General features: G+C 37.2%; 52 protein-coding genes and 1 tRNA gene. 29 read left to right on the top strand and 24 right to left on the bottom strand.

Annotation, left to right across the window (positions count from 1 at the left end):
- The 6 genes from nqrA to ABMA79_RS03280 all read right to left on the bottom strand — a co-directional run.
- A partial coding sequence (nqrA, locus tag ABMA79_RS03305; protein ID WP_393090293.1) for an NADH:ubiquinone reductase (Na(+)-transporting) subunit A occupies positions 1-935 on the bottom strand: 935 nt, incomplete at its 3' end.
- A gap of 159 nt (positions 936-1,094) precedes the next feature.
- The gene (locus tag ABMA79_RS03300; protein ID WP_392907390.1) at positions 1,095-1,565 is read right to left on the bottom strand and encodes a YchJ family protein; all 471 of its coding nucleotides are present in this window, start codon (positions 1,563-1,565) and stop codon (positions 1,095-1,097) included.
- A 12-nt stretch (positions 1,566-1,577) separates the two neighbouring features.
- Positions 1,578-2,240 (bottom strand): class I SAM-dependent methyltransferase, encoded by a 663-nt coding sequence (locus tag ABMA79_RS03295; RefSeq protein WP_392856361.1) that lies wholly within the window; start codon positions 2,238-2,240, stop codon positions 1,578-1,580.
- On the bottom strand, positions 2,237-3,547 hold the full coding sequence (locus ABMA79_RS03290; RefSeq protein ID WP_393090291.1) for an MATE family efflux transporter: 1,311 nt from the start codon (positions 3,545-3,547) through the stop codon (positions 2,237-2,239). The genes ABMA79_RS03295 and ABMA79_RS03290 overlap by 4 nt, the downstream gene beginning before the upstream one ends.
- Before the next feature lie 20 nt (positions 3,548-3,567).
- A complete protein-coding gene (locus ABMA79_RS03285) occupies positions 3,568-3,921 on the bottom strand; it encodes a SirB2 family protein (RefSeq protein WP_392856366.1) in 354 nt (117 codons plus the stop codon).
- The gene (locus ABMA79_RS03280; protein WP_392856367.1) at positions 3,918-4,421 is read right to left on the bottom strand and encodes a potassium channel family protein; all 504 of its coding nucleotides are present in this window, start codon (positions 4,419-4,421) and stop codon (positions 3,918-3,920) included. The genes ABMA79_RS03285 and ABMA79_RS03280 overlap by 4 nt, the downstream gene beginning before the upstream one ends.
- Before the next feature lie 46 nt (positions 4,422-4,467).
- Between ABMA79_RS03280 and ABMA79_RS03275 the strand changes: the two genes are divergently transcribed.
- Genes ABMA79_RS03275 through ABMA79_RS03260 form a run of 4 tightly spaced genes read left to right on the top strand, consistent with a single transcriptional unit; the run spans position 4,468 to position 7,719 of the window.
- Positions 4,468-5,208, top strand: coding sequence for a hypothetical protein (locus tag ABMA79_RS03275; RefSeq protein WP_393090288.1), 741 nt, complete (start codon positions 4,468-4,470; stop codon positions 5,206-5,208).
- 29 nt (positions 5,209-5,237) lie between these two features.
- Positions 5,238-6,401 carry a DUF4056 domain-containing protein gene (locus ABMA79_RS03270; protein WP_392856372.1) on the top strand — a complete coding sequence of 388 codons (1,164 nt, stop codon included), beginning with the start codon at positions 5,238-5,240 and terminating at the stop codon, positions 6,399-6,401.
- Between the two features lie 26 nt (positions 6,402-6,427).
- Positions 6,428-6,922: a hypothetical protein gene (locus ABMA79_RS03265; protein WP_392856375.1), complete on the top strand. Its 495-nt coding sequence runs from the start codon at positions 6,428-6,430 to the stop codon at positions 6,920-6,922.
- Positions 6,922-7,719: a hypothetical protein gene (locus tag ABMA79_RS03260; RefSeq protein ID WP_392856378.1), complete on the top strand. Its 798-nt coding sequence runs from the start codon at positions 6,922-6,924 to the stop codon at positions 7,717-7,719. Before ABMA79_RS03265 ends, ABMA79_RS03260 begins: the two co-directional genes overlap by 1 nt.
- Here ABMA79_RS03260 and ABMA79_RS03255 read toward each other — a convergent pair.
- Positions 7,716-10,625, bottom strand: a complete 2,910-nt coding sequence (locus ABMA79_RS03255) for a helicase C-terminal domain-containing protein (RefSeq protein WP_393090285.1) — start codon at positions 10,623-10,625, stop codon at positions 7,716-7,718. The genes ABMA79_RS03260 and ABMA79_RS03255 overlap by 4 nt on opposite strands.
- 131 nt (positions 10,626-10,756) lie before the next feature.
- Here ABMA79_RS03255 and ABMA79_RS03250 point away from each other — a divergent pair, with 131 nt between their 5' ends.
- The gene (locus ABMA79_RS03250; protein WP_393090283.1) at positions 10,757-11,152 is read left to right on the top strand and encodes a hypothetical protein; all 396 of its coding nucleotides are present in this window, start codon (positions 10,757-10,759) and stop codon (positions 11,150-11,152) included.
- A 30-nt stretch (positions 11,153-11,182) separates the two neighbouring features.
- Complete coding sequence (locus ABMA79_RS03245; RefSeq protein ID WP_392991396.1) at positions 11,183-11,434, top strand: BolA/IbaG family iron-sulfur metabolism protein; 252 nt, start codon at positions 11,183-11,185, stop codon at positions 11,432-11,434.
- A gap of 207 nt (positions 11,435-11,641) precedes the next feature.
- On the opposite strand, the gene ABMA79_RS03240 is transcribed toward ABMA79_RS03245, so the two are convergent.
- Together ABMA79_RS03240 and ABMA79_RS03235 are read right to left on the bottom strand one after the other, a co-directional pair.
- Positions 11,642-12,847, bottom strand: coding sequence for a DNA recombination protein RmuC (locus ABMA79_RS03240; RefSeq protein WP_392856397.1), 1,206 nt, complete (start codon positions 12,845-12,847; stop codon positions 11,642-11,644).
- Positions 12,847-13,803, bottom strand: coding sequence for a M23 family metallopeptidase (locus ABMA79_RS03235; RefSeq protein WP_392856400.1), 957 nt, complete (start codon positions 13,801-13,803; stop codon positions 12,847-12,849). The genes ABMA79_RS03240 and ABMA79_RS03235 overlap by 1 nt, the downstream gene beginning before the upstream one ends.
- 104 nt (positions 13,804-13,907) lie before the next feature.
- Here ABMA79_RS03235 and hisS point away from each other — a divergent pair, with 104 nt between their 5' ends.
- On the top strand, positions 13,908-15,248 hold the full coding sequence (gene hisS, locus ABMA79_RS03230; RefSeq protein ID WP_393090280.1) for a histidine--tRNA ligase: 1,341 nt from the start codon (positions 13,908-13,910) through the stop codon (positions 15,246-15,248).
- A gap of 71 nt (positions 15,249-15,319) precedes the next feature.
- On the opposite strand, the gene ABMA79_RS03225 is transcribed toward hisS, so the two are convergent.
- Complete coding sequence (locus ABMA79_RS03225; protein WP_021266565.1) at positions 15,320-15,604, bottom strand: hypothetical protein; 285 nt, start codon at positions 15,602-15,604, stop codon at positions 15,320-15,322.
- Between the two features lie 192 nt (positions 15,605-15,796).
- Between ABMA79_RS03225 and ABMA79_RS03220 the strand changes: the two genes are divergently transcribed.
- The 5 genes from ABMA79_RS03220 to ABMA79_RS03200 all read left to right on the top strand — a co-directional run bounded on the left by ABMA79_RS03220 (position 15,797) and on the right by ABMA79_RS03200 (position 20,694).
- The gene (locus ABMA79_RS03220) at positions 15,797-16,231 is read left to right on the top strand and encodes a hypothetical protein (protein WP_392856404.1); all 435 of its coding nucleotides are present in this window, start codon (positions 15,797-15,799) and stop codon (positions 16,229-16,231) included.
- A gap of 62 nt (positions 16,232-16,293) precedes the next feature.
- Positions 16,294-17,595, top strand: coding sequence for a tetratricopeptide repeat protein (locus ABMA79_RS03215; RefSeq protein ID WP_393090277.1), 1,302 nt, complete (start codon positions 16,294-16,296; stop codon positions 17,593-17,595).
- 95 nt (positions 17,596-17,690) lie between these two features.
- Positions 17,691-18,302, top strand: coding sequence for a hypothetical protein (locus ABMA79_RS03210; protein ID WP_393090274.1), 612 nt, complete (start codon positions 17,691-17,693; stop codon positions 18,300-18,302).
- A 63-nt stretch (positions 18,303-18,365) separates the two neighbouring features.
- A complete protein-coding gene (locus tag ABMA79_RS03205; RefSeq protein WP_392856411.1) occupies positions 18,366-20,567 on the top strand; it encodes a hypothetical protein in 2,202 nt (733 codons plus the stop codon).
- A gap of 51 nt (positions 20,568-20,618) precedes the next feature.
- Positions 20,619-20,694: transfer RNA gene (locus tag ABMA79_RS03200), tRNA-Ala, on the top strand.
- Positions 20,695-20,867: 173 nt separating this feature from the next.
- Here the strand turns inward: ABMA79_RS03200 and ABMA79_RS03195 are convergent.
- The gene (locus tag ABMA79_RS03195) at positions 20,868-21,371 is read right to left on the bottom strand and encodes a hypothetical protein (protein ID WP_393090271.1); all 504 of its coding nucleotides are present in this window, start codon (positions 21,369-21,371) and stop codon (positions 20,868-20,870) included.
- Between the two features lie 519 nt (positions 21,372-21,890).
- On the opposite strand from ABMA79_RS03195, the gene ABMA79_RS03190 reads away from it, so the two are divergent.
- Positions 21,891-22,205 carry a VF530 family DNA-binding protein gene (locus tag ABMA79_RS03190; RefSeq protein WP_392856417.1) on the top strand — a complete coding sequence of 105 codons (315 nt, stop codon included), beginning with the start codon at positions 21,891-21,893 and terminating at the stop codon, positions 22,203-22,205.
- A gap of 426 nt (positions 22,206-22,631) precedes the next feature.
- On the opposite strand, the gene ABMA79_RS03185 is transcribed toward ABMA79_RS03190, so the two are convergent.
- Positions 22,632-23,588: a hypothetical protein gene (locus ABMA79_RS03185; RefSeq protein ID WP_393090268.1), complete on the bottom strand. Its 957-nt coding sequence runs from the start codon at positions 23,586-23,588 to the stop codon at positions 22,632-22,634.
- A gap of 247 nt (positions 23,589-23,835) precedes the next feature.
- On the opposite strand from ABMA79_RS03185, the gene ABMA79_RS03180 reads away from it, so the two are divergent.
- Entirely contained in the window at positions 23,836-24,327 is a 492-nt protein-coding gene (locus ABMA79_RS03180) for an RrF2 family transcriptional regulator (RefSeq protein ID WP_393090266.1), read from the top strand.
- Here ABMA79_RS03180 and ABMA79_RS03175 read toward each other — a convergent pair.
- Positions 24,324-24,740 carry a hypothetical protein gene (locus tag ABMA79_RS03175; RefSeq protein ID WP_393090263.1) on the bottom strand — a complete coding sequence of 139 codons (417 nt, stop codon included), beginning with the start codon at positions 24,738-24,740 and terminating at the stop codon, positions 24,324-24,326. The genes ABMA79_RS03180 and ABMA79_RS03175 overlap by 4 nt on opposite strands.
- 76 nt (positions 24,741-24,816) lie before the next feature.
- On the opposite strand from ABMA79_RS03175, the gene ABMA79_RS03170 reads away from it, so the two are divergent.
- Complete coding sequence (locus ABMA79_RS03170) at positions 24,817-25,242, top strand: hypothetical protein (protein ID WP_393090260.1); 426 nt, start codon at positions 24,817-24,819, stop codon at positions 25,240-25,242.
- Positions 25,243-25,377: 135 nt separating this feature from the next.
- Here the strand turns inward: ABMA79_RS03170 and ABMA79_RS03165 are convergent, their stop codons facing one another.
- Positions 25,378-26,181 (bottom strand): TIGR02147 family protein, encoded by an 804-nt coding sequence (locus tag ABMA79_RS03165; protein ID WP_393090257.1) that lies wholly within the window; start codon positions 26,179-26,181, stop codon positions 25,378-25,380.
- A 137-nt stretch (positions 26,182-26,318) separates the two neighbouring features.
- Between ABMA79_RS03165 and ABMA79_RS03160 the strand changes: the two genes are divergently transcribed.
- Together ABMA79_RS03160 and ABMA79_RS03155 are read left to right on the top strand one after the other, a co-directional pair.
- Positions 26,319-26,855: a hypothetical protein gene (locus ABMA79_RS03160; RefSeq protein WP_393090254.1), complete on the top strand. Its 537-nt coding sequence runs from the start codon at positions 26,319-26,321 to the stop codon at positions 26,853-26,855.
- 139 nt (positions 26,856-26,994) lie between these two features.
- The gene (locus ABMA79_RS03155; protein WP_393056183.1) at positions 26,995-27,192 is read left to right on the top strand and encodes a DUF5522 domain-containing protein; all 198 of its coding nucleotides are present in this window, start codon (positions 26,995-26,997) and stop codon (positions 27,190-27,192) included.
- Between the two features lie 12 nt (positions 27,193-27,204).
- Here the strand turns inward: ABMA79_RS03155 and ABMA79_RS03150 are convergent, their stop codons facing one another.
- Together ABMA79_RS03150 and ABMA79_RS03145 are read right to left on the bottom strand one after the other, a co-directional pair.
- Positions 27,205-32,316 (bottom strand): AAA family ATPase, encoded by a 5,112-nt coding sequence (locus ABMA79_RS03150; protein WP_393090251.1) that lies wholly within the window; start codon positions 32,314-32,316, stop codon positions 27,205-27,207.
- Positions 32,317-32,339: 23 nt separating this feature from the next.
- Positions 32,340-32,819, bottom strand: coding sequence for a response regulator (locus ABMA79_RS03145; RefSeq protein ID WP_392856432.1), 480 nt, complete (start codon positions 32,817-32,819; stop codon positions 32,340-32,342).
- Between the two features lie 802 nt (positions 32,820-33,621).
- Here ABMA79_RS03145 and ABMA79_RS03140 point away from each other — a divergent pair.
- Positions 33,622-34,692 carry a hypothetical protein gene (locus tag ABMA79_RS03140; protein WP_393090249.1) on the top strand — a complete coding sequence of 357 codons (1,071 nt, stop codon included), beginning with the start codon at positions 33,622-33,624 and terminating at the stop codon, positions 34,690-34,692.
- Positions 34,693-34,732: 40 nt separating this feature from the next.
- Here ABMA79_RS03140 and ABMA79_RS03135 read toward each other — a convergent pair whose 3' ends face one another.
- The 3 genes from ABMA79_RS03135 to ABMA79_RS03125 form a co-directional block, all read right to left on the bottom strand.
- Complete coding sequence (locus tag ABMA79_RS03135) at positions 34,733-36,088, bottom strand: ATP-binding protein (protein ID WP_393090246.1); 1,356 nt, start codon at positions 36,086-36,088, stop codon at positions 34,733-34,735.
- 72 nt (positions 36,089-36,160) lie between these two features.
- Complete coding sequence (locus ABMA79_RS03130) at positions 36,161-37,594, bottom strand: MBL fold metallo-hydrolase RNA specificity domain-containing protein (RefSeq protein ID WP_393090243.1); 1,434 nt, start codon at positions 37,592-37,594, stop codon at positions 36,161-36,163.
- A gap of 281 nt (positions 37,595-37,875) precedes the next feature.
- Positions 37,876-38,601, bottom strand: coding sequence for a TSUP family transporter (locus ABMA79_RS03125; RefSeq protein WP_393090241.1), 726 nt, complete (start codon positions 38,599-38,601; stop codon positions 37,876-37,878).
- A gap of 99 nt (positions 38,602-38,700) precedes the next feature.
- On the opposite strand from ABMA79_RS03125, the gene ABMA79_RS03120 reads away from it, so the two are divergent.
- Positions 38,701-39,498 carry a LysR family transcriptional regulator gene (locus ABMA79_RS03120; RefSeq protein ID WP_393090239.1) on the top strand — a complete coding sequence of 266 codons (798 nt, stop codon included), beginning with the start codon at positions 38,701-38,703 and terminating at the stop codon, positions 39,496-39,498.
- On the opposite strand, the gene ABMA79_RS03115 is transcribed toward ABMA79_RS03120, so the two are convergent.
- The gene (locus ABMA79_RS03115) at positions 39,493-40,116 is read right to left on the bottom strand and encodes an FMN-binding negative transcriptional regulator (RefSeq protein ID WP_393090236.1); all 624 of its coding nucleotides are present in this window, start codon (positions 40,114-40,116) and stop codon (positions 39,493-39,495) included. The genes ABMA79_RS03120 and ABMA79_RS03115 overlap by 6 nt on opposite strands.
- Positions 40,117-40,178: 62 nt before the next feature.
- Between ABMA79_RS03115 and ABMA79_RS03110 the strand changes: the two genes are divergently transcribed.
- Positions 40,179-40,883, top strand: a complete 705-nt coding sequence (locus tag ABMA79_RS03110) for a hypothetical protein (RefSeq protein ID WP_393090233.1) — start codon at positions 40,179-40,181, stop codon at positions 40,881-40,883.
- Here the strand turns inward: ABMA79_RS03110 and ABMA79_RS03105 are convergent.
- Positions 40,873-41,292 carry a CBS domain-containing protein gene (locus tag ABMA79_RS03105; RefSeq protein ID WP_392856450.1) on the bottom strand — a complete coding sequence of 140 codons (420 nt, stop codon included), beginning with the start codon at positions 41,290-41,292 and terminating at the stop codon, positions 40,873-40,875. The two genes, ABMA79_RS03110 and ABMA79_RS03105, sit on opposite strands and share 11 nt — an antisense overlap.
- Positions 41,293-41,536: 244 nt before the next feature.
- Between ABMA79_RS03105 and ABMA79_RS03100 the strand changes: the two genes are divergently transcribed.
- Entirely contained in the window at positions 41,537-41,920 is a 384-nt protein-coding gene (locus tag ABMA79_RS03100) for a response regulator (protein ID WP_392856452.1), read from the top strand.
- Here ABMA79_RS03100 and ABMA79_RS03095 read toward each other — a convergent pair.
- The gene (locus ABMA79_RS03095; RefSeq protein ID WP_392856453.1) at positions 41,917-43,245 is read right to left on the bottom strand and encodes an MATE family efflux transporter; all 1,329 of its coding nucleotides are present in this window, start codon (positions 43,243-43,245) and stop codon (positions 41,917-41,919) included. The genes ABMA79_RS03100 and ABMA79_RS03095 overlap by 4 nt on opposite strands.
- Before the next feature lie 113 nt (positions 43,246-43,358).
- On the opposite strand from ABMA79_RS03095, the gene ABMA79_RS03090 reads away from it, so the two are divergent.
- A complete protein-coding gene (locus ABMA79_RS03090) occupies positions 43,359-44,633 on the top strand; it encodes an acetyl-CoA hydrolase/transferase family protein (RefSeq protein ID WP_393090230.1) in 1,275 nt (424 codons plus the stop codon).
- A gap of 1 nt (position 44,634) precedes the next feature.
- Here the strand turns inward: ABMA79_RS03090 and ABMA79_RS03085 are convergent, their stop codons facing one another.
- A complete protein-coding gene (locus ABMA79_RS03085; RefSeq protein ID WP_392856457.1) occupies positions 44,635-45,156 on the bottom strand; it encodes a TetR/AcrR family transcriptional regulator in 522 nt (173 codons plus the stop codon).
- A gap of 108 nt (positions 45,157-45,264) precedes the next feature.
- On the opposite strand from ABMA79_RS03085, the gene ABMA79_RS03080 reads away from it, so the two are divergent.
- The 5 genes from ABMA79_RS03080 to ABMA79_RS03060 all read left to right on the top strand — a co-directional run bounded on the left by ABMA79_RS03080 (position 45,265) and on the right by ABMA79_RS03060 (position 51,535).
- Positions 45,265-45,717: a MarR family winged helix-turn-helix transcriptional regulator gene (locus ABMA79_RS03080; RefSeq protein WP_393056208.1), complete on the top strand. Its 453-nt coding sequence runs from the start codon at positions 45,265-45,267 to the stop codon at positions 45,715-45,717.
- Between the two features lie 49 nt (positions 45,718-45,766).
- Positions 45,767-47,062, top strand: a complete 1,296-nt coding sequence (locus ABMA79_RS03075) for a TolC family protein (RefSeq protein ID WP_393090227.1) — start codon at positions 45,767-45,769, stop codon at positions 47,060-47,062.
- 2 nt (positions 47,063-47,064) lie between these two features.
- Complete coding sequence (locus tag ABMA79_RS03070) at positions 47,065-47,733, top strand: efflux RND transporter periplasmic adaptor subunit (RefSeq protein ID WP_393090225.1); 669 nt, start codon at positions 47,065-47,067, stop codon at positions 47,731-47,733.
- A gap of 11 nt (positions 47,734-47,744) precedes the next feature.
- Positions 47,745-50,786 (top strand): efflux RND transporter permease subunit, encoded by a 3,042-nt coding sequence (locus tag ABMA79_RS03065; RefSeq protein ID WP_393090222.1) that lies wholly within the window; start codon positions 47,745-47,747, stop codon positions 50,784-50,786.
- Positions 50,787-50,938: 152 nt separating this feature from the next.
- A complete protein-coding gene (locus ABMA79_RS03060) occupies positions 50,939-51,535 on the top strand; it encodes a hypothetical protein (protein ID WP_392856466.1) in 597 nt (198 codons plus the stop codon).
- Between the two features lie 38 nt (positions 51,536-51,573).
- Here the strand turns inward: ABMA79_RS03060 and ABMA79_RS03055 are convergent, their stop codons facing one another.
- Complete coding sequence (locus ABMA79_RS03055; protein ID WP_393090220.1) at positions 51,574-51,936, bottom strand: c-type cytochrome; 363 nt, start codon at positions 51,934-51,936, stop codon at positions 51,574-51,576.
- A gap of 168 nt (positions 51,937-52,104) precedes the next feature.
- Between ABMA79_RS03055 and ABMA79_RS03050 the strand changes: the two genes are divergently transcribed.
- Both ABMA79_RS03050 and ABMA79_RS03045 read left to right on the top strand, forming a co-directional pair.
- Positions 52,105-53,025, top strand: a complete 921-nt coding sequence (locus ABMA79_RS03050; RefSeq protein ID WP_393090217.1) for a DMT family transporter — start codon at positions 52,105-52,107, stop codon at positions 53,023-53,025.
- A gap of 50 nt (positions 53,026-53,075) precedes the next feature.
- Positions 53,076-54,983, top strand: a 1,908-nt coding sequence (locus tag ABMA79_RS03045; protein ID WP_393090214.1) for a fatty acid cis/trans isomerase, incomplete at its 3' end; no start/stop codon positions are given.

Genomic DNA, 54,983 nt, shown 5'->3' with positions numbered 1-54,983 from the left:
CCAACCATTGCACGTCCACTGAAAACAGAACCAGAAACAACTCTCACCTCACCTTGTCCAACTTTACCAGAAGTAACTTCACCTAAGTGAGCACCTGGAACAGTTTTAACAAGTGTTGGGTTTACAGATGCTGGACCTGCAATTGAGATAATTCTTTCTGTTGATAGTTCACCAGTTGCAAATAATTTACCAATAGCAATTACGTCTTGGTAGTTAATTGACCATACAGTCTTATTTGCACTTACAGGATCAATAAAGTGAATGTGAGTTCCTGCGTTTCCTGCTGGGTGAACACCTGCGAATTCTTTTGTTTCAACTTTAGTCGTTGAAGGCGTTGGAATATTTGCACCAGCTGCCTTACAAACGAAAGTTCTTCCGTCAGTCAGCTTTGAGATTACCTCAACACCGTTTACGAAATCTTCGCTTGCTTCAGCAATTACTACTGCTGGATCAGCTGCAAGTGGATTTGTATCCATTGCTGTTACGAAAATCGAATGTGGCTCAGAAGCTAAAGCTGGTGCTTTAGAAAATGGCCTTGTCCTGAAAGTAGGCCATAGACCTGATTCAACTAGAAGTGCTTGAACATCTTCTTTTGCTAAATCTTTTACTCCCGTCCCTTTGTAGTTTTCAAATGTAACTTGCTCGTTACCTGAAACTTCAATTACTAAAGTTTCAAACGCTCTTCTTGCACCACGGTTAATTTCAATAACCTTTCCGCTGATAGGTGCTGTATAAAGAACACCCTCAACTTTCTTACAAGAAAATAACGCCTGACCTTTTTTAACTTCGTCACCTACTTGAACAAGCATAGTTGGCTTCATTCCAACATAGTCTGGCCCAGTAAGCGCGACTTTAGTCACTTGAGGTCCTACCTCAATTTTTTGTGATGGCTTCCCACTGATAGGAAGATCCAATCCTCTCTTAATGTGAATCATAGCGACAAATCCCGTTATCTTGGTTTGTTAACAATAAAATATTTATGAAATTATTAGTTTTTTAACAGAAATACATAAAGTTGTAACCCTAATTTTAACTAATCACGTACTCGATTAAGAGACCATAACGCGTTAAAACAAAGGCTATTTAGTCGACAATTATCGACCACAACATTTCTTGAATTTCTTACCTGAGCCGCAAGGACATGGGTCATTGCGTCCAACCTTGGCGCCATCTCTCTTTACCTGCGCTACGATTGGCTCACCGTCAACAAAGAACCAGTCTCCATCAACTTTAACAAATTCAGAACGTTCATAATGCACATGGTCTTGTCCGCCTAGGCCAAAAGTTGCCTTAAACTCAACCATTCCCCAGTCGTCCCTCTCTGTCCCCTCTGCAGTGTCAACGATCTCAAGACCCTTCCACTCAGATTGCGATGACCACGCCTTGATTTCATTTACATCCATATCCTCTCTATGATCTGGGTGTGTTGAATCAACGATGAAATCAATATTGCCGATTGTATAAGCAAAGTAACGTGCACTCATAAGTTGAGCTGCAGTTTGGGCCTTGGCCTCACCTTTAACAATTGCTTCACATGTCTTTGTATCAAGACCAGAATTACTCATAATAAACTCCATTTAATATCGATATAATAAGTCGGTAAAATTTGTGTTTGTTTCATCAAAATATACCTTGCTTTCTAGTAGTCGACTAGAAATAAATGTAAAATGCTCTCTTAGCATTTTCTGGTATTTTGTACGACTTCTGCGAATGGCATATTCGTCTTTAAACTCAAGATCTTCAATCTGACGATCCAACTCTTTATCTGTTGGAACTGTTAGATAAAAATACTTTAATTTGGAAGCTAGAATTGGCAAACAGTACTCTAGCTCTTCATCTGTGAGGTATTGAAAAACGCTTGTGCAAACACCAAGATCAAATGACTTCTTAGTGTTTTCATTCTTTCGACACCAACTAACAATATCTGTTTTTTCTAACTTAAATTTCGTTGATTCGATCTTATTGATTTCGCGATCTTTAACAATTTTGTAAGCGTGCTCACTTGGCTCAATACCATGGGCCTTATAGGGCTTAAATTCCTCTAAAAGTGCCTCAAATAAGTGACCAAGGCCAAAACCTAAGTCAATGATTGAGCTGATATCAATATACTCTAAACCAAATAAATTTTTAATATAGCCAACGTGTTGTTCCACATTACCTATTCCATCCATTTGATCAGCTTCCTCGTAATTGACGTCCCAATAGTCTTTCGAGAACCCTTGTGATCCTTTTTCTTTCATGTTGATTTAACCTTTAATGTCTTTCCAATTAAGTATGCATTCGAAATAAATCGGTAGATACCCACCGAGAAAATTGCCCCCCAAAGGAGCAAGAAGGATTGATTCAAATAGCTTAAGTAGGCGAGAGGAAGAAAGCATGTAAAGAAGGCGATCACCATATGGCGCCCTAAGAAATCGAAACGATTGATACCAAAGACAAGGCCATCGTAGACATAGGCAATCGACACCGGAATCTGGGCAATAGCAAGGAAGTAAATAATCCCTTTTATCGTTTCATGAATGCTTTCATCATAAGTAAAAAGTGAGATCAGAGGACCGTTAGCAAAGGTGAAGATCAAACAAAAGATAATCCCGATAGCTCCCCCCATAACAAGAAGTTTATGGAAGATATCTTTTAACTGCTCATGGCCTTCATTTTTAAAGAGTGTTCCTCCAATAATATTGCCAGAGGTGGCCACGCCATCTGTAAAGAAGGAAGCAAATAGCCAAAGATTTAATATAATTTGATGGGCCGCAAGAGCTTTTAAAGAAATGGAGCTTGCTACTTTTGTGGCCAAGAAAAAACTTAGTGTTAAGAAGGCCGAACGCATGAAAACATTGATCGAGCTTTTCCCCATATGAAAAGCATCGGCCAGGATAATTTTTTGCGATAAGAAAAGATGGCGAACCTTTTCATGTGTAAGTATGTAGTAGAGACTGATAAAGAAGCCAGTTGCATTAGCAATAATTGTTGCAGCTGCAACACTTGAAAGACCCATATTGAGTTGGTAGAGCCCAAGGTAAGACAAGACAATATTTACCGAAGTGGCCACACCAATAATGCCTAAGACAATATTTACCTTTGCCATTCCTCTAAGAACAGATAAGGCCGACATGAATAATAAAATAAAAACATGTCCATATAGTCTCGTTAAGAAATACTCATCACATAAAGAGTAAAGTTCTTTCGTTACACTTAAGAAGTCATAAACAAAGTGACGTGCCGGAACAAAAATCAAAACCAGCAAGAGTCCAATGGAGAAAGCAATTAAAAATGTTACCTTAATAAGTGAGACAACATTTTCATACTCCCCCTTGGCAAGCTTTTGCGAGATCGCTTGAATAGGCGCATGTACTAAGAAGTTAAACATCCAAGTGATGGATGACATAATAGAAACGCCGATGGCCATAGCGGCCAGCATATTCGTATCAAAATTTCCAACAAGAGCTGTATCGACGATTGAACTTAGTGGCTCGAGCATCGATGCGAGGATGGAAGGAATAGAAAGGGCCCAAAGGCCCTTATATGTTAACCAATTACGGTCCAAAATTTCTTCTTTAAAATTTCTTAGTATTTAGTTACTGCAGAAAAGATTGCAACAAAGATTAGTGCAAGGATTAAACCTAGACCTGCAAGGCGATTTGCTTTCATGCGTTTTGCAAGAATTGGCCCAAGCGCAGAAACGGCAACCCATAGTCCAACCTTAACCTTAACCCATAGAGGCCAACCAGCACCATGACTAACACCGATACGAGCAAGAAGCCCCATACCACCTACGAAAAGTAGGAAACTTGCAATACCAGAAGTAATTTTAAATAGCTTTCTGTTTTGCGCTTCAGTACTTACAAATTGAGGTGCAAAGGCAGCAACCATAAGGACAACCATAAACACGTGAAGTACTTTGTAAAATTCATAACTCATTTCTTTTCTCCATTTCTCTCTTCAAGACTCGTCATTCTATCATTTAATATATTTAAAGTTTTATTTAACTTAGCTAGTTCTCTTTCTAGCATTAAATCTTCTCTATGTAGACTTGATTGCATCCCTTCTACATTTCTTTTTAAGACTTGTACACGTCTTCCGATCGTAAGAAATTGGCGCCCAAGCATGACATTAGCAAAAATTGCGGTATAAGTGGCAAATAGCCCCGTTCCAAAGATCATTAGAACAATTGCAATAACCCTTCCCCATAGTGTTACAGGAGTAATATCTCCGTAACCAACAGTGGTTATTGTGGTAAAGGCCCACCAAATAGCATCTCCAAGCTCAATAACTTTTGGATTGTGCCCTTTTTCAAGGTGTAAGAAGACGAAGGCGAAGATAACAACACCGAGGTTGCCGATGATTGTAATAAACCAAAAAGCAACGGTTTTGAATAAATAGATAAAGCGTTCAACAAATACGCGAAAGCCGGAGCGCAAAACTAACCTCTTCTACAAAATTTTAATTTACTATATAATATTTAATATGAGCTATTTTGGAAACAGCAATAAAGGAGAAAAGATCTTTCGCGGTGCATACAACTACTCCCGCAAGGATAATCTCTATGCTGAAGAAACATTTGAAGTCTACCGCAGGCCAAAACTCCACCAAATCTACTTTGAAGGAGAAATGCTGGCACGTGTAATGACCGGAGAGCTCTTAAAAATCAATGTCGCCTACACTGTTGATAAGGAATACACCCCAGTCAAAGTGCAAATCATTAAAAGTCTTGGAGAACAGATCTCTAAAGAAATTTTCTTATTTGATCATTCGACGAGTGAGCTCAAGTATCAATTTGAATGCGATGGTGAAGTTAATCAAGAATCCATCACGACTTCTCCAAAATTCTATGTCACCACTCCATTAAGCTGTTGCAGTATGCTCTTTCTTTGGTCAAAGAAATTTGACTCGGTTGGAAAGAACTACTACTCATTCTTTTCTTCAAATAATCAGTGGAAGTATGAAGGCCCTATTATCAATAATAATATCGTTGTTGAAAGAGCAGCGCAAACTTCTGAGTCAATCAAGATAGCAGGCGCAACAGTAACGGCCGTTCAGTATAAGTTATTTGAAAAGCTGGACTCAGAAGATAATAAAGACATGAAAGTAGATCCAGAGTTCCTAAGTATCTGGCTATCTCAACACCAAACCATTCCCTATATTATAAAAGATAAGCAAGGGACGAATATTTCGATTAAATATCTCAACAACCTCGATCGAACTTAACGATGAAAAGGCTTTGGATATCAACATTTATGTTAATTTTGATATCTTCTTGTGCTGGAAATATTTGGGTTGAAAGTACCAGACCTGACAGTAACGCCATAAATAGTGTCTTATCAAAAGATTATGGAGAGAATTCAAGTCTTGATTTAAAACTTAACCAATTAGATAAAGTCGAGTTCTCGCAAAACTTTAGGCCATGCTGTGCTTTTGGGACAAATTTTAAAATCAAACTTTTATCCATTCCAATCCCTTTTTTTAAAGAACGAAACACTGTCAACTACCAATCACTTGGAACACATATATACAATATTAATAATTTCTCAAAAGAAGAGATGGCCTCAATTGGCAAAAGAAATCCAGAAGTTAATGGGCTTATTTATACGAAAAGAGGTGGCCTAATTGATACTGCTCACATCAGGGATACAGCGGATATCACATTAACCCTTTTCTATAAGATTTATCCCAAATTAGGTACTGACTTTAAAATTGAATTACCCGAAGAAATTGGTAAGCGAGTAATTATTTTCAAAGCATTTGATACTAGAAAATTACAAGGTAAAGAGAAGATTTATTTTACATCGGCACTTGCTTCAAAGCTTGCATATGAAATGGCCATTTCTCATGAATTTGCTCAATGGCATGGCTACAGAAATGTCTCAATATTTTCAGAGGAACCATCTGCTTATTCTCCAGAGGATCTCTATTCAAATATTCTTGGCGCCAAGATCGCTTCGGCCTTAATCAACGAGCACCTTACCTTTTCCAGTATACAATACAATTTGAATATGACTTCCTGGCTTAAGGAGTCGTTAAAAGAGTTAGAACCAGTCGATAAAGATGAAACGCAAAGGCTTCTTATGACAACCAACAAAGTGTGGTGGGATATCGATATTAGATTGCCAGAGAAATTCATGTTGAAAAAAAGAGACTACGGCCTATCAATGAAGCTGGCACCTCTTGAGATTGCGGCCTCCCCTCTTAAAAATCCAGTTGTGCTTGAAATGAAAAGCTTTTTTAAGAGTTACAATTTAGACGAGATTGCAGTCATTCAATTTGAAATCGATTCATCATATGAAAAGACATTTAAGCACGTTCCAAAACACCTTTGGAATAAGAAACTCACAATTAAAGATTTTAGAAAGATCGCTCAATACGATAAAGAATTTGACGAAAACTACCTTAAGAATAATTAACTTCAAAAAACGTATAAGATAGCTATATGAAGAATTATATTTTTATATTTAACCTTTCTTTACTCTTAATCGCGACTTCCTGTGCGAAGCTACCTGCTAGTAGAAGTGATATAAGTAAGAAGAATGAAATCCATCTTTCACAGCAACTCTCACCTTTTATGTCAGATGGTTGTTCGAAGTGGCCGGACGGAACGATTTCAAAGCCAGATGCATGGCTTAAGTGTTGCTTTGTCCACGACCAACATTATTGGCTCGGAGGCACAGAGGCCCAGCGCTTTAATGCCGACCAGCAGTTGAAAGCATGTGTAAAAGAAGAGTTCACTGATTGGATGTCGATTGTCATGTACCTTGGGGTTAGAATTGGCGGTGGCCCTCAGTACCAAACATCTTATCGTTGGGGCTATGGATGGAGTTATGACAGAGGTTATATCCCCCTAACCCAAGAAGAGATCGACTATGCCAAGACAGTCGCTCCAAAAGAGTTTGATGATATTAGAAAGTATATAAGGAAGACAAATTAATGAGGATCATATTCTACCTACTTATTCTTCTTAGTCCCTTATCAACTTTTGCCCAAGAAATGCCGGTCAATAAAGTTAGTGAGGAAAAACCTCGCTACTTTCCAATTTGGGGAGAAGAAGCAAAGAAGCGAGGCTACACTCTACCTCGTCCTTATGGGGTTAATGTTTCTAGAATAGAACATGATGAAAAATTTGGTGTTGATAAGGCAACTTTAAATGGTGAAGACCTATTTGCAGCACTTCCTGTTACTGGTGATGTGAAAGTCGATACTGAAACAAAAATCAATATGATTCGAACTGATTTTTGGCTACTCCCTTTCTTTAATCTATACCTTGGCCTAGGTCAGATTCACTCCAATGTTCAACTTGAATTTAAAACCCAGCTCCCAATTGTCGGTGCCCAACAACATAAGATACCTTTTAAAGCAAAAGGTACTGTCGCAAATCTTGGAGGAGTCTTAGTTGCTGGCTACAATAACTGGTTTGCCATGACTAATTTCAACTTAACTGACGTTATCATTGAAGATGAATTAGATGTAAATCTCTATAGTATCGCTTTTCGAGGCGGATACAATGCAGGGAAACTTCAAATCTTTACAGGGGCCATGTATATAGACAGCAATATTCAAATTACCGGCTCACGCCAAGATATAATTCTTAACGTAAGCCTTTCATCTAGTGGATGGCACGGACTTGCGGGCCTTAACTATGAAATAAATCGCGAATTTGGTTTGACCACAGAATTAAGCTTCGGTGATCGTTATATGTACCTACTCGAGTTTGGTTACCGATTTTAATCCAACGTATTCACAAAATCCTTAGAAGCTTCAAGTGCTTCTTTAAAATTCGTACGGTGAATTTGATATGGCTCCATCTGTTTTGTAAGCTTTGCCATTGTCGAGTTCTTCCACTTTTTTACACGTGAGTCGATAACAACGACCGCACCTGCATCAGTTTCAGTTCTTAACAGCCTTCCAAGTTTTTGATGTAGGTTTCTTGTTCTATGGGCAAGATAGTAATCTTCAAACTCGTTACCAATATTTGTTTCATAGTACTCACGGCGAAGACGAATAACCTGCTCCATTGAAAGGTCTGGAATTTTATCAATAAAGACAAATCTTAAGGCATCACCAGGAACATCAATCCCCTCACCAAAAGACTCCATTCCAATTAGGATTCCGTTTCCACTCTCTTTAAATTCTTCAACAACATTGGCCCCCATACCTTGAACAAAAACGGGAAGCTTGCCTTCAAATTTATCAAGCATATATTCCACGGCCTTCTCAAAGCGAGCACGAGCAGAGAATAAGAGTAAAGTTCTTCCATCGATATCTTCAATAAAAGGAGTTAGGCGATCACAAATTGTTTTCACAAAGTCCTTATCATAAAGAGATGGTGTATCATCGCATAAGAAAACTTTTGTACGGTTCTTATAATCATATACTGAAGGTAGATAGAGCCCTGTTCTAAAGCGCCTCTCAGGTTCACTATAAAGATAACCTGTCGACCACTCCATCCCGCGACTTCCTTGATCCCCATGCTCATTTCCTAGCGTTGCAGAAGTGTAAACAACCGATGAAGAAGTTTGTAGTAGTTGGTCATGTAAGATGCGTCCAGTATTGATTGGCCCTGCACTTAGTAGGAATCCTTGCTGCTCATGATACTTCATTGAAAGAGAATGAGGCTGAGAAGAACTTTCAATCTTTAATAAGACCGCAAGAGCATTCATCACATCTTCAAGTTGCCCCACAAATGCTTCAAAACGAGTCCAAGCCGTAATTTCACCTTGGCCTTGCATATCGCTCACCTGCCAGCGAATCGTATATGGGTATAATCTTTCATAAACTGATTTAAGAAGATAGAAAATACTCTCCAGATGGTGGAAGACACTTAGGCGAAGGGCTTCCTTTTCTGTTGGCATAATCATTGGAAGCTCATTCCAAAACTTGTCAGTATAGCGAGGCATCTTTTTAAAGATCATTTCAAACTTCTCAGGAAGCTCAAATAAGTGATCCCTAAGCATTGAGGCCGTATCAATTGATAACATTCGAAGAGATGAGATCTCTTCTTCTTGATTCTCTTCAATCAATGTATTGATTAGGTAGAAAAGAGAACCTAAACCTTGTAGATTTTGAAATTGCTTGTGAAGACTTTCAAGATCACTCTGTGCCACCTCTGCAGAGAATGCCTTAGTCGCCTCACCTTCGATTTTATGGGCCTCATCCACCACAACGTAAGCAGGTCTAGGAAAAGACTTTGTCCAAGAAAACATCAGAGCATGATTTCCGATAATGATATCTGCCTCCTTAGCATCTCGAAGTCCACGAATATAAGTACAATTGGCATAGAATGGACACTGCTTACTTGAGCAAGCACGGTAATCAACGGCCAAATCTTTTTGAGCTTGTGAAAAGTTTTCAAGCTTCATACGAAGAACAAATGGTAGATCATCTTTTGAGATCATATGCTCTAGCGCACTATTTGAGTTGTGATAAAAAAGAGATTCAAAATAGATATCTGCAAATTTATCTTTTAAGTCATTACTTTGAGAAAAAAGGTCCTCTTCATTTTGTCTTTGGGTAAAAAGAAGTTCACAAAAGTGATTGCTTGAACCAACAAGTTGTCGAATCTTTAAGTCCTTAGGAGAGACTCCTAAGAGCTTATGAAGAGCAGGAACATCCTTATTCATGGCCTGGGCCTGAAGAGTCTTAGTTCCCGTTGCCACAAGAACTTGCTTTTGTTCACTAAGGGCAAATAAAGCACTTGGCACTAAGTAGCCAAGCGTTTTCCCCGTTCCAGTTGGCGCTTGCACCATGGCGTGAATATGATTCTTGAAAGACTGACCAACTTTAAGGGCCAAGTCTTCTTGAGACTTACGGTAGCGGTAACCATTAAATAGAGTTGAAACCTTATCTTCGTCACTGAAGATATTCTTCACATTCTGGCCATTGAAGGTCATATCAAAATTTTGCTCATACACTTGCTTATCTTCAAGTGTTTTAGGATATGCCCACTCTAAGGCCATCTCAATATGAGCTGCCGGATCGAAATCAATCTGTTCAGATATCTCAAATAATTCTTCTTCATAGAGACATAGGAATCTAAAGAACCAATAGTCCTGAAGTGAGTATTTATGCATTAAAGACATCATGAAGTTATACTTACCAGCATCTTTCTTCGTCATAAGAGCTGCAACAATCACAACTTTTAAGAGGTCAACTGAATCTTGAAACCCTCGGTGCAATTCTTTTTCAGCTAGCCCAAAACCAACAATAAAGTTTTCAAGCTTCAGTGAAGACATATGTGGAAAAAGAAGTGATAAGAAGTAGAGCGAGTCTTGCCAACGATGCCCTTCTCTAAAGTCGAGGGTTTCAAAGTGATGGTCTAAGAAGCCGGCCTCAAAATCTGCATTATGAGCAAGAATGTCATGGCCATCTAACTCAAGAACTTCTCCGATGACATCATCAAGAAGTGGAGCACGCTTTAGCATCTTATTATCAATACCAGTTAACTTCTGGATGAATTTGGAAATTTCAAAACTTGGACGACACAGAGATTCATATTTATGAACGAGTTTTGTCCCTTCAAATTGAAGAAAACCAACATCTATTATTTCATCAACACTACAATCTGCACCCGTTGTTTCAATATCAAGAAGTGCCCATTTGCCTAGTGTGTTATTTTCTGTATTCATCGTATCCATGCTTGTTTACTGCTCCCATTGGCGCTAGGCCTTTATTTAATTTATCATTGTTAAATCGTATTGATAATCACCTTTTTATGTCTTATTCTAAGCTACATATTATTAATATTTTTATTACGTAAGGGTGCGCCATGTCTTCTGCGACATTTTTTCAAATTCAATCATTTCTGATCCTATCTTTAATGATTTATGGAGTAACCCAGAGCAAAAAACGCCAAAAGCACGTAAAGATTATGTCTGCTGCGATGATTTGGGATGTTATCTTAATTCTACAAATTGAATTAAGCCGCAGTGCTATCGATAAAGCAATGGAAGTTTTCCAGTCACAAACAGCACTTAAGATTCACCTATTCTTTGCGGTATCAAGCGTACTTCTTTACATCGCAATGGTTATCTCTGGCCGTATGATTCTAAAAGGTAATTCTAACTTTATTAAGAAGCACCGTTACCTAGGTATCACGACTCTAGCGTTTAGAATTTTAACTTTTATCACAAGCTTCTATGCAGCTTCTAAAGTTGTACTATAAGAAAGAGCGAAAGCAGAAAGCGAGTTATTTATGTTATTTGAACAAGTAAAAACAATCATCGAAGAAAATATCAAAGATTCACAAGTAATGATCTACGACCTAACTGGCGGCGGCGATCACCTAGGTATCACAATCGTTAGTGACGAGTTTAAAGGCAAAATGCTTCTAGCTCAGCACAGAATGGTTATGGATATTTTAAAGCAGAAGTTAAGTGAAGACTTACATGCGGTACAGCTAAAAACTCTAACTGTTGAACAGGCAAAAAATCAGGGACTAATCTAGTCCCTGTTCATATTTTTCAATAAATAAAAATCAAATTGATTATTTCTTAGTGGTGATCATCCATCATTGCATCATCAAAATCTTTACATGCAATTGCAAGAGAAGCCGGAAGAAGGGCCCAGAAACCAACTAAACTAAGTGCTACGAATACTTCTAAACTCATATATTATTCCTTTTATTCTAAATTTCTTTGAAATCTATAGACCATTATAGGTCATTTAAACTTTCCTGACTAGAAAATTCGACTTCTGGCGCCTGGCCCTTGTCGATTTCAACTTCCATAATCCTCTGAAATCTCTTAGAAATCTTTCCAGTCGTTATATTAATATTATTTACATCTTTAGTAACCGTCGCTAAGTGCTTAGTTAGATCGCCCCATCTCTTCTCATAGAGGCCAAAATCAACTCCTAGCTTATTGATCTCTTCGTGAAGAATCGACATATACTTAGAGCGCTCCATATTCATTAGAACTGACTGAACTGTAGTTAATGTGGCCATAAAAGTTGTCGGTGAAGCAATCCAAACATTCTTCTTTTGTGAGTAAGCGATAATATCTTCGTGATAAGCATGAATCTCTGCAAAGATTGCCTCAGCAGGAAGAAATAGAACGGCCTGCTCAGAAGTTTCACCCTTAATAATATACTTAGAAGAAATATCATCAATATGCTTTTTAACGTTCTTCACGAACTCGCGGCGAGCAACAGTCTTTTCCTCTACCGATCCCTCAAACATTCTCTTAAAGTTCTCTAATGGAAATTTCGAGTCCACACAAAGTCTTCCAATTGGCTCAGGCAGATCAAGCATGGCATCCACAAGCTTGTCATTACTTAACTTATACTGAAGCTTGTAGTACTTATCACCTTCTCCAAAGACAGACTTCAGAAGAGAAGTTAGCTGAACCTCTCCAAAAATCCCACGTGATTTCTTATCGGTTAAAACCTCTTGTAGACTTACAACATTCGTTGAAAGAGATTCGATCTTCTTTTGGGCCTCATCAATTTTAGCAAGACGAGCAATAATGCCAGTAAAAGTTTCGTTAGTTTTTTTGAAACCTTCATTTAAGTTTTCTTGAACCTTATTATTGATCTTTTCAAGCTTTTCTTGAATAGCATGATTAGTCTTATCAAATTTCTTTTCAAGGTCTTGCGTTAACTGATCCTTAAAACTAAACATGTCTTTATTAAGAGCACCTTTTGTCTCCATTAGGCGCTCAACCACGATCTCACGAAGATTTGAAAAATTCTCCGCTAGCTGATTATTATTTCTAAAAAGCGTCTCTGTTATATCATCTTTTTGAGAACGGATGAGATTTGTGACTTCATCAAAGTTAACAGTGTGCTCTTTCTTAAAAATTAGAAATAAGAAAGCTAGGATCGCTATTTGTAAAACGATGACAATAATAATTGGAGTCATTAGTTCTTCCCTTCAACTTGTGGCGTAACATATTTTTGGGCCTTTTGCTCTCGCCCTTTTTCTTTAATGAACTGAAGGCCATCAATCCATTTACCTTGAACACGAACACCCCAGTGTAAGTGTGGAGCGCTAGAGCGACCAGTATTACCACTTAAAGCAATGATTTGACCACGCTTTACTGTGTCACCTTGATTAACCTTGAACTTTGACAAGTGGCAATACATTGTTATGACACCAGCTCCGTGATCAATGAAAACAGCATTTCCATTAAAGAAGAGGTCCTTAACAAGAATAACCTTTCCGTCATTAGAAGCCTTTACCGGAGTCGGCCTTCTGGCGCGCATATCAGTTCCTGAGTGCCAGCTATTCTTCTTATTATTGAAGACACGACGATTTCCGTAATAGGCCGTGATTTTAGAGTCGAGAGGCTTAATAAACTCTTTATCCGTTAGTGATTTCTCCAGCTCAGCTGTAGCATAAGCGTCTTTTTGTAACTTTACTTCTTCCTGCCAGCGTTTGACGGCCTCAGGTGATAAGTCGACATGCTTTTTTGAAACCTTGATATATGATTTCTTATAATCAAACGGCTTAATTTCAAATGTTGCAATATGGTATTGAACCTCTTGGCCATAGACCTCAGATTTTAAATAGCAATGAACTGAAGTTGGCGCATTCGTCTCTTCGCCATCTTTTGTCTCAAAGTACCAATATTTTGGTGCCCACACCGTCTCAAGCGTATTTCCCGTTACATTGTGTCCGAGAGTGTCTTCTCCACAAAGAACGCGAAATTTCTCACCAATACTTGGCAATTCCAAGACAATTTTATTGACCTTACCAGGATGGGCAACTCGCTGTTCAACTTCGTATGTCCCAAGCTGTGGTAGTGGCCTGATTCCAGCACATGAATAGATAAATAGAATAAAGAAAAGTGGTAATAGCTTTGTGTGTTGTCTCATAAGAAAATTATGGCAAAGAAGTCACGTTTTTTAAAGGCCTATTGCTTTAAAAGTATTAAAAATCAGGGTATAAACAAATATATTTATTTCGAAGGGGTAATTTAATGGCGACTATTAAGCCGCAAAATGCAAAAGGTACAAGAGATTTCGGACCAATCGAGTCAGCAAGAAGAAATCATATATTTGAAACAATTAAAAAAAGGTTTCAATCTCATGGTTTTATGCCACTTGAAACACCGGCCGTTGAAAACTTGAACGTACTGACGGGAAAATATGGAGAGGAAGGAGATAAGCTTCTTTTTCGCGTTCTGAACTCTGGAGACTTTTTAAAGAAAGTTAAACCTGAAGATCTTCAAGAAAAGAACCTTGGTGCAGTTTCGAGTAAGATGTGTGAGCGTGGTCTTCGCTACGACCTCACAATTCCATTCGCTCGTTATGTGTGTGCAAACCTAAATGACCTGGCCCTGCCATTTAAGCGCTACCAAATTCAGCCAGTATGGCGTGCTGACCGTCCTCAAAAAGGACGCTATAGAGAATTCTACCAGTGTGATGGAGATATCATCGGAACAGAATCACTTCTGAGTGAAGTATCACTTGTTGAAGTCTATCACGATGTATTTAAAGACCTTAAAATCGACGGTGTTGAAATCGTTATTAATAACAGAAAAATCCTACAAGGAATTGCAAGCGTTCTAGGTGTTAGTGACAAATTAACAGATATGACAATTGCCATTGATAAGCTCGATAAAATTGGTGCTGAGAAAGTTGGAGAAGAACTACTTAATCGTGGCTTCAATGAGGACCAAGTAAGTCGTCTTTCAACTCTTCTAACACTTGAAGGTAGCTCTGATGAGAAACTAGCAAAGATTAAAGACTTTCTTGGTGAAGATGAAATTGGGAAGCTAGGACTTGAAGAGCTGAAATTTGTTCTTTCAAATGTAAGAGAGCTTGGTATTGAGAACCTTGTCTTTGATCCTACACTGGCACGTGGGCTTGATTACTACACAGGCTGTATCTTTGAAGTAAAGCTAGTTGATGGTTCAATGGGAAGTATCGGTGGCGGTGGACGCTATGATGACCTAACAAGTATGTTTGGCCAAAAAGAGAAGCTTTCTGGTGTTGGAATCTCATTTGGTGCAGAAAGAATCTATGATGTGATGCTTGATCGCGGATTATTTGAAGATATTAGCGCAAGCGTTGATTATATGATCATCAACATGGATGACAACGATCAAAAAGAATACCTACAAATTGCTCGCAAATTTAGAAGTGAAGGCCACTCAATTGAAATCTACCCTACTTCGGCCAAGATGAAGAAGCAGATGACTTACGCCAATAAGCGTGGGGTTAAAAATGTAATCTTCTATGGTGAAGCCGAGAAAGAAAAAGGCGTGTTACAAATTAAGGACATGCTCTCAGGTGAACAAACAGAAATATCAAAATAGTCGATCCTAGACATAAAAAAAGGCCAGCTAAGCTGGCCTTCTTTATTTCTAACGAAATTGATTCGTGTCGATTATCCTAGGATATCGTATGGACGAATTGTCTTTCTACCGTTAGCTGTACATCTCTTTTGAGCTTGATCAACTAGCCAGTATACGTACTCGTTCATTGCTTCAAGAGCGTCTGAAGATACGTTGTATCCTTTACCCTTAAGAGCTTCTTTAGTTTTTGAACCAACTAGAAGCATTTCTTTTTTCTTAGTTGCTTTTTTAGCTGTTTTCTTAGCTGCTTTTTTTGGAGCTGCTTTCTTTGCTGCCTTCTTTGGAGCTGCTTTTTTCGTAGCTTTTTTCTTTGCCATTTTAAACCTCGTGTTTAGTGTTTTTAATGAAAAATTTGTAATAATGTAATTTTAAGTACCTGGCCTGAACTACGTCAATAAAAAAAACGGAATGCCTCTTTAATTTGTCGATAAAACACCCTGATCTCAACTAAATAAGTGGGTAAAATGGTCACCTTTGCACCAATTCCAAGCTTAAGCTAATCTTTAGGGATGGATAAACAAGCTATTAAAATTGCTTCAGAAAAAAGCAATAAATTTATATTAGCGTTTGAAAATATCACAAGTAATACAAACGTCTACGATACAGAAAAAAACCAAATACTCATGCTGGAATCACCTAGTAGTATTTGTGCAATTATACCTAAGAAATCATGTGCAAACGGACACAAGATCAACCTCTACATTATTCAAAGCTCGCAAGTACCAAAAGGACAGCTCGCTAATATTACAAAGCTTGCAAATGTCATAAAACTGGCAAGCGAGGTTATTGAGATTGAAGAGTATGGGCCAGAAAAGAATAAAGTTGTATTCCGCTTACTTGAAGACAACTTAAAAGAGCATAAGAAAATTGAGGCGGTGATCTTAGAAAGACAAGAGCGCTTTAATGAACTTTTAAATCAATATAGAAACACACACAACGAATAAGAATAAAAATAAGAGACAGTTACGGAATTGAAGAAATGAATAGAGAAGCATTTTTTAACGACATGGAAGTTTTGGTAGTCGAGTCCATAGGAAACGCACGCGTAGCCTATGAAAATGCGTTTAAAACTCTGGGCGTCCAGAGAAAGAATGTACGATTTGCCAAAACTTTTGAAGATGCCATTAAGGAGATGAGAAGCTTTAAGCCTACTCTTGTATTCTCTTATGAAGTTCTCGCCGAAGGACGCTACAATCAAGTATTAAAAGAACACTTAAAAATTCTTCCTAACCGTACAAAGAATAGCTTCATTCTCTTAACTCAGAATGACTCAATTGATGCCATTTCAAGAATTGCCCAACAACAAGTTGACCTCGTTCTTCCAGTCCCGTTTACCGTTGATAGTATTAAGGCCTTAATGGAAGAGCTTTATAAGATGAAGTCTTCCCCTAGTGAGTACAGACAACTGATTAATGAAGCTTATGAGTACGTGGGCACAAAGCATGAGAAGGTTTTTGAAATTACACAAAAAGCACGTGAACTCTCAAAGAACCCATTTGAAACACACTACCTTGAAGGTCTATGTCAATTTAAAGAAGAGAAGTATGATGATGCTATCAAGTCATTAGAACAAGCTTATTCACTAAACCCAACAGACTTCAATACATTAAAGTTATTCTTTAAAACATATAAGCATTTAAAGAATTACTACATGGCACTTCAGTATTCACTAAAGCTTCATGCGACCTACCCTATTTCTCCGGATATGCTTAGGGATCTTTCAATGGTTGCTGTTGCGGCCAGAAAGCATGAGTTGATTTTAAATTACTATGAAGCCTATAAGAAAGTTAATGAACCGGCCGATGATATCAAGGATGCCATTGCCGCAGCTTTAGTTATTTATGTTCAATGTGAACTTGATAAGTTCGATTTTGAAAAAATAACAATCCAAGATCTTGCAGTTAACAAGAAATACAAAGAATCACTTAAACTTCTAGAAGAGGCTTCAATAATCTGTACAACAAAGCCAGCAATTCTAGAACGTATGCTTGTTGTTCTTGCCCATACACCAGATAATAAGACGACTAAATTTATTCAAATTAAGCAGAAGGAGAAATTTCCTCAATATGAGAATGCTCCTCTCATGGATGCCCTCGTTTGTGACAAAGACTCCACTGCTTCTCAATCACTAAAGATGGCCATTGATACAATCAATAGTGGCTACTCTTCAGAAATTCTATACGAAATCATCATTAAACGATCTGTGGAGATGAAGCGTAAGAAAGAAAGTACTCAAGAGTGGTATGAGCAGGCCCTTAAAATCTATCCAAATATGAAGGTTAGGCTCGATAAATTTTATAATGCCTAATGTGATTACGAACACTTCGCCCTGCGCCGTACTATAAAGACCTTTGCATAGGCCCACCAAAATTATATAAGAATAGGAAATTTTTGGGGGTATTTATGTTTAGAGCAGTAATCTTGCTAGCTGCTATTGTTTACTTAACGAGTACAATGGCGCAATTTCAAGCACCACAAATTCCAGCTCATACACAGGCTCAATGTGTAGAGAAGCTATGTGCAAACAATCCAGGTGAATGTAGTTCAAGAACGCAGCATCGTATGATCTTTGATGCGTGTTCAAGACAACTTGATCTAGGATGTCTTGATCTTTCAATGAAGCTAATCTCAAGCTATGAGCAAAATGAAATTGAAGAAATGGTTTCAATTGCTCGCTCTTGTCAGTACGTTTCAGGATACGCTCACCAAACGGCCATGAAGAATATGTACCGTTATGATCGTGATGAATTTTCAGAAATTACATTTATTAACTCAAGACTTTGGCTTGTTCAAAACTCTTGTCTATCAAGTGCTCTTTCGAGACTACAACCAAGAGACTTTGATGGCCTTGAAGATTTAAAAGCAATTACAAACCAATGTACTGGTACTTTTGATGTTGCCTGCTTTGAGACGCAGTGTAAGTCAAAATACTCATGCAATGATCAAGAAGAGGTTGTGGATGCACTTAGAAGCTGTATTTCAGGACCAAGTAAAGTTGATCGTCGCAGACTATAAAATTTAAAATTAAAAAGCTAAAAAAATAAATACACACAAGAACACAACACACAGGTTTTTTTAATGATTAAAATTATAATTAAAATAGTGGCCATCACGATGGTGGCCACGTTTTCTAAGGCTCAATTTAATAGCTCAATACTTTTTAGCGGACGTCTTGCAAACTCATGTCAATTCGTAAGTGATCAAGCGGTCCTTGAAGTTGTTGACTCCCTTATCACAGCAATCAAAGATATCAATGACGAGCGCTACCGTTGTCAGTCAATCTATGCCAACTCTAAAGCATTCCTCGCCTCTTTAAATGAGCAATACCAATCAAGCTCAAGTGAACTTTCCATCATCGACTCAAATCTTGAGACGATCTCAAGTGAAGTCTACAAGCTTGTGACGGCCAGTTCATACGCGGGTGAGTATGATCAAGAGATTCTAAGCCTTCAGCGCAGAAGACAAGAACTTCTTGATGCTGACAATAATCGCAACAATGGAGTCGTTGATTCATTGAGTATGGCCACAACAATCCTTGATGATCTGAGAGCGGCACCTGAGTGTGATGAAGATCTTGGAACAAAGATGATTCGTCCAACGATCATGCTTATGGGTCAGGTTGCGGGAGCACTTTATCCAGGCTCAAACCTTTTTACGGCCGCAGCTTCAACGGGCCTAGCAAATATGGTGGACAGCCTTGTTTCATACGTTCAGTTTAAAGGAAATGATGCCAACCAGGCATTAGAAGATCTGTTCAGTAGTCGTAACTACTACGTTTCTTACAAGTGTGCCTATAAGAATATCAATGCCATGACTTGTAACCTTCGTCGCAAGAATGCAACAAGAGAAGAAGCAAAGTGGCTCTACAATTATATTAAGGAACTAGATACTCCAACAAAAGACTTTGAACGAATCAAGGACTTAAGAAAGCACTATCCTCGCCTTCAGCGTATTCTAAGTGAGCTTCGTGACATTTACGAAACTGCAAACCAGCAGGACACGATCGTTACAATTGCAACTCTTCAAAAAGAACAGGCAAAACTTAGACTTTATCAGCCAAATCCTTACGAAATTGAGGAATGGAATGATAGCTACCAAAATATTCGTCCATGGGGCGAATGGGCCCATATGCTAACTTGGTATTCTAATATCAACTCTAAGCTTAAAGTTTATTGTCGTGAGTTCCAAGATGGTAAGTACTGGGTAAAAGAAAGTAGTGATTGTCAGGAAGGTGCTATTGCACGTGATGAAGACCGTTCGCAATATATCCAAGAAGTTGTTAAGCCTGCTCTAGCAGACCTTTCAGCGGATAAGGAAAGACTTTCTGAAAAGTTAAGAAACTCAGTAAATGTCGAAAGACTTTATAAAGTCATCGAGGCCGAAGATAATTGGCGCGATAATAAGAAAGACTTTTCAATTACAGAAGTTATTCAAATCTTTGAAGAAGACTTAGAGAATACAACAACGAGACCTGAAGCAACGTCACTCTTTTCAATTAGAATTAGGAAAGCACTTAAGGCCCTAAAGGCATTAGTTAATTTTGAAAATGTTGTGACAGACACTCAAGGCCTGACGCCAGAGGATTGTGACATCGACAATCCAACTTGTCAGTGTGATAGCTTCAAGGATCTTTCTCAAGCTGCGTATACTTATTTGGCAAATAACCTGTCAGATGGTGATGTACTTTCAGTTGAGACAATTGATGCAAGTTTCTACAACTATATCCGCACAGTAGAAGAATACTTCTTATATGGACTTCCATATGCTGAGTCGCCAAAGCTTACGTACCAAGACAGCTTAAATTACTCGAAGTACATCTTCCTTGTTCCAATTTACCGTGGAATGCAAGAAAGTCTTCTACGTGGAGATAACGTGGGAGCAAGTAATATTCCTCTGATGAATACTGCACGTGAAAATTTTGAAAAGGTATTTGCAAAAGAAATCATCAAGGTTCTAAACAAGAACGTAAAAGTGGCCCTGGACAAAGGAAGCCGTCACGATATCTACCGCGACACTCTCCACTCTTGTGCCATCTACTACCCAATGATTAAACAAAAAGGAATGGGCCTTAGAGCTAAGTATGTTCTAAAAAGATGTAAGAAACTCCTCGATAAGAGCGGTGGTATCCCTTACCTCATCCAAGGCCAAGAGCGTTTCTCAACAAAGAACGAAGCTTACAAGAACCAGTGTTTCTATCGTGACTACGAAGAGGCCGTAAGCACAAAGAAAGCAGAAATTGCTCGCGAACTTGACCAAAGTGGTGATTTACCAGAATTATAATATTGCCAACCCCAAGCGGGTTGGCCTATTATACTTTATACCATTTCATATGGGCCTTTAGCTCAGCTGGGAGAGCGCTTCGCTGGCAGCGAAGAGGTCAGCGGTTCGATCCCGCTAAGGTCCACCAAAACAAAAAAAGCCCACTCGCAAGAGTGGGCTTTTTTTTTTAGTTGATTTTAGTGTCAGATCTAATTGCTCTGGCGGTCGATGGCATGAATGCCATCGTGTCGACGACGCAGGAGCTAAAGTCGACTCCTGTGCATACTTGCCACCCATCTTCATAAAGTTATAACTACTTCATTAAACAAATGTTGTATCCATCCAATCAGCATATTCTGTATCATCTAAAATATTATAACGATAATAGTCATACAAATACTTAGAATATTGATTATTGATAGGTTCATTATTTTTAATAGCGTTAATAAACTCTAAGATAATATCACTCTCAACTTTCACTTCACCAATATTTTGAATTAAGTAATCGATCTTTTTCAAAAATAATAGTTTTCTATTTACTCTCATCTCAAGATGGCCACTATTAGTTAATTTAGTAAGGAAGCTCTTACGATGGTCTTTAGCTACTTTTATAAATTGTTGGATATTTTTATAATGAATTTGGCTTTCAAGCTCTATCGTTTCATTGGTCTGTAGTTTTTCATCTAATAGAGCTAGATAGATACAGAATTCAAAAGAGTTTCTTTCTAGCCTAAGAAGAAGACTGTTACTTATAGATGAACATAAATAGAGTGCTTTCTCTAAAGTCTTTTGTGGTAATCTTGTTAGATTTCCTTTTGTATCCAATACTTAAATCCCAGTATTTAATGAAACGAATGCTATTAGCACTCGGTTCCAGGTAGCTTTTCGTTGACCCTGCGTAAAGAAAGAGTACCTGGAACTACAGTTTCTATATACCATACAAAAACGAACGGACAGTAACTTAAAAGACACACAGTATCCAAACAGTCATAATAATAATTATCGATATTACAACTTTTACAGCTAAAGATACCTTTCGTGCTTTTACACATCTATAATCATCACATTCCTTTATAAACTCAAACATATTAGATGACTTTGAAACATCATAGTCCTTCTTCAGTCTAATAAAGAGTATTGAATTATATAAAGACAACGTACCAATTATAAAAAATAAAAATGCATAAATGCTAATAAATACTATATTCATATATCACCTCTCTAAGAACAAAAAACTGCTGAATATTTGGCATCTTGCCAACTTAACCAAGAAATAAAGTGTAAATGGATATATAACACTTTATAAGTTACCATATCCTAAACAATATAAAACCAGGTAAAAAAATGAATGATCAAAACAATCGCAAGAAAGACCCCTTAGAGGGCGTGACTTTAAAGATGATGCTAACAGATGTTATTAACCTCTTTGGCTGTAAAGAAATCTATGCAATGACTGAGATTAATAGTTTTAATGATGAGCCTCCCATGTTTAATAAAATTTTAAAATTTATTAGAAAAAATCCATGGGCCATTCAAAAGATTGAGAAGATGTATCGTGGAAATTTAGAAACGATAGAAAAAATGAAACGCGATGGAACAGTATCTAAAAAAGACCTTGCTCTTGGAAGTGGAACTGGTGGACGTAAAACAAAGTATTGAGATGCATAGGAAGATCATGTGTGAATCAGGAAAAGTTTCTCCGTCATTATTTTTTCTCGAACAAAACACAAGACAAGTTATTATGTACGACAATCAGAAGTAAATTAACTGCAAACATAATACTTCCTAAAGTTTCATTAGCAAGCCAAAGTGATAAAAAACTAAAAACGAAGGTATAGAAAATAAAAATCCCCCAATTATAAACTGAGTTATTTACCTTTATCATATTAGTTTGACCACATGATGGACATTTTATAGCCTTGCTTAAGTTTAGATAATTTAAACTAAAACCAGCATGACACTTTACACAAGTCTTTTCATTCGTTATTTTCATTGTGCGGTATTCCCCCACTCAGCATTGAGCTCTTAGTTACTTTTCGTTGACTCATTCTATAAAAACATTAATTCATACCTATTCTTCCATCACTACTTAAATTGAGCTAACACTCTCTCGTTACATTTTTTTACGCTTATCTCTTGATACTCTCTTTTCTTAAATTCACGATACAGAGTAGGCATCACATAACGAATACCTGAAGAAGGTAGCTTAAAATCTTGAATATTAGTAAAAGGTGTTAACTTCAAGACAAACTCTTCTTCATCTGTACAGACATCATAACCTAAATTCTTTAGAAGAGATGCCATAGTTGCACATGCAGAATAACAATTCTTATTAAGAAGTAATGTAATTTTATTACGATTAAAAGTAAATTTTGAAAGATCTTCTTCTCGATTAAATCTAAACTCGATCAAGTCTGGAAAATCTTCAATCTCAGTAAAGCCTTCACTACCTACGACGTCTTCCCTACTATTAAATTCAGTATCAATAACAGTTCTAGGTTTAAATAGTTTTTCATTAACTGTTATCTTTTTTAATAATGCAAATGATAACAATCTATCTTTTGGACAAATATCAATAAGTAAAAGGCTACATAATACTCTATTTAAATCCTTATACGTTCCACCTTTATTTCCTCTCATATCAATATAGATATCATTAGGAGCTTTAATCAACGCTAAATCCTCTTTATCAATATTATAGAAGATGGATAATTTAAAAAACAAATAGTCTTTATATGATTTTACAAAATTCTCATATTCTTTGCCCGGACCTTCAGTAAGAATATAAACATGTTCATCTACAGTCTTCATCTTAATACTCATGCATTTTTTAAAAGCAACCTTATCTGTAGCTTGAATGCACTCGTCAAAGCTCGATACAAGCTCTTTGTTTATTTTTCCTGATGTCACATTATATTTTAATAAATTCTTAATTGTATTTACATCCTTTTCATAATCATCATTTCTATGATTAAAAGTACAAGATGATAAAAACAACAGTATTAAAAACAATTTCAACCATTTTTCCACATAAAAATACATGCCAATATCCTATAGCACCAATTATCGATTTTAATTCCCACCGGTGTTACTAACTGAGTAATGTAGTTCCAGACACTATTTCGTAGAACGACATTACTCGCACTTTCATTTTCATAACTACTATTCGACATTATACATACTAAAGCTTAGTCGAATCATTGACTTAAGAATTAAGATAGAATTGGGAGCTATATAGTTAATATCATGCTATAATTTTGACGTTAATGACAAATACAGGTGAACAAATTTGAAATTGAGAAATCAGATTGAATGGGCAATACATTGCATGGAATTTTTAGCGAGAGTTCCAGAGGGAGTATTTATCCCAACAAAAGTTCTCGCCAAATTTCATGGAATACCAAAGGAATACTTATCTAAGGCCTTACAACTTTTGGCCTCAAATGGATTGATTGAAGGGACCTTAGGTCCAAAAGGTGGCTATCAATTAGCAAAAGATCCTTCTCAAATTAGCCTTTTAGAAATTGTTGAGGCCATTGAAGGAAAGAAAAGAACCTTTAATTGTCAGGAGATTCGATTTAACAATCCTTGCTTGAAGAAAAAAGACAAAGATAAAAGTGTAAAGTGCACAATTGCAATTGCAATGCTTGAAGCCGATGAAGCTTGGAGAAATGTTCTTAGAGAAAAGAAATTATCTGACATTGTCTCAGGAATAAATTCTCAAGTTCCAGCAGAAATCTTTGAATTATCAGAACAGTGGGTAAATAAAGAGATGTCCTAATCTGCGTCTCTTTTAAGTCTCCAAAACATGTATCCATTTAATAAGGCCAAGACAACTGTAAAGATAATAAAGTCGTAAGCCATTTCAAACCCTACTGAAAAAATCATGCTGAAAGTAAAAGTTATCAAGAGTAGAAAACTTGCTAAGAAGGTTTCTTTTAACCTTACGTTAAAAATAAAAAAGACAGCTAATAAGACTTCAACGATAGTAACAATATATCCAAAAAAATATGAAACACTTTCAGGGAACCATGGGTTTAGACTAGCCGTGTAGCTTAAGAAAGTATCAAAATCACCCCAAACAACTCCCATATTTCCAGCAGGGCCTAGTAGGCTTAATCGATCCGCTACAACCCACAAATACGTGATTGCGAGAAGATATCTAATCACTAAAAGAGCTTTTTTAAAATACATACTTTTTTCCTTGAGTTAATTAAGGACACAATATATCCTTAATAAGAAAATTGCAATATTTTTTAAAAGGATAGATATGAGTCAGGAAAAAAGGTGGAGATTATTTTTCTTTTTATTATTTCTAGGAAATTTTTTAAGCGGGATATGGATGTTAGTTGGCCCTGTACATTGGTATGAAAACTTTCCTGGAAGAATTCCTGACTTTGGCCCTTTAAATGAGCATTTTGTTCGTGATCTAGGATGTATTTTCTTAGTGCTAAGTCTGATTTCATTTAAATCAGTTATTGATAGTTCATGGAGAAAGAATACACTTTTTATTTTACAGGTTTGGTTTACAGCTCATGCCTTTGTCCATCTCTTCGACACTCTTCGAGGACTGGTTGCGATGGAGCATTTATACATGGATATACCTTTATGCTACATGCCTCCTGTATTAGTTGGTTTCATGCAGTTTTATTATTATAAGGAACAAAGATCACTGAAAGGGAGTAAGATTGCTTAAAGATTTAATTTTTGCGTTGGTTGGAATCTATTTAGGACTCTCCCCTTTTTTAACATATTACTTTACGCATGGACCGGCCTGCCCATGTCATGCTCTAGTAAATGAAAAAAAAGTACCTTGAAAAGCTCCCCTATTTTAAGCTTTGAAAAAATCAATATTCAATCCACAAACAACTTCTGTTCCAGATTCCTTGATGTCATCTTGGCCAGATTGAATTAGTTTTAGAATTTTTTCCTTCAGAGGCAAGAAATCTTTTTCATCAATCGTAAATGTAGATGAATAATGAATATTATTCGGCTCTTCTTTAGCAATGATGTCTAATACTTGTATTCGCTTTGCCACCTGGTGAGGAGTGTTTAGCCAAGACTCAAATGGAAGATGAATAGACATACCACTGAAGATATAATTCTGATCCTGCTTCTTAACGAGTCCAAGCTTTTCTAAGTAAATTAGAGTGGACCTAACCTTTTTCTCACTGAGTGCAAATTGATTAGCGAGATTAGGAATTGTTTGTAATTTTGGACAGCTTGTTGCGATGTGGATAGCAGAAGGTATCCATGAGATAAAGTAGTCTTTATATTCCTCATTCTCATCGTCAATAACCATTGAATTAACTCTGGAAGCGAGATTGCCTGCTTCCTCAGCAATCTTTTCGCCCTTATATTTCAAATAACTTTTTAGTTCGTGAGTTGAGGCCCTTGAGTAGCGGATTAGATTCAAGAAATATTCTGTCTCAATTTTAGAGAAATTAAAAAAGACACTTAATTTAAACGCTTGGTCTTCGCTTAGATCGGCCTTCTCCTTTAATACTTGAGAGAGATACGCGGCCTGACAGCCAATTGCCTTTGACAACCTTGCTTGTAGTCCCCTCTGAGCATAGGCCTCGAGAACCAAGTAGCGTAGATATTTATGATAGTTTTCAAACTCGAATATTTCCATTTGCGAAGACTAGTATATTAAAAATAAACATTCAAGGGTCAAAATATATATAAATAATATATACATATATTTTATTGCTTGTTAAATCTGCTCTTGTTCAATATCAATTTAAACCACTTTCCAAAGGGAGTACGTATATGAAACTTAAAATTGAAATCATCGCTTTTTTCTTAATGGCATTAAATCTTATTAACCCAGTAGTTGCTGGCCCAATCGTAAGCGCAGGCCCTATGGCCCACCCAGCGATAAGCACAATGCATATTGATAGCTCTGTAGCAGGTATTGACTTTCCAACAGATGCACCAGCTCCTCAATACGACTACATTCTTGCTCTTTATAATGGAGTTAGAATTCCTGTATACACTGACCATGCTGAGCTAGAACTTGCAGAAGCTGGAACAGACTATCCAACTGATATTCAAGCACCATATTGGACAGTCTTTCAAAGAGTCTTAGTATTAGAAAATAATCTTCGCTACCCTGTAAGACTAACTTTTGATGTTAATGAAAACCTATTATGGAAACTAACAAGCGGTGAAGTAATTAACGTATCTAACGTAGTTAAAATTGTGAGAGCAGAAGCTGGAATTGATTATCCTTCAGATGTTCCATACTTCTTTAATCGTGACTTCTATGTTGCAGTCATGATTGATGAATCTAGAATCAGACTTTAATTAAATATCATCTTGGCCGAGAAGGACTTCTTTTCGGCCATGTTCAACATGTACTTGCTCATCACGTTAAATATGAGTAAAGTCGACTCCTCTGCAAGCTTGCTTACCCTATTTATAAACAAGGCCAGGAGTCCCAATCTTGAAAAAGAATAAAAGAAAAGAATTAAAGGCCCAATACCGCATTCTACACGACGAAGCCGTTAAAAATGGCGATGACTATTATAAAGATCCTGTCACAGGCGGTATCGTTTCAACAGAGGTACGCCTTAGACGCATGAGAAAGTGCTGTAAGTATGGCTGTCGACATTGCCCTTGGGGCTTCAAAAAAAGAAGTTAATCCATCACTTTTTTAGCTTAGAGGAAGAACCAATTTAAATCGCGCCCCTTGATTTTCACCGTAACTAACGGCCGTCAGAGATCCCTGTAATTGTTTAGCAAGGTTCGATGAATTATGTAATCCATAACCTTTTCCAAAACGGTTTGATTGTAGGCCCGCTTTAAAAAGAGTTTTCTGGGCATCTTTACTAAAGCCAACACCATTATCAAAGACTTCGATAACAAGTGACTTATCTTTCAAAGATGCGTGAATATCAATTTGTGAAGGATTTTGTGATCGATCACAAGCAGTTTTAGCATTATTAAGCAGGTTCATTAAAATAGTAAGAGTATTTCCGAAGTCAATCTTAACCAACTCTTCAAAATCGACGTCTATATTAATATAGTCGAGGTGATCCATTTCTAACATCGAAAGGGCCTGCTCGATTAATTCTTTAACATTGACTGACTCAATTACATTCTTAGTTATACCATGCTCTAGATGAGTAACAAGAAGCTCTGAAACAGACTCCCCTTTCTTCTTTAGCGCCTTAACATCATTTCCTAAAACCTCATAAAGCTCTTCAGGAGATAAGCTCTTTTTACGAATTCTTCTATCCATACGATAAATAACAGTCATTATTGATGTAATAGAATTTCCAACATTATGTAGAATATTAGACATGATATCGGCACGACCAGCGCTTCGAGCTGTATCAATAAGTTGTCTCTGAGCAGTTCGTAGCTCGTTACTTATCCCCTCGGCCTTTTCCTTTTCACTCATAAGCTCGATCGTTCTCTTTTGAACTTCATATTCAAGCTCAGAATTAAAGCGAGAAAGTCTCTCATATAATTCTGAATTCTCTAAAGAAATAGCAAGCTGACCAACAAGCATATCAAGCAGTTCGAAGTGGCCTTTTGTAAATGCACCATTGATCTCATTATTTTCGAGGTAAAGAATTCCTTTATCAGCAATAGGGACAACAAGAACAGAAAGATTATCCTTACTTGAAAAGTAGCTCGAATTTTCAACTAATTGATTCGCAAAAAGACTATCCCCATAAAGGATAGGTGTCTTCGTACGCCAAACATAATTAATAAGAGAATGTGGAATTTCCCTGTAGTCATCTAGGGAAGTAGGAAGCGAAACAATAGTCTTTGCACCGCTTTGAGAACTGACAAAAAGTTTCTCACCTTTATTTAAAACAATAAAGCCCTTAGCTGCACCAGTATTAATAACCATAATATCAAGCATTGCTTCAAGTAGGTCTTCCTTAATGAGATTTTTAGAAATGACTTGAGATGAGAGTAGAATTGATTTTATATCAAAATTTTCCCAAGATGTTGTTATTGTCGTTGTTTTCTCAATATCGTCATCTTGATCACGAGTTGTTAAAGCAAATTCCGTCTCTAATTGAGAACTCTTTCCCCATGCTCCCCAAGCGCGGTAAAGACCTGCAGCTTTTTGAATCTGCAAACGTGCAAAATCATCATTCATAAGGAGCTTCCAAACTCTTGCCATTCTCTCACGAATAACAGACTCGATATTAACGTATTCACTCTCCTGAGCATAAGCAGCTGCTTTGTCATAAAGCTCTAAAGACAGGTATGTATCACCTTTATGTAGCAGTCGCTCCGCTTCAACGAGGTAGTACATATGAGCAAAGTTTTCTGGACAATTGTCCATGAATCTCTTCATCTTCTCTTGGTTCGATTCCACTATTGTCATTAACGACTCATCAAAGTTTTTATTTTTAGCAACTGCGAGAATCGCCAATGATTGAAAACAGTAATGTGTAACATTAGTAATAACAGAGAATGAATATGGTAAAAGCTCTTGTGATTTAAAAGATGCTTCTAAACTTTCATCAAAACGCTGTAGTATGTAGTCATTTTGAACCTTAAGAGACATATACATACTCAAAGACATTAAACTTTGATTCTGTTGGCATTCTTCAATATAGCGAACTTCATTTTCTCTCTCAGCATCTTGAAGCTGTGAGATTGCAATACTAAGTCCCCTTAAAGTATCGATACCAATTTGATTTGGGTGTTCTGTACAGAATTCAATTCCAGTATGAATATCTTTTTGAAGTTCCTCAAGGTTTCGGCCACGGAAGAATTGATTATAAGGTTTAAATAGCTTGATAAACCCCGCCCATAAGTGTTCGCCAGCATCATGTCCTGCCTTAAATCCTTCCTCATTATAGGCATCCCCTTCCTTAATATGTTGAGTCCAGAACTGAACATGGTTTGCCATTGTGTGGCACGCTCGACACTTCTGTCCAAGATGAGAAAAGCGTTCTGCGATTTTAATTCCAAGTGCATTGAAGTCGAATCCTAAAGAGAACTCATTAAATGAACACAGAACAATTCCATACGATGCATAACCTTTTGCAGACTCAGGAACTGGCCCATAAGTAAGTGACAGCTGTACGATTTTAGCGACCACAATACAATACAGGTCAATATTACTTAAGTAACATGGAGAATCGAGGTTGATAAGAATTTCAACCGCAACGCGATTAAGCTTATCTTCCATTTCAGGGGCATCATAGAGAGACTCAATTCCAGTAGATGGAATAAGCTCTCTTACAGCTGCAAGTTCCTTCGGAACAATGTTTTTTAAATTTTCACTTGGTAATGTAATACCTAGGCATCTAAGTGCCAAACGGCCCTCACTAATCGCCTTATCGTATACACCCTGTGCAGTGTATTGGATAATTAAGATATTATGTGCCTCAGCTTTTTCGATCGGGTCTTCTAATTGATCTAGTAGCCATCTGACATGCTCTTCACACTTGTTATAGTCTCCAGAGAGATAGTAAAGACTTCCTCTCTCCTTCTCTATTTTGAAGAAAGTCTCATGATGTGATTCATTGGCATTACTAGGAAGGAACCTAGATGCATAACTCAAAAAAACACTTGCTTGATCAAAGGCCGTTGAAGACTTTGCTTTTTGAGATGCCTCAAAATTCATTTCTGCAAGTTCAAGTCTAAAATCACTATCATCAATAATACTCTCACAGTGATTCAAATGACTAACAACAGTGATCGGTTCGACACTTCCATCAACAATATGTGATAAGAGTTGTTTGCCAATATTCATGTGCATAAGTGAACGCTCTTCTTTCGAAACGAGTTCGTAAGCTGATTGTTGAATCTTATCATGTGCAAATTTATATTCACTATTGTTAAGAGGTCTAATGAGTGATGCAGATACAACTGAGATCAATTCATCATGAATTTCGTCTTCACTAAGATCAGTAGCATTTTTTAATAATTGTAAGCTAAATCGATTCCCAATACATGCAGATAGATTAAGTAATTTTTGGGCCGATTCAGGTAACTCTTTCATCATCCCTATTAGGTAATCAACAACATTATCGCTTATTTGACTTTTTTGAATTTCAGAGACATCCCAGTCCCACTGGAGTTCCTTATTATTAAAAGTACAAATCTTTTTCTGATAAAGTACTTTAAGAAATTGGTCGACGCTAAACGGATTACCAGCAGTTTTTTGTAGTGTTAGTTTAGCTAATTCAGATGAATCTCTTTTAGATGCGAAAGTTCCATCGATCATGTCTTTAATATTATTTTGATTTAGAGGTGCAAGCTTAATTTCAGATTGATTAATACACGAATTTGAATCGATTAAGGCCGAAAGAGGATGATTCTTATCAACTTCATTATCCCTAAAAGCACCAATAAAGTAGAGAGGCTTAACTTTTTCGTTCGTTAATAGAAGTTCTATCAAATGAATACTTCTAGCACTTGCCCACTGAAGATCATCAATAAACATAACAATATGTCCGAGCCTTTCGCATAGAACTTTAAACAATTCGACGAAGAGTAATTCAAATCTCGTTTGGGCCTCAATAGGGCCTAACGGTGCTGGCTCCTTTTGCTTACCAATAATCATTTCCAACTCGGGAAGAATATCAGTCATTACTTTTGCATTAATCCCAAATGCATTAAGTAAGCTCTCTCTTAAATGAGCGATTTCTTTATCACTTTTAGTAAGGGCAAGTTTTAAAATATCAGAAACAGCGTTTACAAGGGCAATTCCAAGAATATCACCTTGAAATTGGTCGAATTTCCCAGTGACAAAAATTCCATTTTCTTTTGTAATTGGCCCTAGAAGTTCATTTACTAAAACTGTTTTACCAATACCTGAAGGGCCAGAAATAAAACTCACCTGCTTCTTTTCATTTGATAGGAAATTATTAACTAAAAGGTTAATTTCTTTTTCGCGTCCATAAAGAGTCTCTGGAATTGAAAATGTATGTTTCACATCTTGTGAGCCAATCTCAAAGTCTGGCTCAGCTTGACCTGCTTCAATCGCTTCCAGGCACTTCTCAAGATCAAACCTAATTCCAGATGCGCTTTGGTAGCGAGACTCCGCTTTCTTTTCTAGTAAGTGATCAATAATTCTTGCAATTATCTTTGGATATTTTGCTAAACGACTTTCAACATCCACCTTTGTCGCAATATGGTGATAAACCCAAGTTAGTTTATCCTCTACCATAAATGGATACTCTCCGGTTAGAAGCTCAAAGAAAGTAATCCCTAATGAATAAAAGTCCGAACGATAATCAATCGATCGATTCATGCGTCCAGTTTGTTCAGGAGACATATAAGCAAGAGTTCCAGCAAGCTTATTTACTGGAGAGAAAGTAATAAAATCACTATCTCTTAATGAACCAAGCTCTAAATCAATAACTTTAACTTCGCCACTTGGATCGACAATTAGATTCGATGGGTTAATATCTTTATGCGTAATTCCCTTCGAGTGAATCTCTTCGATCACAGAGGTAATCTTAATTGCTAATTTTAAAAACTCAGTCGTTGATAAATTTGCATTAAGGGCCTTCTTGTCGAGAGAGACCGACCCGTCATCGTCTAAGACTAGGACCCAGTCACCTTCTGATTGAAAAAGGTCAATACAATTGACCATTGAATCGCTGTGATATTTAGATAAGATGTTATATTCATTTTTTATGAAATCGATTTTATTACGAGAAGGCTTCTTATATACCTTGATGATAACTTTCTGATTACTACTTCTATCTTTTGCACGATAGACAGTAGAGTTCTTACTGCGATGAAGCTCATTCGAAATTTGAAAATTTGAAATCTCTTGCATGATATTACATCTCTATCTAAGGTTTATAATAGATATTTGTCTTCAATATTTTGCTCAATTAATTCTGGGTAAAGTAGGCCTGAGGTTAGGCTACAGAAGTTTTTCATCGTAAATGGCTTAGGGAGATAATAAATTTTTCGTTCTTTTGACGATATACGCCCTATCATTTCTTCCAATGTATAATCACTATACGCCGAACAGATAACAAAATTTTGTTTTGGGTGTTTTTTGACAATACGTGAAATGGCCTCAATTCCGTCAATTCCTGGCGGCATTCTAACATCCATAAAAATCACGTCGTATGGCCCTTGATCAAGGTAGGCCTTGTTGGCCATTTCCACGGCCTCTTCACCTTGATAAGCACTGTCTATTTTAAGTTGGCATGACTGAAAAGCACTATTAGTCAGATCTTCTTTCAGATCATCCTCTAGATCGATAAGACACATAGACATAAGCTCGTGAATATCTTCATTATCATCAACTATTAAGATGCGTCTAAGCATTAATTCCCCAACAAAGCTTGTTTGAATACAGAGTCATCCTCATCAGAGCTAAGTATTATTTGTATAAATAACTTATAACGCACACAAATAATGTGGTCAATAAAATCTAGCGATGCGACAAGGCCCTAAGTATCTAATAAGACGTCAGTTCAGGTTAATTTTTTATTAATTTCCAATAATGAACTGTATTTACTTGTCGGCCTTGAAAAATGAAGCCTCTGTATACAGTTATCAAGTTCATGCGCCCGGAAAGGGCAAAGGTAATCACTTAGGTCGCGCAAGCTTTGGGTATGAGTGAAAGTGGTGTTAAGAAGATGATTACGAGTAAAGATATCTCACTATCAAAACATCAAAGGGATCTATGCCCATGGATCATTAAATCTAAGTGAGCAGAACTTAGAAAACTTCAGACTCGATTACTTCAATCTCTTAAATAAGTACTACGACCTAGAAGAGAAAGAAGACAGAGCAGAGAGTAGTACTGAATATGCCTACCTATTTGTCAGTGTACAAACTAAAGGGCAAGAAATTCACCCATTAAAATAATTTATCGAGGGGTCAGAAACACTAAGAAGAGATTTAGAGATGGATACAACTTCTTTGGAAAGCACCCAGAGAAGATCCTTCCATTCTTTGATAAATATATGAAGTAAAATAGACCAGGGCCCCCAGATGACTTTCCTTTAACATAAATAGAGAGAAGTTATATGGGTGCCCTTTTTCTTTTAAAATTCAGGAACTTAAGAAGTACTTTGATATTATATGCAAGTAAACTTTTTTAGTTTTCTACCGAAAAGAAAACATGTTCTATCTTTTAAGCATTCTTATATTTGCCGCCTCTCTAACTACTCATGCAGGTGATCTTGATACCTATTATGAATTAGAATTAGAGATCAATCGACTTCATTCTCAATTTAATAAGAATCAGGAAGAAGTAGCTAAAAAAAATAATCTCTTCTATCGCATGCTAAAGGCAGAAGAAACCCAAGCGCAAATAACAAAGCTACAAAAAGAAAATCAAGAAATTATAAAAAAACTAGGGCCTTTAAAAGAAGAACTTCAATCACTAGAAAACAAGCTTGTCGTCAAGTCCATCACCGGTGAACTCAAGGAGCTCACAGAGGTTAAAGACAAAAATCTTTGTATCGATAACGAGCTACACTACTTTTCAAATGATAGAGAGTTTGAAGGCTGGAATTTGAAGTATGGTAGTAAAGAAAGAAGAATCTCATACTACGCTAATAAAAGCACATATATTAAAAGCTGTCTGGAAAATCGCCCTGAAGACTCTATTATTGAGGTCGATTATAAATCACAATCACTTTGTAATGAGAGTAGCGACATATTTAAATATGTTGGTACAAAAACGAAATATAAGACCTACATAAAAGAAGGGCTTGTTAATATTGATGTCTCTCTTTACTTAACGTTTGATGGAAATGAAAAAGACAAAGAAGAATCAATGGCCCTCGTGAGAAAATCAATGCCTTGTGTGAAAGACTTCTACGCAAGACACGGGCTCAAACTTAATGTCGATTTAAAAGAAGAGACTGGTATCATGGATCGATTCAAATGCGATCACACGATTACGATCTCTAAGGAGCATAAAAGGCCAACGGCAACAGAGTGGGCCACTCACAAATTCGCAAACGTAGCAAATATAAATGATCAGAAAAGATGTAAACTCTACATTCATGAATTGGCCCATAACCTAGGCTTAGCGGACGCTTACAAGGATCGAAAATGTCCTGATCGTAAGATCATTTTAGATGATAAGAATATTATGGGAGATGGACCAAGTGGTTACTCACCTTATCAGGCCGAGTTAAATGGAACACAACTTAGAACAATCTTATCTCCACTATGTGATTAAAAACTTCATTGATGTTACACAGGAGTATACGATAGTTACTCTATAAGGACGAAAGAGGTATTTCTATTTTAAAAGTAGTACCTTGCCCAATTTCTGAGTCGATAGAGATATTACCACCATGCTCTTTTATGAAGTTGAATGATAGAGAAAGCCCAAGTCCACTTCCCTTTCCATATTTCTTTGTCGTGAAATAGGGTTCAAAAATCTTATTTTTGATTGCCTCACTCATACCTGGGCCACTATCTGAAACTGCAATGATGGCCATATTATCTTGTGTTGAGAGGGAGATTTTGATTTCCTTTACCTCACTCTCTTCGAGAGCATCCCTAGCGTTAGTTAGTAGATTCATAACAACTTGTTGAATTTGACCTGGACTACCTTTGACTTGTAATTTTTCAACAGAGCTTTCAAAAGAAACACTGATTCCATAGTGGTCATAAATTTCTTCAATCATCAATACACAGTCACTTAAAACTTCAGATAGATCAAAAAGAATTAATCCTTGTCCATCCTTGCGGGCAAAAGTTCTAAGCCCTTTTACGATATTTTCAATCTGCGTTGCCGATGATTCAATCTTATCTAATGATTTTAAAATATAATCTTCATGCTCACTGGCCTCATAATCTTCCTTCTTTAATCTTGAAAGATAACCTTTGATAATTGTAAGTGGCCCATTAATTTCATGTCCAACACCAGCAGCAAGCTCACCTATCGCCGCAAGTTTTGAACTATGTGTGATCACTTGATCTTTTTGCTGTAATTCTTTTACTTGATTAACGAGCTTTCTTTTAATAGGAATTAGAATTTTGAAGAACTCGTAAATTAATAGAAGAATGATTAATGAGAATAGGATGAATTCAATTTTACTTAAGTTTAAGATTTTTGATTTTGAATAGTCTGCAGACTCAAAAACAATCTTATTCATATTTTTTAAAAATACATCAGTGTCTTTAACGATGCCTTCAAGACTTCGTTTTTGATCATCGCAAAAATTGACGATACAATTAATATCTTTACTGATATTCCTTAAAATAGGATTAAGATCTGTATACTGTTTTTTTATGTTATCTGTGAATGCGGGTGCAATCCCCTTTTCTCGACTTCCATTCTTTAAATCCTCATGAGTCAAAAGGAGTAAATCCTTGGTTACAAGAATCTCTTGCCTTAAAGAACTCCTTATGTGATCACCAGTATTAAACGAATAGATTAAGGCTTGCTTGGCCAATCTTTGGCTTAGCATACGTTGGCGACCGGCCAAGTTAATAACTTGCGAGTAACTTTCCTGTTGAAGAATGAAAAACTGCATCAATGCCTGAGCAATGATAGTGAATAGGACAATCGATACGAAAGCAATAAGATACTTATATGTAATTCCTCTTTCATAATCAATTTTCATGAATAAAAAATAAACTACATAATATCTTCTGAAAACTTAAATTTTAAAAATATAAGAAGTTATCACAACTTCTTATGCTGCCGCTTTCCTAGCGACTTTAGTCTGATTGTCATAAATATTCTCTAAGTCAAATTCCTCTCCAAAAGTAGCGATTGTTGTTCTTAAGTTCAATTGGGACTCAAGCAATATTTTGAGATGACTCGATGCCTGTTCTTCGCCGTGATTTAAGATAACTAATTTTGGCGAAATGCGTGATTCATTTATCCAACCAATAAAGTCAAGATAATCACCATGTGCCGACAAGGAGTCGATATAGAAAATGCTGGCCCTTACAGGAAACTTTTGCTTATGCATATGTAGCTCTTTTTCGCCATTAATGAGAATACGCCCTTTAGTCCCTTCAGGCTGAAACCCAACTAAAATAATTCCGCTATTTTCATCCACAATATGCTTCATGACATGGTAGACAACACGCCCACCATCAATCATGCCTGATGCGCTGACAACGATTCGCGGGCCGCTCATTTGAGTCAAGGCTTTTGAATCCTCGACGTCTTCAATTTCAAAAAAGGTATCAGGATAAATATCGATATCCTCTGTAACATGTTCTTTAACGTGGCCTTTATGAAAACAGTCGTTAAAGATACGATTGGCCTTTTTGGAAAGAGGACTATCTAGATGAACAGGAACACTGGGGATCGCTTCATCATTCATAAGCTCTTTAATAAGATAGAGAATATCTTGTGTTCGTCCAACAGAGAAGGCCGGAATAACTGCCACTCCTCCACGCTTTAATATCGTATTAAGGTACATTCCGAGTACTTCTTTAGCAGGTATTCGTGCATGAAGCTTATTACCGTAAGTAGACTCTAATACGAGGTAGTCTGTTTCACAGATATCTTGCGGTTCATTTAAAAGGATATTTCGTTTATGGCCAATATCACCAGAAAAAACAATCGTCTTTTCATCCCCTTCATTTGTTTTATAACGAATGCGAATAAAACTTGCTCCTAGAATATGGCCGGCCCAGAAAAAAGTAATCGCAATATTCTTAGAGATAGTTAGCTCTTCTTCGAAGTCCACAACTTCAAAGTGTTTAAGAACAGCCTGGGCCTCCTCGGTTGTATACAAAGGGAGTGCTGGTTTGTGTCTTGAAATCTTTTTTCGATTTGCATACTTTGCATCTTCTTCATGAATACGGGCCGAGTCCATAAGTAAGATTTGGCAAAGCCTAAATGTTTCTTTTGTGCAGTAAATCCTTCCACGAAATCCATCACGATAAAGACGAGGAAGAAGGCCTGAATGATCAATATGTGCGTGAGTTAGAAAGACCGCACTTAACTTACTTGCACCGTGATAGCTCATCCAATTTCGTTCACGATTTTCCTTGGCCCCTTGATAGAGTCCATAGTCAACTAAGTATTGTTCTTTATAGTCCTTTCCTACTTTAAGTAACGTCTTTGAACCGGTTACACCTCCGGCAGCACCAAGAAAAGTAATTTTCATCGATAGATCCTTTTTATAATTAATTTTCGTGTACTACCTATCGACGTTTTAATAGTTAAGAATGTTTAATATTGACTAAAGAATGGTAATCATAGTTGATCATTCAATTCGACTAACACAAACCTCACAATCACTTTGCAAAAAATAGACCCGAAACAAACCTTTAATTATTTTTAGAGTCGTATACTTATTTCATAGGAAAACAACTCAAGGAGAATATTATGAGAACTACAGAAAAAATTAATCTAACAACAAAAGGGTCAGTTTAATACTGACCTTTTTTACATCATCACACCACGATAAATCATTGAACCACTAAACCCTACCATCACAACCTTCGCAACCCTCACAAAATAACGATCAGACATCTTTTTTAAAATCATTTTTCCTGTAACAGCACCGAGAAGCGGAGTTAAAATTGCCACGAAATAGAATGTATATGGCATTTCACCTAGATTAAATTCATAAAGTCTTATGAAAAAGATAGTTTTAGCAAGATGCCCCAGCATTTGTGTAAAGGCCTTTGTGGCAACAATTGAAAATCGCCCTAGTCGACTTGAAAGAAAGAACAAGTCTAAAGCAGATCCAGATACACCACTCAAGGCCTGTGAAGATGAAACGATTAATCCACAAAAGAGTGCACGACCTCTTTTTTCAATATCAAAATGAATAGCTAAAGGTTTTAGTAATCCAATAATTGGTAGAATCCCCAATATGATAAAGATAACCTTTTTAGAAAGTTTCAACTCTATCCCTTGAAATACCCCATAAGCAATTGCTGTCCCTAGCAGATAAGGTAAAACTACCTTAAATTCAATATTCTTATAGTTAACTGCCGCCCTAAAGCCATTAGAGCTTGCTTGTGTTATCCCTTGGAGAATTAAGGCAACAGGTAGAGGGAGGTAGACTAGGAAGATGGCCATCAGAATAACTCCACCGGCCATACCTAGGGCCCCTGATATAATACTTGTAAATAGAATATAAAAGAATAAGCTCTCTAAATCCATATCCCCTCCCATTGACTGTATTATCGACAAAAACATATAATGAAAAAAGCGAATATATAGAATACAATATATTCAAATATCGAATATATGGAGAAAGCGATGTTAATCGAACTTGAGACTCTTAATGCCCTTGCAAAGTATAAAACAATGGGAAAGGCCGCAACAAGCCTAAGAGTCACTCAATCAACAGTGAGTAAGAGAATTCAAAGTCTAGAACAACAAACTAAGAAGATCTTAGTTGTTAAAAAAGGTCGTAATGTCGAGATCACAACGGCCGGGCAGAAGCTTCTTTTTGACAGTCTCCCTCTTATGCAGAAGTTGAAAGAAATTCTCGACCAAGACTATGAAGAGATGTCCAGACTTGCCATTGGTTTCTCTGAATCGATCCTGTCTTCATGGGGCGCAAAATTTATTACAGATTTTGCCAGAAAGAATAAAGAGGTCATTATCGAGCCACACGCCCATCGCACACCAGTGTTGGCAGACAAAGTCGCAAGTGGGGACTATGCTATAGCTGTTGTCGGAGGCCGTCCTAGAAATATTCCAGGAATTCATGTTGAAGAAGTCGCCAAAGAAGAAATGGTCATCATTGGCAAGAAAGGGCGTTTATTTTGTGTGGAAGAAACAAGTGGAACATGGGCATCCATAGCTAAGGATGTAAATAGGAAGAAGATTATTATCGATGAAAGAAGTGAGTTTCTCTCACCGATAGCTCAAATGGCAAAGAGTGGATTTTGTCGTGGTCTTGTTCCTGAAAGTATCGCCAAAAGTGTTGGCGTAAGAAGTGATCAGATGAAAAAGACTGGGATTTATCGCCCCATCTATATTGTTGCAAGAAAACGTAGCTTTGAGCGTGAAAATGTTAAATTATTTATAAAAGCGCTAAAAGAATTATAACTTCATTCTTTGAGCGACTCCTCTTTGATAAGGATCTTCTGAGCTACTAAGAGCTGATATCACTCCTTGTCTATTCTCAATTGGTTGGTTTTGACTAAGCTTCCACTGGCCTTCAAGAGAAGTCACTTCAATTTTAACTCCCACAATTGCGGCCAGAAGCTTTTGAGTATAATCACGAGGAGCATCTTCAATTTTCCAAGGACTGTGACTTCCCTCTTCCTGCTCATTTGTGAGTATCTCGATGGAATTAAGAATCCACTCCTTATCTTCAATAAAGGAAATTTTTCCACGAGCGTGAACAACAATATAATTCCAAGTTGGAACAGCTTTACCAGTCTCTTTCTTTGTTGGGTAATGATTTGGCGAAATATAACAATGAGGTCCATTAAACGTAGCAACGACTTCACTAGCATCAAGTGTTTTCTTCCAAAGGCCATTAGCTTTTGCAATATGGCCAAATAAAAAGAGCTTCCCCTCTTCTTCGACAACACAAAGAGGAAGATGATTAACCTCAATCCCTTCATTTCCGTTTGATATCAAATTCGCAAATGTCGTCTCCTTCATCTGCTTTATTAACTCGGCCTTATCTTCCTGTTTGAATTGCTTTGGTATATGCATTCTACTACCTCTAATTCATTTATTAATGCTACAATGATAACTCAATAAACACTGGAGTTAAAATGCCTTATATCCTAAGCCCAATTATTACAGAATCAATGCCTGGAATGTGGTTTGAAGGCCAAGGCTATAAGCGAGAGAATATTTACTCGATGAATGACCCAAAAGGTCCTCCAGTAAATTATGACGCCCACCTTCTGAAGCCCCATAGCTTAACTCATATGGAAGCTCAGTCTCACACCATGAAAGATGGGATGAGCGTTGATGACTACTTTAAGAAGCAAGTAAATTCATTTTTTGGGCCAGTAACTGTCGTCAAATTAAAAGGACAAGATTGGAGACCTGTAGAAGGACTAGATGGCGTTTATCATTGGGAAGTCTCACTTAGTGAGCTAAAGGCCGAGCTTGGAGATGAGATTCCAAGTAAGTTAATTTTGTCAATTGAAGAAATGCCATTAAACGAATCACAACTTCACGATCCAAATTATGTCTTAACACTTTCACAAGAAAGCGCTGACTACTTATTACAAAACCCTAACTTTAATATGTATGGAACTTCTTGGAAGTCTTCGGACTTTAATCCAGGGAGTAGAAATAGACCAATTCACAATACTCTCTTTAAGCAGGCCGCAATCTTTGAAAACTTAAAACTTCACGATGTGCCAGCTGGAAAGTATTTCTTTTCAGGATTTCCACTCCCCCTTCACTTAGCTTCTGAATCACCAGTTTGCCCGGTGCTATTTACCAAAGAAGAGATTAACTTCTAATATCACTTCTCTTATAAGCATCGTCGACAAAGACTTCGACAAGAGCATTAAGTGCATCTGTTACTGTAAAGATACCGTAGACACGATTTCTATTATTGAGAACAATTGCAGACCCAACCTTGTGACTTGCTAATTGATAGGCAACTTCACCTAAACTATCGTCCTTATTAACAGCAAGAACAGATTCATTCATAAAGTCCTTAACAAGAACACCATCACACCAGCTCTTTCCATAAATCGACATGACATCTCTTTCAGAAATGATTCCCACAATTTGATTCCCGTCACTTACAGGAAGGTGCCTAATTCCATTGTCTTTCATAATCTTAAAAGCAATATCAATACTGGCATCCTGATCCACAACGTGAACAGCAGGAGTTGTAAATTCTTCGACTGATATATGTTTCATATATGCCTCCTAAATTAAATTTAGATTAGCACAATGGATTAATTGGTAACTGACAAGTGTCAGTTTTTACGAAAAAAATTCTTAATTTTTGCCTTAAACATATGGCATAGGATTTAGAGGCCCAAAGCTCACAATCTTTAGCTTAGGGAGCTAACTATATAGAATCAAGAGACACTTAAGATATCTCCCTGGCTCCCATTTATGCGTTTGCATAAGGCCAAAAGATTACATACAATTTTTATATATGTTAGCTAAGAAGAGGGTCCTGGTTGCCGAGGACGAACCAACATTAAATGATATCTACGTCGAAACCTTTGAGTCATTTGGTTATGAAACCATTGGTGTAAAAGATGGTGAGATGGCCCTAGACTACGCTAAACGTAACCCAGTTGACTTCGTTATTACTGACTTAAAAATGCCAAAGATGGATGGGCTTAAGCTCCTAGAAGAGATTCGTAAACTTAATACTCAAACCCCTCCTGTTCTAATAATCACAGGCTTCATTGATGAACTAAATGCACAAAGGGCCAAAGAACTTGGTGCCGTTGATCTTATGACGAAGCCCTTTGACTTTGATAAGGTCATTCTCTATATCGAAGAGAAGTTAAGCCAACAAACAGAATCCTAGATTCCCCACTCTTTTGAAAGCTCACCGATTCTCTTTTTAAATAGAAGAGACAGAATCATTGAAACAATTGTCAATCCAATAGCAAGTCCCGCCCATAAACCAGCGGCTTCCATTCCATGCTTATAACTAAGATAGACTCCAACAGGAATTGCAATTAGCCAGTAGCCACAGAATGAATAAAGCATCGGTTGTTTACTCATTCCAAGACCTCTTAGAACTCCCCACATGGCAACTTGTAGGCCATCAGGAATTTGAAAGAGAGCAACGTATAGGAAAAGCCCTGAGCCGTATAAAATAACGGCCTGATCAGTTGTAAAAAGTCCCATTAAAAATTTATGGAATAAGAAATAGCAGATTGCAGTAAAGACCATGTAAGAGACGGCCATAAAGATACACCCATACGAGTAGTTCTTTATCATCTCCATATCCTTACGCCCTAGAGCATAGCCAACCTTAACACCGGCAGCTCCATTAATTGCGAGAGGAACCATAAAAGTTAAACCTGCAATTGTTAAAACGATATTATGAGACGCAGAGGCAACAAGGCTCATACGGCCAATTAAAACCGTAACTGTTGAGAACATGAGAACTTCAATAAATGTTCCAAGTCCAACAGGGATTCCAAGCTTAATAAGTTCTTTAAACGACTTCTTACTAAAGTGTGTTTCAATTGGAAGCACACGGTAAGCATAGACGTAAATGATAATAGCGAGAACAAAACGAGTTATAACAGTTGCAACAGCAGCTCCCTTAATTCCCATTTCAGGAATAGGGCCGATACCAAACATTAAGCAGTAATTCATGATGAGGTTAACAACATTCATTATGATAATAAGTGAGTTTGCAAAAATCGTTTTATCAAAGGCCTGCAGATATTCCTTAATCATCTGAAAAATTAGAGCAGGAATAATTGAGATATTAACCCAATAAAGATAGGTCTTAACAAGTGGGACGATCTCTTTATTTAAACCGATGTGATCGACAAAATAAGTAAAGATATAAAGGGCAGTACAAATAACACTTCCTAAAAGAAGCGCTAAAGTCATTCCACTCCCCCATACACCATTCTCATGTGGGTTAGTCTCTTCACCACGCATTCTTGCGGTAACCGCACTAACAGAAAATAGCGTTGAGATTCCAATCATAATAAATGGAGATAACATTCCTGCCGCAACACCAATGGATGCAACTGCTGATGTTGAATAACGTCCGGCCACAAAAATATCACCAACGTTAAAAAGCATCTGACCAACTTGGCCGATAACAAGTGGAATCGTAAAATAAATGAGTTCTTTGAGTCTCTTACTCGTTGTTGCAACTACCATAATAGTTAGAGGTTATACCTCAATTTTTTAATAGATGGCATATAAAAATTGTAACCAAATATACTTTAAATCTCGGCCAAAAATTCGTAGAATATGAACACAAAGGAGTGCTTGTGAAAATCGTTTCAAATGCAGCGGAAGCTTTATCAATAGTCTATTCTAACTCAAACATTTTTATTCACGGTGGAGACTCAACACCGCAGGCCCTAATCGATGGCCTACTTGAAAATGCTCATAAACTAAAAGATGTAACGCTAACTCACCTCCACACTCATGGTGATGCAAAGTATGCAAATGAAGAATATTGTGAAAATTTTAAAATCATCAATCTCTTTGTTGGTGGTAATGTAAGAAAGCATATCGACTATCAAAGAGTTGATTACCTTCCTTGCTTTCTATCAGAGATTCCAAATCTATTTCGTAGTGGAAGGATCCCACTAGACTTCGCTCTTATTCATGTCAGTCCACCAGATAAACATGGCCACTGTACTCTAGGTACTTCGGTTGATGTTGCTAAGGCTGCAGTAAGTAGTGCCAAAATTGTAATCGCACAGATCAACCCAAATATGCCTCGTGTTCATGGTGATGGATTTATCCACGTCAATGATATCGACTATGCAATTGAAATTGATGAGAAGATTGTTGGCCATCAAGAAGTATGCTTAAGCGAAGAGGATTTAAAAATTGGTCAGCTAACGTCGACTCTGATTGAAGATGGCTCAACTCTACAAATGGGAATTGGCTCAATTCCTGATGCCGTATTGGCCAGCCTAACGAATCACAAGAACCTGGGGATTCACACAGAGATGTGGTCAAACGGAGCTCTTGAGTTAATTAAAAGTGGTGCCGTTAATAACTCTCTAAAAAATGTTCACCGAGGAAAAACAGTTAGTGCCTTTATTGTTGGAGGCCAAGATGTGCATGACTTTATTAATGATAATCCAAGTGTCATCCAACTAGAAGCAGACTATGTTAATAACCCAAGTATCATTAAGAGAAATCCAAAAGTATGTGCAATTAATAGCGCTGTTGAGATTGATCTAACAGGACAGGTTTGTGCAGATTCAATTGGTCACCGAATTATTTCTGGTGTTGGTGGACAAATGGACTTTATGAGAGGAGCTTCTCTTTCAGAAGGTGGTAAACCAATCATTGTTATTAATTCACGAAGTGCAAAAGGTTTCCCAAAAATTGTTCCAACGCTAAGATCAGGAGCGGGAGTTGTAACAACTCGTTCACATATGCACTATGTTGTTACAGAGTATGGAATTGCTGACTTATATGGCAAAAGCCTTAATCAGCGAGCACAAGAATTAATTAGAATTGCTCATCCAGATGACCGAGAAAACTTAGAAAAGATGTGGCACGAAACGCACTGTAGAAGATAATCTACAGTGCAGCTATTGGGGATTGGCATAATAATTCTACCATGCCACTTCCCTCATATTTTTCTTTTGCAACTTTTAAATCGACTCTCTTAAAGATCATATACGAAATAAATGATCTTAAATTTAATAAGAACGGATTCTCTTGTCCATGTACTGAAACATATGAATCAGAAACATAACCTTCATAGATATCTCTAAAGCCAGGAGAATCAATGACAAGAAGCATGACACAAATTGCGATAGCTTCCTTGCCCTGCTCGACCCCTTGATTAATGGCCTGATTCAGCTCTTCAACAGAATCAAATGTTTGTTTTGAAATCTCTTTAATTTGTTCTGCAAGAAGATTGATACAATGTTCTCCACAAGTCGTTATGAACTCTTCTTTAGAACCAAAGTGATAAAGAACTGAAGACACATTAATCTCGGCCTTCTTTGCAATATCTCTTAGGCTCACACCGTAGACACCATTTTTGGCCATTAAAGGGATTGCGACATCAATTAAATTCTGTTTAGTCTTATTCATCTACCTACTACCTTTTGTTAACTTACTGTCAAATCGAATAATCTTCTTGATTCAATTTGGTTAACATGTTAACTATATAGTTAATACATTAACAAGTTTGGAGAAAGAATGTCAATAATAAAGAGTGAATATGTACAGGAAAGCATTATCGGACGCATGATCCGTACAACTCGAATCCTCGATAAAATGGTATCTGAAGAAGTTTCGCACTTTAAACTAACGAAGCCTCAATTTGATGTTCTTGTCATTCTACACCTAACAGATCAAGAATCCGTTACAACGACAGAATTAGCAGATGAACTACTTGTTTCAAAAGCAAATATCACTGGAATCGTTAAAAGACTTGAGGCGGCCAATCTTGTCAAGAAGGCCATTGACGAAAATGATACGAGATCAAAGAAGATTACCCTAACTGAAGACGGCCTTAGTTTAATTAATAAAGTACTTCCACGCTACTTTAGTATGGGCCAAGAGCTGGTATCAAGATTCAGCCAAGAAGAGAAATCTAAACTTCTTTGCCAACTTGGAATGATTGAAGAGTTCTATCAATCGAAGAGATAAATCACCTAAGAATCAAAAAAGAGACAGAATAGACAGGAGAACGACACTCATGAGAAGGATCAAGACCTATATCGTCTTGTTTGGACTGGCCAGTAGCGTAAGCGCTGCTCAGTACAAATTAAGCGAACAATCAGTAGTTGAACTTGCTACTAAAAGAAATGAAAATGTTGGAATTGCAAGACAAGAACTAGAGCAGGCAAGAGAGTCACTTAGCAGTGCAACCTCTAACCTATTCCCTGTTCTCTCAATATCGGCCGGCGTATCGAAGAATGATGGTAAAGGAAATATCATGCCACATGGATACGACTGGAGTCACAATGCAAGAGTGCAACTAACTCAACCACTATATACTTTTGGAAAGATCTCAAGTGGTGTCGACATTGCGGAATCTGCAAGTCGCATTGGCGAGCTAAAGACTGTTGTCACAAAAGCAGAAGTTGAAAATGTTGCAAGACAGCTCTACTACAGAGTTCTCTTTAACCAAGAGCTAGTTAGAATCACAAATGACTCTTATAAGAATGCTGTCAAGAATAAGAAGGCACTTGAAGAGCGTGTTTCATACGGTCGTATTTCGAGAAATGATAATATTAAGATGCAAGCAGACCTTGCGAGTCGAAAGCCAAATTGGATTATTGCAAAGAAGAACCTAAAGAATGCAATCTTAGACTTAAAAAACTTTCTAGCATTACAACCTGAAGATGATGTTCAAGTTGTAACTGATAATTTCAATGCACAAGATAAGATCGCAACGATTCCATCAAGCCTAAAAAAGTTAGATGAAACAGTTGATGTTAAGATTTTAAAAGAAAGTATCCAACTTTCAGACTTCACAGTAGAGCTTGCAAAGAGCCAACGACTTCCTGATCTAGGGCTATTTGTTGCCTACTCTCCTCTTACTTATCGTGTGGATAAACCATTTACAGGTGATATTTCTCACAACCAAAATGATCTTTCATTTGGACTTCAATTTACATTTGATTGGGATCTGGGTGGAAGTAAAAACTCAGAAGTTGCCATTAAAAGAAGTGATGCAAATATCGCACGTTTAAAGTTCAACCAGTTGAGAAGAGAAATCAGAACACAATATTTAAAATTTGAGCAAGACTATGAAGGACTACAAGAGAGGTTTGAAGCAGAGTCGGAGGCCGTTAAGCTTGCCGCTTCATCTTATAAAGTAGCACTTAGTTCATTTAAGTCAGGTGGAGTTTCACAACTTCAATTAAATGATAGTGAAATCCAACTAACTCAACATCGCCTAAACCTTGCCCAAACAAAACTTCAGCTTAAAGTAACTCGTGCAGAAATGGATAGGCTTCTTACGAGTACAACGAAGGGAGATAAATAATTATGAAGCAAATAATCTTCGTACTAGTTGTAGGCCTTCTTTACGCCGGAAGCTTGTATGTGAAAGACCTTGATCTTCAAAGAAAAAAAGGAAAAGAGACGGCCACGATGTATACGATTCGTGCAAAGTCAGGAACTCCAGTCAATACAACAAAAGTTACAAGAAGAGCGTTCTCTAATTTTGTTATTGTAACTGGTAGTAATATTGGCCCTAAGATTCACGCTTCAGTCGCTCCCAAGGTTGCTAATTTAATTAAGCCAGGCGCACTTGTTAGTATTCGCGTGAAAGATAAGAAAGTTTACGGCAATGTTGTTTCAGTTGATACCAAGGCCGATTACCTTTCCGGTCTACATAAGATTGTTGTCTCTTTTGCCAATAAGAAGATTCCAACAAATCTCTATATTATGAATATTGAAACTCACAAACTTGAAAATGCTTTAACAGTAAGAAGAGAAGCTGTTTCAGAGCGTGGTGGTTCACATAATGTCTTCATCGTCGATCAAAACAATACGGTTAAGAAGCGAAACATTGAAGTCAGCGATAGCAACGAGAACTTCTTTGTTGTGAAAAGTGGATTAAGTGAAGGCGACACTGTAGTGCTAAGTGACCAACGTTATCTAAGCGATGGCGAGAAAGTTAATATCATCGAAGCACAAGTGGATCAGGATTAAGGAGTTAGAAGATGATTGAAATATTTGTAAAACGACCTGCCACGACAATCATTTTCATTGCTATTTTTATGGTAATGGGACTTGTTTCGATTGGTAATTTAATTATTGAGCCTACACCTAAAGTAGAGCTCCCACTGATTACAGTACAAACAATCTACGCTGGTGCTTCACCCGAAGAGATTGAGTCTCAAATTCTTAAGAAAATTGAAGATGAAATTTCAGAGGTTTCTCAGATTAAGAAAATCAAATCTGATGCCCGTGATAGTTTTGGTATTGTTATTATTGAATTTGATATTGAAGCGGATGCCAATATCAAGTCAATTGAAGTAAAAGATAAAGTAGAAGCAATCTTAAATGAATTTCCAGATGGAGCCGATCGTCCAATTATTGCAAAATTTGACCCGCTCATTCAACCGATTGCCACACTAGCTCTTTCAAGTACAAAGCATGACCTGACTCAAGTATATGAGTATGCCGATAAGAAGCTTAAGTCTCGCCTCTCTTCGATTAATGGTGTTGCCTCTGTCGACATATTTGGAGGGCGTGAAAGAGAAATTAATATTGAACTTGATAATAACCTTCTCATTCAAAACTATCTTTCAATTGAAGATGTTCTAGCTGCAATTTCAAGAAAGAACTTAAATATTCCTGGTGGTTCAATCAATACAACAGACTCAAAGATCAGTGTCCGTTTTGTTGGTGAATTTGCCAATGTTGACGAGATTAGAAACCTAGAAGTCGTTTCACGTGAAGGACAAGTTTTCAGACTTCAAGAGATTGGTAATGTCTCAGATAGTTTTAAAGAAGTTGAAACAATGGCACGCTTTAATGATAAAGAAGTTGTTGGTTTATCTGTTTTAAAACTATCAGATGGTGATGCCATCAAAATTGTTGAGAACCTAAAGGGATCACTTGATAAAGTTCAAAGTGAGCTTCCTGAAGGAATGAAGCTAGAGCTAGTTGTTGATACAACAAGAATTACTCTTGATGACACAAAAGGAACAATTAACTCGATCTTTATGGGGATCGGTTTAACGATTGCTATTCTTCTAACTTTCTTAGGTGACTGGCGAGGGGCCTTAATTGCAAGTATCGTAATTCCAACTTCGATTATCTCAACTCTCTTTCTGATGGATATGTCATCGTTCTCTATTAACGTTATGACTCTCCTTGCGTTTGGTACGTGTCTAGGAACACTTATTGCCAACGCACTTATCATTATCGAAAACGTTTATAAGCACCTTAAGATGGGAAAGGATTCTCAGTCTGCTGCCATTGACGGAACAAAAGAAGTTTTACTTGCCGTTATGGCATCTTCGGGAACAAACCTAGTTGTATTTACTCCACTAGCGTTTATGGGTGGTATCGTTGGTAAGTTCATGCTGCAATTTGGGATGACAGTTGTATTTGCAACGATCTTCTCGATTCTGGCATCTGTTACATTAACTCCAATGCTTTGTGCCCTACTTCTTAAAGACCCTGATACTTTAAAAGGGCCATTTCCTAAGCTTGCAGGCCTTGTTGATCGCCTTCTTGCATGGGTAACGAAACAGTACCGTTGGTTCTTTGACAAGTTTATGAATTGGCCAATTACTTCGATTATAGTTCTTATGGCCCTATTCTTTACGATTGTGTATCCAGCAAAACGTGTTGGAAACGAGTTCCTACCAAAATCTGACCGTGATGAGTTTAAGGCGTTCATCCTGATGCCAGATGGTTCACCAGTTGAAAAAACGGCACATATCACAAAGCAAGTTGATGAGATTATCAGAAAGTATCCTGAAGTTGTCTCAACTCTTTCTGATATTGGTTATGACGGTGAGGAAAGATCACGTATTACAGTTAACTTAACATCAGCAACAAAACGTAAGAGAGACTATAAAGAAATTATGGATGACCTACTTCCTAAAGTTTCTAATATACCTGAAGCAGAGATTACTCTTACAGGTGGTAGTCGAAATGCAAGTAATGATGGTGATATCACGATTAACGTAACTGGTGATGATTTTGATAATATGGTTATTGCATCAGAAAAAATGCAAAAGATCATGAAAGATTCTGGCTACTTTAGTTCAATTGAAAGTTCATATCGAATTCCAAAAATGGAAATTCAATTTGTCTCTGAGCCGCAAAAAGTTATTCGTCAAAACCTTTCAAGTTCACGTCTTGGTGGAACGATTCGCGCCCTTGTAAACGGGAACGACGATGCCGTTTATAAAGAAGGTGGAGAGGAATATGATATTAACGTTACTCTTGCCCCAGAGTTCAAAAGAAATATTTCAGATTTTGATAAATTTCTCATTCACGGAAAAGATGGACTAATTCCTATCTCAAGTCTTGGTAAGGTTCAAGTTGTTGAAGCGACTTCACCACTTAAAAGACGTGATAAGGAAAGAATCATTCAAATCAAGGCCTTCGTTGTAAAAGGCGTTGTAGGTGCGATTATGGGAGACCTCGGACAAAAATTTAATCAGGCCGAACTTCCTCAAGGGACAAAGTTTATGTTTGCTGGGCAAGCAGAAAGTCAAAAAGAGTCTCAGCAAGAGATGGGTAAGGCCTTCATGCTAGCGGTAATCTTAACGTATATGCTACTTGTTGCAATTCTTAACTCTTTTGTCTTCCCAGTATCGATTGGGTCAGCAATTCTAACGTCCTTTCTAGGATCATTTTTAATGATGTTCTACACAGAGCAGACGGTTAATATTGGTTCCATGATGGCCATTGTAATGGTTGTTGGTCTGGCGGTTAATAATGCTATTCTTATGATTGAATACACCCAGCAAAAACTCGATGAAGGTGTTGAAATTAAGGAAGCTCTCTGGTTGGGAGCGCAGGAGAAGCTTAAACCAATTCTTATGACTTCTATTGCAATTATCGCTGGGACTATGCCGCAGCTATTTATGATCGATAAGATGAAGTCGGCCATGGGAGCTGTTCTCATTGGAGGGATGTTGGGATCAATCTTCTTCACTTATACCCTCGTACCAACGATTCACTTGGTTATTTACCGAGTGAAAACATGGTTATCTAACCTACTTAATTCAAAAGCTTAAAGCACCATAAAGGCCCCGAAACAGGGGCCTTTTTTTATGTCTAAAATTCAGACATGGCCTGTAATCCTTCCCTCCTTGAACAAATTCACCTCAATAAATGTTATAAGTGTTCATTATTTATTTAGCCAAGACCAAATAAGAGAGAGTTAAAGATGAGATCAATTATTCTTACTTCAGTTCTATGTTCAGGAATTTGCCAAGCTATGCCAATGCCTTCAAAGGGTGTTGTTAAAGTATCCGATGGTGCCAAGGCAAATTGTAACTCAAAGAAAGACTTATATCGAAATAAGCTTCAAGCTTATCGAATTAAAAATTATAGCTCACAACAAAATGGCGAAAATATCGAGTTAACACTTAATATTCAAATGGTTCAATGTAGTGAAACTGATAAAGGCTTTGCTTTTAAAGATAAGAATATTTTCGATTTATTTACATATAAGACATATCGTAATCTTGAAATGGAAGTTAGAACTAAGAGTGCTAATATCCTCTTCTATCAAGATGGTGTTTACAAAAAACTTTCTCAGGTTGATATCACTGATAACCAAGACCTCTCAAAAATCACAGCAAGCTTCAATGTGAAGGACTTACTAACAAAAGAGAAATACGAGCAGTATCAAAATGGTGAAAATGTGATTACTAGCTTAGACTTCAGTCTTAAGCGCCTTATTGAAATCTCAGGCAATGATTTCAATGGTGTTTATGATCAAAATTACGGTGGATTTAGAATATTTTTTGAAATTAAATAATAAAAAAAGGGCCTCAAGTGAGGCCCTTAATATTTGTCTTATTTTTGGTTCATACCTTTGAACTTATCCTTAGACATAGTTGTTACATATGCTGCAACATCTTTAATGTCTTGGTCTGATAGACCACGAACTTTTGTCCACATCATTGATGTGTTCTTAGTCTTTCTCTTCTTAGACTTGATTGCAGTTACTTGCTCAATAATGTAAGCAGCATCTAGACCAGCAATTCTTGGACCTTTAACGATCGCAAGCTTACCATCTTTTGCCTTTCCCATACCATCAGCATTGTGGCAAAGAGCACAGTTAACTTTTTTGTAAATTGCTTTACCTTTAGCAGCGTCACCTGCGTAAGCAGTTACACTTAGTAGAGCGGCAACAACAGTGATTTTAACTAAATTCACAATATATCTCCTTTATATTTATAGCGTAGCTATACTTTATGCAATTATCGTCAGATCGTCAGTAAATTTAAAAGAAAATATACCCCCCTGGCCATTTCTTGAGCTATACTCTCTTGCACATAGTGACAAGTCTAGAAAACTTAAAAGTGACTTAAAAGAGAGTTAAGAATGAACACAAGTGTCATAAGCCTAATTTTAGGAACAATTTGCATCGGACTGGCACCCATCTTTGTCAAAAACCTAACTGGCGACCTCTCACCAAGCATGATTGGAGCACTCCGTTGCGGAATTGCTGGATCAATTCTTCTTATTTACCAACTTCTTATTAAGAAAAATTATATCAAGGACAAACGCTTCTATACTATGACGGCCGTCATAGGTTTCTGCTTTGCCATGGACTTATTTGTCTGGCATCGCTCAGTCCACCTCATTGGTGCCGGGATGTCCACAATCCTAGGAAATACCCAAGTTTTCTACTTACTTGTTTTTGGCCTCATTCTATATAAAGAGAAAATTACAATAAAAAAACTTTTGGTCTTTCTCTTTGCTTTCTTTGGAGTCTTTCTCATTCTCAAGGGGCAAGTTGAGTTTTACCAATCTGAAGAATTCTTCTGGGGAGTTCTCTTTGGACTAACCACAGGGCTTTGTTACTCTCTTTATACGACCTCAATTAAGAAAACATCTCTTATGAGCTTTAAAACGAAAATTACGGCCTTAGAGATCATCACTTACTCTTCTCTTGTGACAGGAGCACTACTCTTTCTAAGTGCTCAATTTGAACAGGGATATAAAGGCCTTAGCTTTTCACACCTACCTTCAGTTCTAGGGCTGGCCATACTGTGCCAGATTATTGGCTGGTCTCTAATAAGTTATGGGCTTAAGTCGGCGCCTTTATCAGTCTCAGGCCTCATTATTCTGTTACAGCCAGTTATTGCAAAGACCCTTAGTATCTTTCTATTTAACGAACCATTTTCGTCACTTGAAATTATCGGGGCTTCAATTCTTCTTACTTGTATTTATCTTGGGACTCACCTGTCGCGTCCTAAGAAACCAAAACCAAAACCAAAACCAAAACCAAATGACAATTGAGGTCTTTATTAATACCATATTCTAAATATTTTTAATTAGGCATGGTAATAATGAAAGCACTCTCTCTATTTGCTCTTATAAGCATTCTTCTTTTCAGTTGTTCAAATAGTAATGACTTAGAAACTCTTACTCCAAAAGATCAAGTGATTCATCAAGAGGCAACTAAAAAAGCGCTTAAGAAGATCGCTAATGAAGAGGTTGTTTTTACTCAACAACAGGCCAATCATTGGAATGGTAAGAAGAAGGTCGATTTCAATAAGGATGTGAAGCCTATTTTTGATAATCGCTGTGTCGTTTGCCATAGTTGCTACGATTCTCCATGTCAGCTTAAACTGACTTCAAAAGAGGCCATTCAAAGAGGTGCCTCCAAGGATAAGGTCTACATGGGCGAGCGCCTTGTGGCCTCATCACCCAGCCGCCTCTACATTGATGCCACGTCAACTAAACAGTGGAGAGACAAAGGCTTCTTCTCTGTTTCAAGTAAGCATATGAATGAAAGCGTCATGGCCAAAATGCTTAAACTCAAGGAGATCGCTCCCCTTCCTAAAACAAAACTACTTCCAAGCAGCTTAGACTTTAGTCTTGAAAATGATCGTTTCTGCCCTAAGAAAGACGAGTTTGAAGACTATGCACAGGCTTCTCCATTTGGAGGAATGCCATATGGCCTGCCGGCACTAAGCGATAAAGAGAGCAAAACAATTACAACTTGGATAGCACAGGGATCAAAATTTAATAAAGATCTTCCATTACCAAAATTTGATAAAAAGCAGATTAGACGTTGGGAAAAATTCTTAAACAAAGACAGTAAGAAAGGCCAACTCATGGCACGCTATCTCTATGAGCACCTCTATCTTGCAAATCTTCACTTTAGCAATAAAGCGAATTCAAACTTCTATAAATTAGTAAGATCAAAGACTCCTTCCGGAAAACCGGTTGAGATCATCGCAACTCGCAGGCCATTTGATGATCCAAAAGTAAAAAGAGTTTACTACCGTTTAGTTAAGCAGAGGGAAACGATCGTCGACAAAACTCATATGCCTTATCTCTTTAACCAAGAGAGAATGAATTGGTATTCAAGTTTATTTCTTAAACCGAAGTATTCGGTTAAGGAACTACCAAGCTATAGGCCACATATTAGTGCTAATCCATTTCTATCATTCAAGGACCTCCCTGTTCAGTCTCGTTATGAGTTTCTTCTTAAAGAATCTCAATATACGATTTCTAACTTTATTAAGGGGCCAGTCTGTCGAGGTCAAATTGCACTTAATGTGATTCAAGACCACTTCTGGGTTTTCTTTATCAATCCAAAACTCTATCGCGACAGAAAATCTTTTCCACTGACAAATGAATTGGAACGAATGAGTCTCCCTGCCCAGTATGCTAACGCTGGAGGAATTCAGTGGTTCAAGTATAAGAATGAAGAAGAAAAGTACTTAGAAAAGAAATCGAAATTTATCGACGAAAACCATAATATTTTAAATTTAAATTCGCTTTGGAATGGTGGTAAGAATAATCAAAATGCCGCCCTTACGATATTTAGGCACTTTGATAGTGCGACAGTTTTAAAGGGCATGGTTGGGCAAAACCCAAAAACAGCATGGATTATCGACTACCCTCTACTTGAGAGAATTCACTATTTATTAGTTGCAGGTTTCGATGTTTACGGCAACGTCTCTCACCAGCTCAACACTAGACTCTATATGGACTTTCTAAGGCTTGAGGGTGAATTTAATTTCCTTACACTCTTACCTTCTAAGCAGAGAATCAAAGAAAGAGATCATTGGTATGAGAGGGCATCAGATGAAGTCAAAAAACATATTATTGGCCGTTATGCTTGGATTAATAAAGCCCCGCAAATTTCGTACAAAACAAAGGATGCAAAGAGTGAGCTATTTGAGCTAATTAAAAAAAGAATAGGCCCTTCCTTAAATAAAGAATACCAAGTGCACAATGAAGAT

It is taken from the genome of Halobacteriovorax sp. HFRX-2_2, assembly GCF_043196705.1.
Taxonomy (GTDB): Bacteria; Bdellovibrionota; Bacteriovoracia; order Bacteriovoracales; family Bacteriovoracaceae; genus Halobacteriovorax_A.
This window is presented reverse-complemented; position numbering and strand designations above follow the sequence as displayed.

What these genes read in the sequence shown, in the direction of transcription:
- ABMA79_RS03300 (WP_392907390.1), bottom strand. Translation starts at nt 1,565, where the DNA reads ATGAGTAATTCTGGTCTTGATACAAAGACATGTGAAGCAATTGTTAAA.
- ABMA79_RS03295 (WP_392856361.1), bottom strand. Translation starts at nt 2,240, where the DNA reads ATGAAAGAAAAAGGATCACAAGGGTTCTCGAAAGACTATTGGGACGTC.
- ABMA79_RS03285 (WP_392856366.1), bottom strand. Translation starts at nt 3,921, where the DNA reads ATGAGTTATGAATTTTACAAAGTACTTCACGTGTTTATGGTTGTCCTT.
- ABMA79_RS03275 (WP_393090288.1), top strand. Translation starts at nt 4,468, where the DNA reads ATGAGCTATTTTGGAAACAGCAATAAAGGAGAAAAGATCTTTCGCGGT.
- ABMA79_RS03270 (WP_392856372.1), top strand. Translation starts at nt 5,238, where the DNA reads ATGTTAATTTTGATATCTTCTTGTGCTGGAAATATTTGGGTTGAAAGT.
- ABMA79_RS03265 (WP_392856375.1), top strand. Translation starts at nt 6,428, where the DNA reads ATGAAGAATTATATTTTTATATTTAACCTTTCTTTACTCTTAATCGCG.
- ABMA79_RS03260 (WP_392856378.1), top strand. Translation starts at nt 6,922, where the DNA reads ATGAGGATCATATTCTACCTACTTATTCTTCTTAGTCCCTTATCAACT.
- ABMA79_RS03255 (WP_393090285.1), bottom strand. Translation starts at nt 10,625, where the DNA reads ATGGATACGATGAATACAGAAAATAACACACTAGGCAAATGGGCACTT.
- ABMA79_RS03250 (WP_393090283.1), top strand. Translation starts at nt 10,757, where the DNA reads ATGTCTTCTGCGACATTTTTTCAAATTCAATCATTTCTGATCCTATCT.
- ABMA79_RS03245 (WP_392991396.1), top strand. Translation starts at nt 11,183, where the DNA reads ATGTTATTTGAACAAGTAAAAACAATCATCGAAGAAAATATCAAAGAT.
- ABMA79_RS03240 (WP_392856397.1), bottom strand. Translation starts at nt 12,847, where the DNA reads ATGACTCCAATTATTATTGTCATCGTTTTACAAATAGCGATCCTAGCT.
- ABMA79_RS03235 (WP_392856400.1), bottom strand. Translation starts at nt 13,803, where the DNA reads ATGAGACAACACACAAAGCTATTACCACTTTTCTTTATTCTATTTATC.
- hisS (WP_393090280.1), top strand. Translation starts at nt 13,908, where the DNA reads ATGGCGACTATTAAGCCGCAAAATGCAAAAGGTACAAGAGATTTCGGA.
- ABMA79_RS03225 (WP_021266565.1), bottom strand. Translation starts at nt 15,604, where the DNA reads ATGGCAAAGAAAAAAGCTACGAAAAAAGCAGCTCCAAAGAAGGCAGCA.
- ABMA79_RS03220 (WP_392856404.1), top strand. Translation starts at nt 15,797, where the DNA reads ATGGATAAACAAGCTATTAAAATTGCTTCAGAAAAAAGCAATAAATTT.
- ABMA79_RS03215 (WP_393090277.1), top strand. Translation starts at nt 16,294, where the DNA reads ATGGAAGTTTTGGTAGTCGAGTCCATAGGAAACGCACGCGTAGCCTAT.
- ABMA79_RS03210 (WP_393090274.1), top strand. Translation starts at nt 17,691, where the DNA reads ATGTTTAGAGCAGTAATCTTGCTAGCTGCTATTGTTTACTTAACGAGT.
- ABMA79_RS03205 (WP_392856411.1), top strand. Translation starts at nt 18,366, where the DNA reads ATGATTAAAATTATAATTAAAATAGTGGCCATCACGATGGTGGCCACG.
- ABMA79_RS03190 (WP_392856417.1), top strand. Translation starts at nt 21,891, where the DNA reads ATGAATGATCAAAACAATCGCAAGAAAGACCCCTTAGAGGGCGTGACT.
- ABMA79_RS03185 (WP_393090268.1), bottom strand. Translation starts at nt 23,588, where the DNA reads ATGTATTTTTATGTGGAAAAATGGTTGAAATTGTTTTTAATACTGTTG.
- ABMA79_RS03175 (WP_393090263.1), bottom strand. Translation starts at nt 24,740, where the DNA reads ATGTATTTTAAAAAAGCTCTTTTAGTGATTAGATATCTTCTCGCAATC.
- ABMA79_RS03170 (WP_393090260.1), top strand. Translation starts at nt 24,817, where the DNA reads ATGAGTCAGGAAAAAAGGTGGAGATTATTTTTCTTTTTATTATTTCTA.
- ABMA79_RS03165 (WP_393090257.1), bottom strand. Translation starts at nt 26,181, where the DNA reads ATGGAAATATTCGAGTTTGAAAACTATCATAAATATCTACGCTACTTG.
- ABMA79_RS03160 (WP_393090254.1), top strand. Translation starts at nt 26,319, where the DNA reads ATGAAACTTAAAATTGAAATCATCGCTTTTTTCTTAATGGCATTAAAT.
- ABMA79_RS03150 (WP_393090251.1), bottom strand. Translation starts at nt 32,316, where the DNA reads ATGCAAGAGATTTCAAATTTTCAAATTTCGAATGAGCTTCATCGCAGT.
- ABMA79_RS03145 (WP_392856432.1), bottom strand. Translation starts at nt 32,819, where the DNA reads ATGCTTAGACGCATCTTAATAGTTGATGATAATGAAGATATTCACGAG.
- ABMA79_RS03140 (WP_393090249.1), top strand. Translation starts at nt 33,622, where the DNA reads ATGTTCTATCTTTTAAGCATTCTTATATTTGCCGCCTCTCTAACTACT.
- ABMA79_RS03135 (WP_393090246.1), bottom strand. Translation starts at nt 36,088, where the DNA reads ATGAAAATTGATTATGAAAGAGGAATTACATATAAGTATCTTATTGCT.
- ABMA79_RS03130 (WP_393090243.1), bottom strand. Translation starts at nt 37,594, where the DNA reads ATGAAAATTACTTTTCTTGGTGCTGCCGGAGGTGTAACCGGTTCAAAG.
- ABMA79_RS03125 (WP_393090241.1), bottom strand. Translation starts at nt 38,601, where the DNA reads ATGGATTTAGAGAGCTTATTCTTTTATATTCTATTTACAAGTATTATA.
- ABMA79_RS03120 (WP_393090239.1), top strand. Translation starts at nt 38,701, where the DNA reads ATGTTAATCGAACTTGAGACTCTTAATGCCCTTGCAAAGTATAAAACA.
- ABMA79_RS03115 (WP_393090236.1), bottom strand. Translation starts at nt 40,116, where the DNA reads ATGCATATACCAAAGCAATTCAAACAGGAAGATAAGGCCGAGTTAATA.
- ABMA79_RS03110 (WP_393090233.1), top strand. Translation starts at nt 40,179, where the DNA reads ATGCCTTATATCCTAAGCCCAATTATTACAGAATCAATGCCTGGAATG.
- ABMA79_RS03105 (WP_392856450.1), bottom strand. Translation starts at nt 41,292, where the DNA reads ATGAAACATATATCAGTCGAAGAATTTACAACTCCTGCTGTTCACGTT.
- ABMA79_RS03100 (WP_392856452.1), top strand. Translation starts at nt 41,537, where the DNA reads ATGTTAGCTAAGAAGAGGGTCCTGGTTGCCGAGGACGAACCAACATTA.
- ABMA79_RS03095 (WP_392856453.1), bottom strand. Translation starts at nt 43,245, where the DNA reads ATGGTAGTTGCAACAACGAGTAAGAGACTCAAAGAACTCATTTATTTT.
- ABMA79_RS03085 (WP_392856457.1), bottom strand. Translation starts at nt 45,156, where the DNA reads ATGAATAAGACTAAACAGAATTTAATTGATGTCGCAATCCCTTTAATG.
- ABMA79_RS03080 (WP_393056208.1), top strand. Translation starts at nt 45,265, where the DNA reads ATGTCAATAATAAAGAGTGAATATGTACAGGAAAGCATTATCGGACGC.
- ABMA79_RS03075 (WP_393090227.1), top strand. Translation starts at nt 45,767, where the DNA reads ATGAGAAGGATCAAGACCTATATCGTCTTGTTTGGACTGGCCAGTAGC.
- ABMA79_RS03070 (WP_393090225.1), top strand. Translation starts at nt 47,065, where the DNA reads ATGAAGCAAATAATCTTCGTACTAGTTGTAGGCCTTCTTTACGCCGGA.
- ABMA79_RS03065 (WP_393090222.1), top strand. Translation starts at nt 47,745, where the DNA reads ATGATTGAAATATTTGTAAAACGACCTGCCACGACAATCATTTTCATT.
- ABMA79_RS03060 (WP_392856466.1), top strand. Translation starts at nt 50,939, where the DNA reads ATGAGATCAATTATTCTTACTTCAGTTCTATGTTCAGGAATTTGCCAA.
- ABMA79_RS03050 (WP_393090217.1), top strand. Translation starts at nt 52,105, where the DNA reads ATGAACACAAGTGTCATAAGCCTAATTTTAGGAACAATTTGCATCGGA.